The sequence below is a fragment of the Planococcus sp. 11815 genome, assembly GCF_051096385.1.
Lineage (GTDB): Bacteria > Bacillota > Bacilli > Bacillales_A > Planococcaceae > Planococcus > Planococcus citreus.
The window spans coordinates 1-57,671 of the sequence record NZ_CP096992.1; the positions used below are offsets into that span (position 1 = coordinate 1).

Annotated in this window: 58 protein-coding genes and 1 pseudogene; 31 read left to right on the plus strand and 28 right to left on the minus strand. The window is 40.8% G+C overall.

Features of this window, described 5'->3' with window-relative positions:
* Positions 1-1,461 carry an Msr family ABC-F type ribosomal protection protein gene (locus M1Q06_RS16690; protein WP_394119746.1) on the plus strand — a complete coding sequence of 487 codons (1,461 nt, stop codon included), beginning with the start codon at positions 1-3 and terminating at the stop codon, positions 1,459-1,461.
* A gap of 345 nt (positions 1,462-1,806) precedes the next feature.
* Here the strand turns inward: M1Q06_RS16690 and M1Q06_RS16695 are convergent, their stop codons facing one another.
* On the minus strand, positions 1,807-2,250 hold the full coding sequence (locus M1Q06_RS16695; protein WP_101805443.1) for a GNAT family N-acetyltransferase: 444 nt from the start codon (positions 2,248-2,250) through the stop codon (positions 1,807-1,809).
* Between the two features lie 102 nt (positions 2,251-2,352).
* Between M1Q06_RS16695 and M1Q06_RS16700 the strand changes: the two genes are divergently transcribed.
* Positions 2,353-3,747 carry a PLP-dependent aminotransferase family protein gene (locus M1Q06_RS16700; RefSeq protein ID WP_101189118.1) on the plus strand — a complete coding sequence of 465 codons (1,395 nt, stop codon included), beginning with the start codon at positions 2,353-2,355 and terminating at the stop codon, positions 3,745-3,747.
* A 273-nt stretch (positions 3,748-4,020) separates the two neighbouring features.
* On the opposite strand, the gene M1Q06_RS16705 is transcribed toward M1Q06_RS16700, so the two are convergent.
* Together M1Q06_RS16705 and M1Q06_RS16710 are read right to left on the minus strand one after the other, a co-directional pair.
* On the minus strand, positions 4,021-4,821 hold the full coding sequence (locus tag M1Q06_RS16705) for an SMI1/KNR4 family protein (protein ID WP_434402968.1): 801 nt from the start codon (positions 4,819-4,821) through the stop codon (positions 4,021-4,023).
* Between the two features lie 281 nt (positions 4,822-5,102).
* Complete coding sequence (locus M1Q06_RS16710) at positions 5,103-5,309, minus strand: Ada metal-binding domain-containing protein (RefSeq protein WP_101189098.1); 207 nt, start codon at positions 5,307-5,309, stop codon at positions 5,103-5,105.
* A gap of 102 nt (positions 5,310-5,411) precedes the next feature.
* On the opposite strand from M1Q06_RS16710, the gene M1Q06_RS16715 reads away from it, so the two are divergent.
* Positions 5,412-6,374 carry an arsenic resistance protein gene (locus tag M1Q06_RS16715; protein WP_101189117.1) on the plus strand — a complete coding sequence of 321 codons (963 nt, stop codon included), beginning with the start codon at positions 5,412-5,414 and terminating at the stop codon, positions 6,372-6,374.
* A gap of 45 nt (positions 6,375-6,419) precedes the next feature.
* Here M1Q06_RS16715 and M1Q06_RS16720 read toward each other — a convergent pair whose 3' ends face one another.
* The 3 genes from M1Q06_RS16720 to M1Q06_RS16730 form a co-directional block, all read right to left on the minus strand.
* Complete coding sequence (locus M1Q06_RS16720) at positions 6,420-7,235, minus strand: ZIP family metal transporter (RefSeq protein ID WP_121301308.1); 816 nt, start codon at positions 7,233-7,235, stop codon at positions 6,420-6,422.
* A gap of 1,075 nt (positions 7,236-8,310) precedes the next feature.
* Positions 8,311-8,739, minus strand: coding sequence for a VanZ family protein (locus tag M1Q06_RS16725; protein ID WP_101805610.1), 429 nt, complete (start codon positions 8,737-8,739; stop codon positions 8,311-8,313).
* 88 nt (positions 8,740-8,827) lie between these two features.
* Complete coding sequence (locus M1Q06_RS16730) at positions 8,828-9,445, minus strand: class I SAM-dependent methyltransferase (protein WP_101805611.1); 618 nt, start codon at positions 9,443-9,445, stop codon at positions 8,828-8,830.
* A 302-nt stretch (positions 9,446-9,747) separates the two neighbouring features.
* Between M1Q06_RS16730 and M1Q06_RS16735 the strand changes: the two genes are divergently transcribed.
* Both M1Q06_RS16735 and M1Q06_RS16740 read left to right on the plus strand, forming a co-directional pair.
* Positions 9,748-10,596 (plus strand): cation diffusion facilitator family transporter, encoded by an 849-nt coding sequence (locus tag M1Q06_RS16735; RefSeq protein WP_121301307.1) that lies wholly within the window; start codon positions 9,748-9,750, stop codon positions 10,594-10,596.
* Between the two features lie 79 nt (positions 10,597-10,675).
* Positions 10,676-11,605: a cation diffusion facilitator family transporter gene (locus M1Q06_RS16740; protein ID WP_068870655.1), complete on the plus strand. Its 930-nt coding sequence runs from the start codon at positions 10,676-10,678 to the stop codon at positions 11,603-11,605.
* A 109-nt stretch (positions 11,606-11,714) separates the two neighbouring features.
* Here M1Q06_RS16740 and M1Q06_RS16745 read toward each other — a convergent pair whose 3' ends face one another.
* Positions 11,715-11,945 carry a hypothetical protein gene (locus tag M1Q06_RS16745; RefSeq protein WP_101189073.1) on the minus strand — a complete coding sequence of 77 codons (231 nt, stop codon included), beginning with the start codon at positions 11,943-11,945 and terminating at the stop codon, positions 11,715-11,717.
* 305 nt (positions 11,946-12,250) lie between these two features.
* Between M1Q06_RS16745 and M1Q06_RS16750 the strand changes: the two genes are divergently transcribed.
* Both M1Q06_RS16750 and M1Q06_RS16755 read left to right on the plus strand, forming a co-directional pair.
* Positions 12,251-13,696, plus strand: coding sequence for an alpha-amylase family glycosyl hydrolase (locus tag M1Q06_RS16750; RefSeq protein WP_434402972.1), 1,446 nt, complete (start codon positions 12,251-12,253; stop codon positions 13,694-13,696).
* A 411-nt stretch (positions 13,697-14,107) separates the two neighbouring features.
* A complete protein-coding gene (locus M1Q06_RS16755) occupies positions 14,108-15,526 on the plus strand; it encodes a murein hydrolase activator EnvC family protein (RefSeq protein ID WP_121301306.1) in 1,419 nt (472 codons plus the stop codon).
* Between the two features lie 120 nt (positions 15,527-15,646).
* Here M1Q06_RS16755 and M1Q06_RS16760 read toward each other — a convergent pair.
* Both M1Q06_RS16760 and M1Q06_RS16765 read right to left on the minus strand, forming a co-directional pair.
* A pseudogene (locus M1Q06_RS16760) lies at positions 15,647-17,762 on the minus strand (heavy metal translocating P-type ATPase).
* The gene (locus M1Q06_RS16765) at positions 17,759-18,136 is read right to left on the minus strand and encodes an ArsR/SmtB family transcription factor (protein WP_068487673.1); all 378 of its coding nucleotides are present in this window, start codon (positions 18,134-18,136) and stop codon (positions 17,759-17,761) included. Before M1Q06_RS16765 ends, M1Q06_RS16760 begins: the two are co-directional and overlap by 4 nt.
* Positions 18,137-18,307: 171 nt before the next feature.
* Here M1Q06_RS16765 and M1Q06_RS16770 point away from each other — a divergent pair, with 171 nt between their 5' ends.
* The 5 genes from M1Q06_RS16770 to resA all read left to right on the plus strand — a co-directional run bounded on the left by M1Q06_RS16770 (position 18,308) and on the right by resA (position 21,750).
* Complete coding sequence (locus M1Q06_RS16770; RefSeq protein WP_068487672.1) at positions 18,308-18,865, plus strand: copper resistance CopC family protein; 558 nt, start codon at positions 18,308-18,310, stop codon at positions 18,863-18,865.
* Positions 18,866-19,960 (plus strand): copper resistance D family protein, encoded by a 1,095-nt coding sequence (locus M1Q06_RS16775; protein WP_101189070.1) that lies wholly within the window; start codon positions 18,866-18,868, stop codon positions 19,958-19,960. It abuts the gene before it with no gap.
* A gap of 25 nt (positions 19,961-19,985) precedes the next feature.
* A complete protein-coding gene (locus M1Q06_RS16780) occupies positions 19,986-20,663 on the plus strand; it encodes a DsbA family protein (protein WP_434402976.1) in 678 nt (225 codons plus the stop codon).
* A complete protein-coding gene (locus M1Q06_RS16785; RefSeq protein ID WP_068487669.1) occupies positions 20,663-21,103 on the plus strand; it encodes a disulfide oxidoreductase in 441 nt (146 codons plus the stop codon). The genes M1Q06_RS16780 and M1Q06_RS16785 overlap by 1 nt, the downstream gene beginning before the upstream one ends.
* A 104-nt stretch (positions 21,104-21,207) precedes the next feature.
* Positions 21,208-21,750 carry a thiol-disulfide oxidoreductase ResA gene (gene resA / locus M1Q06_RS16790; RefSeq protein ID WP_068487668.1) on the plus strand — a complete coding sequence of 181 codons (543 nt, stop codon included), beginning with the start codon at positions 21,208-21,210 and terminating at the stop codon, positions 21,748-21,750.
* Between the two features lie 282 nt (positions 21,751-22,032).
* On the opposite strand, the gene M1Q06_RS16795 is transcribed toward resA, so the two are convergent.
* Positions 22,033-22,524, minus strand: coding sequence for a GNAT family N-acetyltransferase (locus M1Q06_RS16795; protein WP_068487667.1), 492 nt, complete (start codon positions 22,522-22,524; stop codon positions 22,033-22,035).
* A gap of 571 nt (positions 22,525-23,095) precedes the next feature.
* Here M1Q06_RS16795 and M1Q06_RS16800 point away from each other — a divergent pair.
* Positions 23,096-23,491 carry a DUF5348 domain-containing protein gene (locus M1Q06_RS16800; protein ID WP_069576885.1) on the plus strand — a complete coding sequence of 132 codons (396 nt, stop codon included), beginning with the start codon at positions 23,096-23,098 and terminating at the stop codon, positions 23,489-23,491.
* A gap of 189 nt (positions 23,492-23,680) precedes the next feature.
* The gene (locus M1Q06_RS16805) at positions 23,681-24,043 is read left to right on the plus strand and encodes a YolD-like family protein (RefSeq protein WP_211656105.1); all 363 of its coding nucleotides are present in this window, start codon (positions 23,681-23,683) and stop codon (positions 24,041-24,043) included.
* Positions 24,044-24,259: 216 nt separating this feature from the next.
* Here the strand turns inward: M1Q06_RS16805 and M1Q06_RS16810 are convergent, their stop codons facing one another.
* From M1Q06_RS16810 to mobQ, 6 genes are all read right to left on the minus strand, one after another.
* A complete protein-coding gene (locus tag M1Q06_RS16810) occupies positions 24,260-24,718 on the minus strand; it encodes a JAB domain-containing protein (protein ID WP_211656104.1) in 459 nt (152 codons plus the stop codon).
* 854 nt (positions 24,719-25,572) lie between these two features.
* Positions 25,573-25,872, minus strand: coding sequence for a hypothetical protein (locus M1Q06_RS16815; protein ID WP_211656102.1), 300 nt, complete (start codon positions 25,870-25,872; stop codon positions 25,573-25,575).
* Between the two features lie 329 nt (positions 25,873-26,201).
* Positions 26,202-27,821, minus strand: coding sequence for an ArdC-like ssDNA-binding domain-containing protein (locus M1Q06_RS16820; RefSeq protein WP_434402979.1), 1,620 nt, complete (start codon positions 27,819-27,821; stop codon positions 26,202-26,204).
* On the minus strand, positions 27,811-28,035 hold the full coding sequence (locus tag M1Q06_RS16825) for a hypothetical protein (protein WP_182093514.1): 225 nt from the start codon (positions 28,033-28,035) through the stop codon (positions 27,811-27,813). The genes M1Q06_RS16820 and M1Q06_RS16825 overlap by 11 nt, the downstream gene beginning before the upstream one ends.
* 18 nt (positions 28,036-28,053) lie before the next feature.
* Positions 28,054-30,021 carry a VirD4-like conjugal transfer protein, CD1115 family gene (locus tag M1Q06_RS16830; protein ID WP_249222393.1) on the minus strand — a complete coding sequence of 656 codons (1,968 nt, stop codon included), beginning with the start codon at positions 30,019-30,021 and terminating at the stop codon, positions 28,054-28,056.
* Between the two features lie 28 nt (positions 30,022-30,049).
* Entirely contained in the window at positions 30,050-32,113 is a 2,064-nt protein-coding gene (gene mobQ, locus M1Q06_RS16835; protein ID WP_434402980.1) for a MobQ family relaxase, read from the minus strand.
* Positions 32,114-32,330: 217 nt separating this feature from the next.
* On the opposite strand from mobQ, the gene M1Q06_RS16840 reads away from it, so the two are divergent.
* Together M1Q06_RS16840 and M1Q06_RS16845 are read left to right on the plus strand one after the other, a co-directional pair.
* Positions 32,331-32,567, plus strand: coding sequence for a hypothetical protein (locus M1Q06_RS16840; RefSeq protein ID WP_404467301.1), 237 nt, complete (start codon positions 32,331-32,333; stop codon positions 32,565-32,567).
* Positions 32,548-32,811: a hypothetical protein gene (locus tag M1Q06_RS16845; RefSeq protein ID WP_121301338.1), complete on the plus strand. Its 264-nt coding sequence runs from the start codon at positions 32,548-32,550 to the stop codon at positions 32,809-32,811. Before M1Q06_RS16840 ends, M1Q06_RS16845 begins: the two co-directional genes overlap by 20 nt.
* Positions 32,812-33,245: 434 nt before the next feature.
* On the opposite strand, the gene M1Q06_RS16850 is transcribed toward M1Q06_RS16845, so the two are convergent.
* Entirely contained in the window at positions 33,246-33,407 is a 162-nt protein-coding gene (locus tag M1Q06_RS16850; protein WP_404467303.1) for a hypothetical protein, read from the minus strand.
* A 279-nt stretch (positions 33,408-33,686) separates the two neighbouring features.
* Between M1Q06_RS16850 and M1Q06_RS16855 the strand changes: the two genes are divergently transcribed.
* The 3 genes from M1Q06_RS16855 to M1Q06_RS16865 all read left to right on the plus strand — a co-directional run bounded on the left by M1Q06_RS16855 (position 33,687) and on the right by M1Q06_RS16865 (position 36,858).
* A complete protein-coding gene (locus M1Q06_RS16855) occupies positions 33,687-34,517 on the plus strand; it encodes a ParA family protein (protein WP_404467304.1) in 831 nt (276 codons plus the stop codon).
* On the plus strand, positions 34,518-34,862 hold the full coding sequence (locus M1Q06_RS16860) for a hypothetical protein (RefSeq protein WP_404467305.1): 345 nt from the start codon (positions 34,518-34,520) through the stop codon (positions 34,860-34,862).
* A gap of 487 nt (positions 34,863-35,349) precedes the next feature.
* Positions 35,350-36,858, plus strand: a complete 1,509-nt coding sequence (locus M1Q06_RS16865) for a primase C-terminal domain-containing protein (protein WP_434402932.1) — start codon at positions 35,350-35,352, stop codon at positions 36,856-36,858.
* Positions 36,859-36,974: 116 nt separating this feature from the next.
* Here M1Q06_RS16865 and M1Q06_RS16870 read toward each other — a convergent pair whose 3' ends face one another.
* Positions 36,975-37,292 carry a helix-turn-helix domain-containing protein gene (locus tag M1Q06_RS16870; protein ID WP_121301332.1) on the minus strand — a complete coding sequence of 106 codons (318 nt, stop codon included), beginning with the start codon at positions 37,290-37,292 and terminating at the stop codon, positions 36,975-36,977.
* Between the two features lie 292 nt (positions 37,293-37,584).
* Between M1Q06_RS16870 and M1Q06_RS16875 the strand changes: the two genes are divergently transcribed.
* The 11 genes from M1Q06_RS16875 to M1Q06_RS16925 all read left to right on the plus strand — a co-directional run bounded on the left by M1Q06_RS16875 (position 37,585) and on the right by M1Q06_RS16925 (position 47,412).
* Entirely contained in the window at positions 37,585-38,526 is a 942-nt protein-coding gene (locus M1Q06_RS16875) for a replication initiator protein A (RefSeq protein WP_434402934.1), read from the plus strand.
* A gap of 212 nt (positions 38,527-38,738) precedes the next feature.
* The gene (locus M1Q06_RS16880; protein WP_121301330.1) at positions 38,739-38,963 is read left to right on the plus strand and encodes a hypothetical protein; all 225 of its coding nucleotides are present in this window, start codon (positions 38,739-38,741) and stop codon (positions 38,961-38,963) included.
* Between the two features lie 27 nt (positions 38,964-38,990).
* Complete coding sequence (locus M1Q06_RS16885) at positions 38,991-40,025, plus strand: TrsD (protein ID WP_434402982.1); 1,035 nt, start codon at positions 38,991-38,993, stop codon at positions 40,023-40,025.
* 11 nt (positions 40,026-40,036) lie between these two features.
* Positions 40,037-41,911, plus strand: coding sequence for a VirB4 family type IV secretion system protein (locus tag M1Q06_RS16890; protein WP_434402937.1), 1,875 nt, complete (start codon positions 40,037-40,039; stop codon positions 41,909-41,911).
* A 14-nt stretch (positions 41,912-41,925) separates the two neighbouring features.
* Positions 41,926-43,008, plus strand: a complete 1,083-nt coding sequence (locus M1Q06_RS16895) for a M23 family metallopeptidase (RefSeq protein ID WP_341963545.1) — start codon at positions 41,926-41,928, stop codon at positions 43,006-43,008.
* Positions 43,005-43,556, plus strand: a complete 552-nt coding sequence (locus tag M1Q06_RS16900) for a hypothetical protein (protein ID WP_434402939.1) — start codon at positions 43,005-43,007, stop codon at positions 43,554-43,556. The genes M1Q06_RS16895 and M1Q06_RS16900 overlap by 4 nt, the downstream gene beginning before the upstream one ends.
* Before the next feature lie 12 nt (positions 43,557-43,568).
* Positions 43,569-43,829 carry a hypothetical protein gene (locus M1Q06_RS16905; protein WP_121301326.1) on the plus strand — a complete coding sequence of 87 codons (261 nt, stop codon included), beginning with the start codon at positions 43,569-43,571 and terminating at the stop codon, positions 43,827-43,829.
* 2 nt (positions 43,830-43,831) lie between these two features.
* Positions 43,832-44,857, plus strand: coding sequence for a conjugal transfer protein TrbL family protein (locus M1Q06_RS16910; RefSeq protein WP_434402941.1), 1,026 nt, complete (start codon positions 43,832-43,834; stop codon positions 44,855-44,857).
* A 12-nt stretch (positions 44,858-44,869) separates the two neighbouring features.
* Positions 44,870-45,613, plus strand: coding sequence for a hypothetical protein (locus M1Q06_RS16915; RefSeq protein ID WP_434402943.1), 744 nt, complete (start codon positions 44,870-44,872; stop codon positions 45,611-45,613).
* A gap of 24 nt (positions 45,614-45,637) precedes the next feature.
* Positions 45,638-47,149: a hypothetical protein gene (locus M1Q06_RS16920; RefSeq protein WP_434402945.1), complete on the plus strand. Its 1,512-nt coding sequence runs from the start codon at positions 45,638-45,640 to the stop codon at positions 47,147-47,149.
* Between the two features lie 11 nt (positions 47,150-47,160).
* Entirely contained in the window at positions 47,161-47,412 is a 252-nt protein-coding gene (locus tag M1Q06_RS16925) for an AbrB/MazE/SpoVT family DNA-binding domain-containing protein (RefSeq protein ID WP_182093350.1), read from the plus strand.
* A gap of 53 nt (positions 47,413-47,465) precedes the next feature.
* On the opposite strand, the gene M1Q06_RS16930 is transcribed toward M1Q06_RS16925, so the two are convergent.
* From M1Q06_RS16930 to M1Q06_RS16975, 10 genes are all read right to left on the minus strand, one after another.
* Entirely contained in the window at positions 47,466-47,789 is a 324-nt protein-coding gene (locus tag M1Q06_RS16930) for a helix-turn-helix domain-containing protein (protein WP_274844401.1), read from the minus strand.
* Positions 47,786-48,148 (minus strand): type II toxin-antitoxin system RelE/ParE family toxin, encoded by a 363-nt coding sequence (locus tag M1Q06_RS16935; protein ID WP_274844402.1) that lies wholly within the window; start codon positions 48,146-48,148, stop codon positions 47,786-47,788. Before M1Q06_RS16935 ends, M1Q06_RS16930 begins: the two co-directional genes overlap by 4 nt.
* A 172-nt stretch (positions 48,149-48,320) precedes the next feature.
* On the minus strand, positions 48,321-48,599 hold the full coding sequence (locus M1Q06_RS16940) for an AbrB/MazE/SpoVT family DNA-binding domain-containing protein (RefSeq protein ID WP_434402948.1): 279 nt from the start codon (positions 48,597-48,599) through the stop codon (positions 48,321-48,323).
* 40 nt (positions 48,600-48,639) lie between these two features.
* Positions 48,640-48,861: a DUF3006 domain-containing protein gene (locus M1Q06_RS16945; protein ID WP_341963571.1), complete on the minus strand. Its 222-nt coding sequence runs from the start codon at positions 48,859-48,861 to the stop codon at positions 48,640-48,642.
* Positions 48,862-48,863: 2 nt separating this feature from the next.
* Positions 48,864-49,709, minus strand: coding sequence for a ComEC/Rec2 family competence protein (locus tag M1Q06_RS16950; protein WP_434402951.1), 846 nt, complete (start codon positions 49,707-49,709; stop codon positions 48,864-48,866).
* 376 nt (positions 49,710-50,085) lie between these two features.
* On the minus strand, positions 50,086-50,403 hold the full coding sequence (locus M1Q06_RS16955) for a hypothetical protein (RefSeq protein ID WP_434402953.1): 318 nt from the start codon (positions 50,401-50,403) through the stop codon (positions 50,086-50,088).
* Between the two features lie 316 nt (positions 50,404-50,719).
* Positions 50,720-51,265: a GrpB family protein gene (locus M1Q06_RS16960; RefSeq protein WP_434402955.1), complete on the minus strand. Its 546-nt coding sequence runs from the start codon at positions 51,263-51,265 to the stop codon at positions 50,720-50,722.
* A 355-nt stretch (positions 51,266-51,620) separates the two neighbouring features.
* On the minus strand, positions 51,621-53,528 hold the full coding sequence (locus tag M1Q06_RS16965) for a P-loop NTPase fold protein (protein ID WP_434402957.1): 1,908 nt from the start codon (positions 53,526-53,528) through the stop codon (positions 51,621-51,623).
* Positions 53,529-53,807: 279 nt separating this feature from the next.
* Positions 53,808-54,836 (minus strand): ATP-binding protein, encoded by a 1,029-nt coding sequence (locus M1Q06_RS16970; RefSeq protein WP_434402959.1) that lies wholly within the window; start codon positions 54,834-54,836, stop codon positions 53,808-53,810.
* A 251-nt stretch (positions 54,837-55,087) separates the two neighbouring features.
* Positions 55,088-55,705, minus strand: coding sequence for a recombinase family protein (locus M1Q06_RS16975; protein ID WP_434402961.1), 618 nt, complete (start codon positions 55,703-55,705; stop codon positions 55,088-55,090).
* A 457-nt stretch (positions 55,706-56,162) separates the two neighbouring features.
* On the opposite strand from M1Q06_RS16975, the gene M1Q06_RS16980 reads away from it, so the two are divergent.
* On the plus strand, positions 56,163-57,302 hold the full coding sequence (locus M1Q06_RS16980; protein ID WP_101801550.1) for a zinc-dependent alcohol dehydrogenase: 1,140 nt from the start codon (positions 56,163-56,165) through the stop codon (positions 57,300-57,302).
* The last annotated feature ends 369 nt before the right edge of the window (positions 57,303-57,671 follow it).

Below are 57,671 nucleotides of genomic sequence, written 5' to 3' on the forward strand. Positions count from 1 at the left end.
ATGGAAAAACTTTGTTTTGAATTAAAAAATATTGAAGTGTCCTATTTAGATAAAGAAATCTTGCGAATTGAAGATCTTGCTATCCACCAGTTTGACCGCGTTGGCATTGTGGGGAAAAACGGTGCAGGAAAAAGCACATTACTGAAATTATTAGCGAAAGAAATCCAGCCAACAGTGGGGCAAGTGAAGAGTTACGTTGAGCCAGGATACTTTAAACAGCTGGAGACTCCTAAAAAAGAAGAGGCCGGTAATGATCCAGCATTGCTTAGCCGATTAGCGGTACCACAAAATCTAGAGTCACTAAGTGGTGGAGAACAGACGAAATTAAAGCTCGCTCAGCTAATGAGTCATTATTATGAAGCGTTATTGCTGGATGAGCCAACCACTCATATGGATAAGCAGGGCATTTCGTATTTGCTCGAAGAACTTCGCTATTACTATGGTGCTTTGGTGATCATCAGCCATGACCGGGCCGTGTTGGATGAACTTGTGACAAAGATCTGGGAAGTCCAGGATGGGCAAGTGCATGTGTATTCGGGAAATTATAGCGACTACATGAATCAAAAAAGGTTGGAATGGGAACAACAAAATCAAGCTCACGAACAGTTCTTAAAAGAAAAGAACCGACTGGAAAAAGCTGCAAAAGAAAAGATGAAGAAAGCAGAGAAGGTTGCCCAAGCCGGAAAATATTCGAAGAAGGAATCAAAGGCCATGGCAAATCGAATGTTTGAGACAAAATCCAAAGGCACAAGCCAGAAAGCGGTACATCGTGCGGCCAAGGCAATCGAGCAGCGAATGGAGAAGCTTGAGGAAGTGAGTGCGGTTCAAGTTGAGAAGCCGATTGTTTTTCCACATCAGAAAGCACTGGAGCTGCACAATAAATTTCCAATCATGGCCAATCGTTTCACTTTATATGCTGGAGATAATATATTATTGGAAGAAGTGAACTTCCAACTTCCGCTTGGTAAAAAGATTGCGATTTCAGGTGTGAATGGGAGTGGTAAAAGTACATTGCTTCAACGAATTGCGAGAAAGGATGAGCAATTGACCATTTCTCCTAAAGCAAAGATCGGGTATTTTCAGCAAATGAGTTATCAGTTCAGCGGTGATGAGACTGTCTTCCATTACATCAAAAATCGTTCGGAACATGAGGATAGTTTTTTAAGGAGCGTCCTTCATTCGATGCAGTTTGTGGATACAGACTTGCTTAAACAGGTGAAAGATTTAAGTGGGGGAGAAGCCATCCGACTGCAGCTTTGTTTACTCTTTCTAGGTTCTTATAATATCTTGTTATTGGATGAACCGACTAACTTTTTGGATATTAAAGCGATCGAAGCACTAGAGCATTTTGTAAAGGCCTATCAAGGCACCGTCGTATTTGTTTCCCATGATGAGTTCTTTATCCGAAATACAGCAGATATTCAGTACATCCTAAGTAATAAGAATTTGGAATTGATATAAGGAACTTGAAATAGTCATCGATATTAGTCGATGACTATTTTTTGTTTCTTTAATTACTAGAAAGATTTGTATTTCGAGAAGATTTTTAGTCCTCTATTCCAGTTTACATATCATCAATTTATCGGAAGTGAATTGATAGGCGCAAGCAGGCTGAGGCTAGATCTTGGTAAAAACGATAAAAAGACAAATGGATTTTTCTCTCCCATTTGTCCTTTTGTATTTAAGAGATGTTCGTCGAAGTAAAATCTCATTGAAGAGGTACTACCCTCAAGATACGGGATGAACCGGAAAGAGGATGAATCAATTCCATTCCTTTTCTCTAGTCCCTAGTATTGAGTAAAAGAATTAGTGTAAAGGGGCTTTAAAAACATAGCTCACTTTCTCATAATCCATTTTCTGCTCATAAAAGCGATGAGCATCAGTCCGTTGCAAGCCGGAAGACAAAGCGACGCTTTCATACTGGTTCTCCTTCGCCCATTGGTGTACATGGGCAAGCAATTTTTCACCGTATCCTTTTGAGCGTCGTGCCTGATCGGTGACTAAATCACAGACCCAAATAAATCTTCCATAATATAGAGTGATCATTGGCTTAAAGCCAATGACCGCGACAAGCTGTTCTTCCTCAAATATTGCGGCCATTCGGTAGCCATCCGTTTTTCGGGCGTCTCTTACTAGCTCCAGATAGAGATTTTCCGTCAGGTGCGTTCGCAGTTGGTTCATGACCGGAAAGGCTTTGCGCCAGTCGTCCTCCGTCATCAACTCTTTGATTGAAAGCGATAATGGGTTCATTTTTTTCCCTCCTTTAAATCCTATCTTATTAGCAAACTGGTATAATCAAAAGTATCAGATTACAGAAAAATAAAAGAACCAGAATATATTGGAGGCATATGCATGCTTGAAATTACCCTTGATTTCAAAAGTGAAAAAGAGAATCCTTTATACCTCCAATTAGCGTCTTTCTTAAAACAGGAGATGGGTGCAGGCAACATACCGGCTGGAGAAAAGCTGCCTTCTAAAAGAAACTTGGCGATTCATCTAGGAGTGAGTGTAAACACGATCCAAGCTGCCTTCAACCAATTAGTGGCAGAAGGCTATGTCCGAAGTGAACAGCGGAAAGGCTTTTACGTACAGGAGGTAGAAGAGCTGATTGGCGATTCTGTGCCTTCTTCTCAAACCGCTAAGAAAGAGAAGAACCTACAATACAAAATTGATTTCAATTCCGGCCACGTAGACTTGCAGCAGTTCCCTTATTCAGTCTGGCGAAAATTGTCGGTGAAGAGTCTTTATTTGGACGGAAGTGAACTTTTTTACAACGGAAATCCCCAAGGGGAGCCGTGTCTCCGGGAACAAATCGCCCAGTATCTGTTCCAATCAAGAGGGGTTCGGTGTTCTGCAGATCAAATTCTGCTCGGAGCCGGTACGCAAGTGCTGACTGGCTTGTTGTGTATGGTCATCGGAAGAGAGAAGACATATGCGCTGGAGTCTCCAGGGTTCCACCGGACTAGGGTCGCTTTACAAGATCAAGGCGTTGATGTCGAGTTGATTCCGGTTGAAGAAGAGGGCCTATCAGTGAAAGAGTTGGCGAGCAGTAAAGCCGAAGTAGTCTTTGTCACACCGTCCCATCAATTTCCTTATGGCATGGTTATGCCGATTTCTCGCCGGATGGAATTGTTGAACTGGGCTGGAGAACAACATAACTATATTGTCGAAGATGATTACGACAGTGAATATCGCTACAAAGGAAAACCGATTCCATCGCTGCACGGGCTTGATTCCAATGGCCGTGTCATTTACATGGGCACGTTCTCGAAATCGTTGATCCCCTCGATTCGAATCAGCTACCTTGTTTTGCCGTCAAGCTTACTTGAGAAATACCGCACGAATTTTTCCTTGTATAAGCAAACGGTATCCCGTCTTCATCAAGACACGCTGTTCCGCTTCATGAGCAACGGACATTGGGCCACACATTTGAATAAAATGCGGACTTTATACCGGAAAAAGCAGGCTCGGCTGCTGGCAGCAATACAGGAAGATTTGGGCGAATGCGTAACAATCATCGGCGAGAAGTCAGGGTTGCATATCATCCTGAACGTCCAGAATGGCATGTCCGAAAACGAGTTGATCGCAAGCGCCAGCCGGAACGGGGTGAAAGTCTATCCGACTTCGGTGTATTACGGAGGCGAAAGGGAAAGAACGGAACCGGAAGTGCTGCTGGGTTTTGGCGGGTTATCCGAACTTGAAATCGAAGAGGGAATTCGGCTGCTAAAAGAAAGCTGGGGACTTTAATTTAAGTATTGATAACGTCAACACTTATCCAGTTTACATATGACCCCTTATCGGAAGTGGAGAAGCTAAACTAGAGGTTGTCCTTTTTCGGTATTGAAGAATACTTAAAAAAGACTTCCTCTGTTTAGAAGAAGTCTTTTTTTAGTGTAGTATTCATTTAATCTCCTGCTACTTAGCAAATTTACCGGACATTCTCCTACAAGCACTGAGAATCCTTGAGAGAAGGAGTACACATTGGAAATAGGATACCTTTTTCTCAAAAGTGTTTATACTTTATACTTTATACTTTATTCTTTTTCTTATTTCCCTGGCTTCTGAGCTTATGCTTTCGTTCTTGTCTGCGATTAATTTCTCGATTATTTCTTCAAGTAAAAAATGTAAGTTTTTATCCGACTCAATAATGTAAATTTCAAGATTGTTATTTAAGATATTAGTAACAGTTTCCCTAATTAGTACCTCTGAATGAGTAGCGCATTTCAAGAGCTGTTCGAAATACCATTTATGGTTTTCTGGATATTGAAGATTTAATAAAGTCTCTTCGATTAATAGAATATCATTTCCCGAAAAGATCGTTTCAGCTGCTTCTTCAGAAGTACCCCAATCTTCGTCGTTTTCGTTATTTTCGAAAAACACTTCTTCTTTTGAAAGGTTATTTAAGAAATTATCAAATGTATGGGCTACTTCAATAATTTCTTCAGTTTCTGGTTCCAAATAAATCACCGAAGGGTTTACTGAATCCTTTCTGTAATCAAGAGCAAAAAAGCTATTCCCATCTCCGCTGAAAATAAGAATATTTTTCGGAAGATCCCATTCATTAATGAGATAATCTGAATCTAAAATACCACCTTGACCACAACCATATATGTGATTAATCTCAATGTACGCATTGGTTTCAAGATGACTTTTCTTCTTCACTGAATTGTACTGTATAGCACCGCCATTTTGTTCTAAAAGAATCTCTTTATAAGAAGCTGGAAATTCCATATCTAGTTGTTTTTCTGTTTTTTCAATCTCTACTTCTGAAGTTTTTGGTAACTTATAATCATCCTCGACTTCCTTAGCCCATATGTGCATCAAGTAACCTCCTTAGATTCTATTGAATAGTCTTGTTTAATATTGTTACTAACCATAATAAAACAAAATGATTGAAAATATCCGTTTCACCAAAAATAGGAAGTTAAAAAATTTTTAATATCCATACGTTTACATAATGCCGGATTATCGGTAGCTACATTAATAGAAAGGGAAAGAAGAGGTTGCTAACTGCATTCTTCTTTCCCTTTATTTTGAGAATTTGTCTTTTATGAATGATGTGAAACAGCTAATTTAGGATAGAAGAAACTGTGTTTACACTATTAGATCAGTTCGCTCTTGAGGAATGACCTCTGCCACTGTGGAAAAGATCGACACGTTTTAGGGGTTGAGGTACGGGAAGGACAAGAGGGTCGGAATATAGTTTTGGTTGTAGAGAGGGCGTAATAGAATTCTGCGTCATACCCTTTGTTATTGCTAGAATTTAATTGCCACCAATAGCTTTTCAGGGTTTTCTCCTCCGTTCGGATTCACAATCAAAATTAACAAAGCAATCGGATACCACTTCCGTTACCCTGATAGAGAAGAGTAAGTCGCGCACACTTTCTCTCTTTTATAGAAGGAGTGTCGTTATGAACATATTAGAGAAATTTCAAACCGTCATTATTCTAAGCGCAGTTGGACTCGGCCTTTTATTTGGCCAGATCCACTTTTTTGAGCAATACGCCGAATCCTTCATCGTGCCATTTTTATTGCTGATGCTCTATGGATTATTTTTAACCATTCCATTGCAGTACCTGAAGGATGCTTTTGAAAATCGCAAGTTTTTCACTGTCAGTATGCTTATCAATTTTGTCTGGACACCTTTAGTGGCCTGGGGACTTGGGGCGATCTTCCTTGCAGATCATCCAGCCCTGTGGATTGGATTTATCATGCTGATGGTAACGCCTTGTACAGACTGGTACCTCATGTTCACTTCCATTGCCAAAGGGAATGTGCCCTTGTCCACGTCCGTTTTGCCGATTAATTTGATTCTGCAGGTCGTGCTGTTGCCGGTTTACCTATTCATTTTCGCTGGCACAATTGAGCCGATTCCATTGTCGACTATCGGCAAAAGCATTGTCCTCGTACTGGCTATTCCGTTTGCGCTAGCACATTTGACGCGTTATGCCTTGCGGAAGAGAAAAGCCTTCTTGAATGAGAAACTCGTCTCTTTTTTCGCTACCGCACAGATTTTCTTTTTATCTTTGGCGATTATGGCGATATTTGCTTCTCAAGGGAAGTACCTACTTAATAATCTTGAAATCATTTCCATCTTGCTGCTACCTGTTTTATTGTTCTTTATTATTAATTTTATTTTGGTGCAAACAGCAGGGAAAGCCCTGAAGTTTTCCTATGAAGATACGGTGAGCTTAAGCCTGACGACTATCGCACGTAATTCGCCTGTCTCACTGGCCATTGCAGTTGTCGCCTTTCCGGACCAGCCTCTAATCGCCTTGGCCTTGGTTATCGGCCCGTTGATCGAATTGCCCATTCTAGCACTCGTTTCCCAGTTGTTGCTTTCTCTAAGGAGAGCAAGTATAGGAGAAAGCTAAATATAATATCCGTTTCACAGGCCTAGGTTCGGAGCTTACTTGAAATTAGCCGAGGGCGACATCAAGAATCATCATGATTGTAAACCCAACCATTAAACTCATCGAAGCCAAGTCTGAATTCCCTTTTTCTTGGGAACTTGGAATTACTTCTTCAACGACTACAAAAATCATTGCACCTGCTGCAAAGCTCAATGCATAAGGCAGTAAGGGTTCTATAAACACCACTGCCAGCGCACCGATGATGGCGGCGACCGGTTCAACCATCCCAGAGAATTGACCGTAAAGAAAGCTTTTTCGCCGCGAAAATCCATCGCGTCGAAGAGGCATGGAGACAGCTAGGCCTTCCGGGAAGTTCTGGATACCGATGCCGATTGCCAAAGCAATTGCACCTGCTAGAGAGGCCGACGGAAATCCAGCAGCCACAGCTCCGAATGCCACGCCGATTGCTAGCCCTTCGGGAATGTTGTGTAGTGTAATGGCGAAAACAAGCAAAGAGCTCTTCTTTCTTTTAGCTGAGTGGAATCCCTCAGACTTTTCTAAGGATGCATTTGGATGAAGGTGAGGGAGGATTTTATCTACTGACCATAAAAATATGCCGCCCAGTAAAAAGCCGATGGCCGCAGGCATCCAAGCTGGTAAAGAGCCACCTTCTCCCATATCAATGGCAGGAGCAAGAAGCGACCAATAACTTGCTGCAATCATTACCCCTCCAGCAAACCCGAGCATGCTATCCATGAAACGTTGATTGACGCCTTTTGTAGTAAATACTAACGCTGCGCCCAGTGCCGTCATGCCCCATGTGAATAATGTACCAATAAATGCTTGAACAACTGGATCTAGACCTTTAAACAACTCCATCATATCAATTTTCCTCCTATGAAAAATGTATTTCGAAAAACTTGATGCTATGTTTTGTTTCGAGCAAAAAAAGGTGGGTTCAGTTAATTAAATGCAATAAAAAAAGCTGAGTAAAGCTCACTTCTTCATGAGCTTTACATATCAGCTTCTTTTGAAAACCTGTATGGTAACTTGATTTATAAAGCAGCGAGTTATTTGGTGATATAGTCATTCAGAGTTAGTGTAACTTTATGAATGGGTTACTGAAAAACTCTTTGGCTTGGAATAATGTTGAATGTATTCTCTATAATCCATTTGTAAGAAGAATCGTGTATTCTTTCCTTTTCAATAGATATATTATTGTATATGATTTGCTTATTACTGAGCTCCCAAATTACGTATGTTGCTTATGGCCAACTAACAGTTGAAGCTTGTATATCGGGTGTTTACATAATTAACTTGAAGTCCTAAAACTATTTATACTGTCTAATAAGTAATTACCTATGCCATGGAACAGTTGACTGGAAATATAGAAGTTAACGAAGACAGGAGTCAGACAAGTATAGCATGTATTATTTTCGTTTCCTTGACCCAATCCTCGCTATTCGTCATTTAAATTTTCATGCGGAGGGGATTAATAAATTAACTGCACTAAATGTAAATAAGTTTGTGGATGTTAGCATATCCTATTAATGTAATGGCTTAATCTATTGGTTTTTTAGTTTCGAGATATAAAAGTGAGGAGATTTATTAGTGAAAAGTAAAAATGAGTGTTCTTTTTCGAATTCAGAGACTAAGGTCATAAAAGAAGTCAGAAAATGCTTAGCAGAAGAGAAGAAAGAAACACTGAGAAGTGGACTTAGATTTATAACGTATTTTTTGAGGAATTCTACTTCCTGCGGAGTGCTAGTCAAAAATACTAAAGAGGTAGAGAAGGATTTGAATTTGTCGACTTATCGACTTACTAAGATATTAAAAATTCTTGAATGCCATCAGATTATATACCGTAGAAAAGGCATTATTGGGCTATGGAGAACTTGAGACTTGTTTTATTCTTCTCAGTACGGATTGTTGCGGTTAGCTAGAAAAGCATCGTCTCCTAGTTATTTTTACTGAATTCATTTTTAAAGTTGAGAACTCTGATAATCAGTTGATGGGCTAGAAAAATACCAATTAAATCGATGCCCACATCAAAGAGCCTACCATTTCTATCGAAAAACAACTGAAAAACTTCTGAGAAAAAGGCAAACGATGTGCATAAAAACCAAGAATAGAAAGTTTGCTTTAGCCAAATGAACATTAAAATATACAGAATCCCAAAGGATAACAAATGGCCAGTTTTTTGTGCTAAGTAAAAAGCATCATTGAAAGCAACGTCACTAAATTTCAGTAATTCAAGAAAGTTAGGCTGCAAGTTTATCTGATACTCTACGACTTGATCAACTAAAAAAGCATATGCATCGCTTGTGGACATAACCGCTAAAATCACTGATGCCCATAGAACTACTAAAAAGAGAGGGAATCGCATTGACACTGTCCTTTCTTAGTTTAAGTAGGAAATCCAACTAGATTTTTGAGAAGGTTTTGAGTAAGTCAAAGACAATCTACTAAAGTTTTTATTCTTTTCGGAGGCGAATTTTAGTATAAAAACCGTTAAACATGACAGGGCTTTTGTCTATGAGCTTCAGATACCGTTTGTTTTCTTCGAACAAAGCTTTGAAACTCAAGGCAATATCGGTCCCAAGTAGTTTTACGAAAGGCCTAACTAGTCTTCGTTGAATTGAAGAGCTTGTTTCAGTTGAAGAAAACTTATCAAAAATAATGAGTTCCCCACTATTTTTGAGGACGCGTGCCATTTCTCTCAAACAAGTATTCGGATCAGGTACAACAGAAAGTATCAGGCTGGCAATGACAAAATCAAACTGATTGTCGTCAAAATTCAATTTTTGAGCATCCATTTCTAAAAAATTAATAGCAGACTCCGGATATTTTTTGCGAGCTTTTTCTAACATGTCGGGAGATAAGTCAATAGCGGTAATAGTAAAGTGTTGAGGATTGAATAATTCCAAATCGGCCCCTGTCCCCACTCCTACAAATAATAGATTTGAGTGTTTTTCAAACTTAACATCTTGGAAAACTTTCTTCCTCGCTTCTAAGAAAGGCCCAGTGTTGAAGATCTGGTCATAGATAGGCGACCAAATTCTATACATTATTTTGTTCCATGTATTGTTCACTCTCTCTACCTCCTAGTTAGGATGTCAATATTTGGCATAGGCAAGTATAGAACAGATGAAAAGGAGTATGAAATTCCTTTTTCTCTGTCACATTCTTTAAATCTTACATAATTTCCTGCTGGCCGAAATTCTTCGTCATAAGTAATTGTGGAATTGCACACATCATATACCAAGGTGTATTTCATGAGCTTTGGGGAATATAGTGACTACTCAGCAAAATGGAGTTAGTTAATTAAGCAAGAGTAAGAATCAAAATTTGTACGTCATTTTTATTTAAATGTACTGAGAGAGGAGGATAACAGATGGCAACAGCTCATAAGGATGAAAAAAATATCAAATTGGCTTTTTTCATCAACTTGCTTTTTTCTATAGGCGAATTCATTGGGGGCTTCTTAATTAATAGCGTGGCTATTATGTCTGATGCCGTACATGACTTGGGGGATGCAACAGCATTGGGGCTTTCTTGGTTTCTGCAAAAATTCTCGAAGAAGGAAGGAGACCAAAAGTTCAGTTTCGGTTACAAGCGTTTTTCGCTGCTGGGAGCTTTGATTAATGCACTCATTTTAATTGCGGGTTCTGTTTATATTTTCTTTCAAGCCATACCTCTTCTATTCAACCCCGAGCACTCCAATGCCCAAGGAATGGTTTGGTTTGCAGTTGCAGGTGTGTTGTTAAATGGATTTGCGGCATACAGGCTACATAAAGGCAAGTCAGTAAATGAAGGCGTGCTTACTTGGCATCTATTAGAAGACGTCCTAGGTTGGGTGGCCGTACTAATAGTAGGTATTGTTTTGTTGTTCAAAGACATCCATATACTTGATCCCATTTTATCGATTGCCATTGCTTTATTTATACTGTTCAATGTTTTTCGGAATTTATCGAAAACCATGAAGATTTTGCTTGAAGGTGTACCTCAGGACATCAATTTGGATGAAGTCCATTCAAGAATTGAGAAAATTCCTGGGGTACTTTCAGTAAAGGATCTGCATATATGGTCAATTGATGGGGAGGAGCACGCAATGAATGTGTGCCTCTCGGTCACTGGAGAAAATTTGGCAGAATCAACTGCAACTAAGGAAAAGGTCCGGAGTACAATTTCGGATCTTCACATCATTCATTCCACAATTGAAATGGATTGGAAAACTCAGTGATTGCCAAGATCCTATTATGTGAATAACCAGTTGATCAATTTTACTTTTGCAAAGATATCCAATAAGGGAGGTATCGTAAATGGGGAGTGACCATGACCACGCACATGGACGCAATAAAAAAACTTTATTAATTTCTTTTTTGATTATTACGGTTTATATGGTCGTAGAAGCGATTGGCGGCTTTCTGACAAATAGCCTGGCATTGATTGCGGATGCTGGACATATGTTAAGCGATTCGATTTCCTTAGGTATTGGGTTTTTAGCTTTTACAATTGGGGAAAAGGCAGCGGATCAAGCTAAGACCTATGGTTACAAGAGGTTCGAAATCTTAGCTGCCGTCTTCAATGGAGTAACATTAGTATTAATCTCACTTTACATTTTTTACGAGGCCTACCATCGGTTTTCTGATCCGCCAGAAGTCGCTACAACAGGCATGTTGATTATTGCCATTATCGGTCTATTAGTAAATATATTGGTTGCCTGGATTTTGACCAGAGGCGGAGATACTAAGGACAATTTGAATCTTCGGGCCGCCTTCCTACACGTACTGAGTGATTTGTTGGGTTCTGTAGGAGCCATAACAGCCGCATTGCTAATAATCTTTTTCGGCTGGGCATGGGCCGATCCTTTAGCTAGTGTCGTTGTAGCCATACTTGTTTTAATAAGTGGTTGGCGTGTTACAAAGGAAGCCATTCATGTATTGATGGAAGGAACCCCCACAGATGTAAGTATCGATCGCATAACAGATACGATTGAAAAAATCCCAGGAGTAAATAATATACACGATTTGCATGTCTGGAGCATCACTAGCGGAAAAAATGCATTATCGGGCCATGTGGTGATAGAGAATGGCCTTTCTTTCGAAGAAAGCCAACTCATATTGAGAGAGATAGAGGCTGCAATGATAAAACAACAAATTACCCACATAACAATTCAATTGGAATCACAAGACCATCCCCATATAGAGTCCATTCACGGGGATTTGAAGGATTTAGAAGACTCCCGTTAGCTTTCGCAGAGGATTCATTTGAAAGTGTCTGGAATAGAGTGTTCAAAAATATTTTGATAAAAAAGAGCGACGGAAAGCCCGTCGCTCTTTTTTATTGTCCCCTTATCATTCACTTGAGTTTCAGCTCGGACTCTTTTACTGTCTCTTTTATTTTTCGTTGCTGATAAAATACTTTTGTCCACAGATAGATGGCAAACCCAAGAAATAGAATCGGTACTTGCCATCCAGTAGTACCCGTGACAAAAAAATCATAAATAGACCAGCCGAGCAAGGCCACAAAGTAAAATAGAAATCCAAAAGTTGTCGATTTATCTTGTGGCTTTTTATTTGAAGAGAGCATGATATTCCTCCTTAGGATTAGTGAAATTGCGGTAGTTCATTTTTGGAACATTGTTAATATCCTGTTTAACTGTAATACATGATTAGAGAAAATCAATACCTATTGACTCCTTAATTACAGAATAAAGTTTACTAATAGTTTAACCTACTGAAGCTTTATCCGGGTATGCTTAAATATTCACAGGATCGATAAAACTTTAAGCAGAGTTTATGAAGTATTTAATTTTATATAGAAGAGAAAATTGATATTTGTTACACTGAACCGAATCTGAAAACGAGTTTGGTATTTTTGAGGAGGAAAACTGTGTGAAAAAGAGATGGGTTTCAATCCTGTTGGTGGGATTTTTACTATTCAATTTAGCAAGGCCGATAGAAGCTTCAGAGAATAATGAATTGCAAGATGAAATTATTTATGACCTATTGGTGGATCGATTCTTTAATAAGGGAATTCAAAATGATATCAATGTGAATTCCCTAGACCCTAATTCATTTAGCGGGGGAGATTTTGCAGGACTGACCAGCGAAATGCAGTACATAAAAGATATGGGGTTTACTATGATTTCCGTTGGGCCTGTCTTCTCTGCGACTTCCTATGATGGGACAGCCGTAGTGGATTACGATGAGTTAGAGTCGCGTTTTGGTACCCAGGAGGAATGGGAGGAAGTTATAAACAAAGCCCATGAACTGGATTTAAAGGTAATGATTGATCTGCCGACTCAGGAATTGAGTGAACAACATGTATGGCGGGAAAGCCATCCTGAATGGTTTGTTGAAAATGAAAATGGAACCGTCGCTCTGGAGACCGCTAATCGTGAAGTACAAGATCAATTAATTGGACAATTTGAAGGCTTCATCGAAAAATATGCGATTGACGGTATTCGAATAAAAAAGGCAGATAGCTTGGATCCAGCCTTTATCACTCGATTTTCTGAAAGCCTAAAAAGCATTCGGGATCTCTATGTAATAAGCGATGATGTAACACCACCTCAAGACGGCCTTGATGCTGTGGTCATGCCAGGAATTGAGACTGCTTTAAGAGATAGCTATAAGAGTTTTAACCCTAATGAAACAGAGCTTTCCGGTTCTTGGGAAGAAGCAGAGGGCAAGCTGATTCAAGTTGATTCTCTCCTCACTTCCCGGTTCACTGCGGACACAGTCCAAGAAGGCGGCTTCCCGCCAACACGATGGAAGTTGCTTACCTTTCAATTATTAACTATGCCAGGGATTCCTGTCATACAATATGGTTCTGAAATTGCTGTTAATGGGCAAACAGCTCCTGATACCCACCCTATCTTGGACTTAGGGGTAGATGAGGAATTAATCGACCATATAGCCAACTTGACTTCTCTTCGGAATCAATCAGCAGCCTTGCGGACGGGTAGTATGGAAGTATTGCACGAGGAAGACGGCTGGTTTGTATATAAGCGGTCAAACGAAGAAGAAACCTGGATTATCGCAATTAACAATTCTTCCTCTACACAAAGTTTGACTTTGCCAGCCAGTGTAGTTGGCGACGATAAGGAATTGCGTGGATTATTCGAAAACAATATTGCGCGTCAGGATGAAGAGGGAAATTACCGGATCACTTTAGATAGAGAATTAGGAGAAGCTTTCAATATCATCGAACAAAAAGGCTTCAATAAAGCCTATATCGCAGCGTTAGTAGTCTTATACATCTCCTTCTTAACGTTCTTGTTTTTAGCTTGGCGTCGAGGAAGAAAGAAAAAGAAGGCTGCCACTGCTAAAAAATAATTCCTTCTTAAAAATTCAATACGGTCATAGCGGCTTTAGAATGGATAAAGATGCTTGGGTATATCATATATCCAAGCATCTTTATTTGATTCCGCCATCTCCTAATTAGGAGCATCGATTGGTACTTACAGAAAAAATGAATAAAAAAGCTGAGATTCTGCACTGGGAAAAACCTTGAATTAAAAACGAAATTGCAAGGTTCCTGTAACAAATGTAAAAGAGCACCATGATACACTGGTACAGTTGGATTTTAAAATCGGGTTTCTAGGATAATAAAGTGTTTTGAAATGACTGGTGAGTCCTGGAAGACAACTGATTATAAAACGATATATTTTAGCGCGAATTTTAAATGATGTAGTACTGACCTATACATAAAGAAATAAGAGTTAAAGTACGAGAGGGGAAGTAACAATGAGAAAGCAGTGGTTAGTAACAGGTTTATCTTCTATTTTGGCATTCTCGATTTTAATGCCTACAGTAAATGCGGATAAATTGAGTGAACTCGAACAAGAGAAACAGGAAATAGAGCAAAAACAGAATGATTTAAACAAAGGAATTAATAATAAAGCAAACGAAATTTCCAAGAATCAATCAGCTCTGGAAAAAATCATGGAAGAAATTCAAAGCTTGGATAAACAAATTCAAGAAACGACATCAAAAGTTGCAGTTGTCGAAGGCGAAATTGAACAAACGACAGCGGAAATAAAGGATTTAAAAGATTCAATCGCTAAGTTAAAGAAAAAAATTGATGAGCGAACAGAATTACTGAAAGAACGGGCACGAGCTATCCAAATGAGTGGCGGATCCGTTGATTATATAGATGTTTTGCTTGGGGCTGAGGATTTTGTTGATTTTATTGATCGATTTTCGGCTGTTAACACGTTAATTGAAGCCGACCGTGAAATCATGCGTACCCAAGAAGAAGATAAAGAATTATTGGCAAATCAAAAGGCCCAGGTGGAAACCAAGCTTGCTAAGCAAGAAGAGCGTAGAGCAGAGCTTGAAAAACTTAGAAATGAGCTCAATGGACAAAAAGCTGAACAAGATGGTCTCGCAAAAGATTTGAAGGCAGAACAGCAGCGATTGGCAGCAGAAAAATCCGATTTAGAGCAACAACGTTCTGAAGCACTTGATGTATCAGCAGATTTAGAAAATCAAATTACCAAAGAGCAAGAACGTCTAGCCGAAGTAGCTAGAAAAGCTGAAGAAGAACGAAAACGTAAGTTAGCTCAGGAACGTAAAGCAGCAGCAGAGCAGGCAGCAAAGAAAAAAGCACAAGCACAAAAAGTACAAGCACAAAAAGCGCAAGAACAAAAAGCCGAAAAATCTGCGGAGTCTGTTGAAAGTTCGTCAAAATCTACAGAATCGGCTGTATTAGCAAGCGAGCCAGAAGCTCAGGCTACCCCAGCTGTATCGTCAGGATCTCCCTTCATTCGGCCGACTACTGGACGAGTGACATCTAACTTTGGATGGCGTGATATTGGTGATGGACCTGAGTTTACTTCAGGCATGGATATTGCAAATGGTGTCGGTACAGCAATAACAGCTGCTGCAGATGGATATGTTTCTCATGCAGGTGTTATGGGGGGATTAGGAAATGCGGTAGTTATCACCCATTCCGTCAACGGACAAACGTTCACTACTGTATATGGCCATATGAGCGCGCTTAACGTATCTGAAGGACAAAAAGTGACTCAGGGACAACGAATCGGCGGAATGGGAAGTACTGGCCGTTCTACAGGGTCACATCTTCATTTTGAAATTCACATTGGTATCTGGAATGGTTCAAGTTCAAATGCAGTAGATCCAAGAAACTACATCGGTTCTTGATAAGCAAATCTTTTCACCATGTTTCTATCCAAAAGAGCCAGCCGTTCAATAAATGAACGGCTGGCTCTTTTTATTAGTTAGGATTCCAGGATAAAACGATCCGGGTTATGCGGGGTTGGCTCAATATTTGGTTTTCATGAGGCGCAGAGAATTCAATACGACAATCAATGTGGCACCCATATCAGCAAATATGGCCATCCATAGTGTTAACCATCCAGGAATGATTAACAGCAAGGCTAGCAATTTAAGCCCTAAAGCAAAAGCTACGTTTTGAAAGATGATTTTCAAAGTTTTTCTGCTTAACCCAATAGTATAAGGGAGTTTATCTAAATCATCTGCCATAAGTGCGATATCTGCCGTTTCTAACGCTGTGTCAGTCCCGGCCCCGCTCATGGCAATTCCGACAGTAGAAGTTGCTAGTGCCGGCGCATCGTTTACTCCATCGCCAATCATTGCAACCTTGCCAAACTGTTTTCGTAAAGATTTAATGGCATCTAATTTATCTTCGGGCATTAAATCTGATCTAACTTCAGTCAAATGAAGTTTATTGCCGATTGAAGTAGCTGCCAGTTTATTATCACCTGTGAGCATAATCGTTTTCTGAATGCCCAAATCGTATAGTTTTTGAATGATAGTAGAGCTAGCGGATCTGACCTGGTCTTCTACTGCTATATATCCTTTGATCCCAGTGTGGGACCCTAACAGCATTACGGTCTTGCCGTCAGCTTGAAGCGCTTCAATACCCGCTGAAATTTCAGGTGACCGTTCTAATTCAGCTGTAAACAGATGAGGACTGCCAATGTAATACAGTTGGCCGTCGACTTCGGCTTTTGCGCCTTTGCCGGTCATGGACTGGAAGTTCTCTACTTCAGCTAAAATAATATTGGAGCTCTGCGCTTTTCGCAAAACAGCAGCCGCCAGCGGATGTTGAGAGAGGTTTTCAATGGATGCAGCTGTTTTAAGGACTTCTTTTTCAGTCATGGTTGACAGGGAAACAATATTCGTTACTTCGGGAGTTCCATGCGTTAGTGTCCCCGTTTTATCAAAAGCAATGACTTTGAGACGGCCAGTTTCTTCTAAGTGGATCCCCCCTTTAATCAATACGCCATTTCTAGCAGCATTGCCGATTGCTGTGACAATAGCGACAGGCGTAGAAATGACGAGAGCACAAGGGCACCCCACAACTAGAACTGCTAAGCCGCGATAAATCCATTCGTTCCATTCCCCATTTATAAGTAAGGGGGGGAGGACAGCGACTAAAAGGGAGATAATTAATATAGCTGGTGTGTAATACTTTGCGAACTTGTCTACGAACTGCTGGGAAGGGGCACGCTCTGCCTGGGCTTCCTCAACTAAGTGAATAATCTTTGCAATCGTAGTCTCTTCAGTTCTCTTGGTGATCCGGACTTCCAATGCACCCTCTTCATTGAGTGTGCCTGCAAATACTTCATCTCCAGCACTTTTATGGACAGGCAAAGATTCGCCTGTAATTGCTGCCTGATTAATTGACGAATTCCCTTTTGCGACAACGCCGTCCATTGCCAATTTTTGTCCTGGTTTAATGATCATGATGTCACCGACCTGAATGTCCTCTACATCTACTTCGAACTCTTGTGTTCCACGTTTGATTGTAGCTGTATTAGGTGCGATGTCCATTAGTGAACGAATGGAGTTTCTTGCTTTGTCCATGGAGTAGGTTTCCAATGCTTCACTGATTGCAAACAAAAAGACTACGACAGCACCTTCTCCCCATTCGCCAATAACTGCAGCTCCAATGACCGCGATGGTCATTAACGTTGTCATATCGAATTGGAACTTAATAAGATTTTTAAGCCCTTCCTTGAAAAGACTGAGACCGCCTGTCAAAATCGCTAGACCAAAAAGGCCGATAGTAATAACTTCTTCTTCGCCAATTTGAAGTGATGATATATAGCCGAGAATCAAAAAGAAGAGAGAAACCATGGTGGTTTGATTCGCTCGTTGCTTCCAAAACGGCTCTTTGGTTTCAGGCAATCGTTGGTGTTCAGGATATACCAGGATGCCATCGAAAGAACCGGCTTGCTCTAATTGTTCAATTGAGGCTTGTCCAGCGATGGTGATTTTTGAAGCTCCAAAGTTTAGTTTCACGTCTTCAACTGTAGGAATTTCTCGGATGTTTTTTTTCGAACTTAGCGGCACAGCTGGTGCAGGATAGATTTTGGAGCTTGTAAATGTGTTGGTCCTGAGTTTCGCTCATTTGTATCGGTCCTCCTCTGCATGCTCGCAAGCAATGCGGACTAACTGGTGCACATGATCATCAGCTAGTGAATAAAAAACCAATTTCCCGCGTTTTTCATAATCTGCCAATCCCATATTACGCAAATAGCGCAGATGGTGCGAAGCAGTAGCTGTGGTTGTCCCTAGAATATTGGCCACGTCACAAACACATAATTCTTTTTCCAGTGTCAAAGCATAAGCAATTTTCAGTCGGGTCGCATCAGAAAGTGCTTTGAAGATTAACTCCACCCCACGAATGCCGACCATCTTAGGTTGAACCCTTCCAATCACTTCTTCGTCATAACAGAAAGTTTGGCATGTATCATTCTTTTTACTAATTTCGATTTCCTCCATTTTTACACCTCATTCAAATGTTCGTTTGAGTATTAGTTTAGAAAGAGTTCGTTGATTTGTCAATTCTAATATTCAAACGATTGTTTAAATGTTCAAAGATTCTTGGTAGACTTTATAAGAGGGAAAGTGGCTTATTAAATAAAAACAACCCATTCTGGAGGTTTTTAGCAAATGAAAAAAATATGGATAATGGCAGTATTGATACTGCTTATGTGTTCGACTACTGTTTCTGCTCATACTGCACTCGAAAAAAGTGTGCCGAGTGATGGAGCTACAGTGACTGAAGAACTTAATGAAATTGTTCTTGAATTCAATACCGCCTTGGAGAAAGGCAGCAACTTTACCGTGGAAAACCAAGAGGGCGAGGAAGTTCCTTTCAATGTTCAGCTCTTGGAACAATCAATGAGTGGGAATCCTAAGGGCAGCATGCCTGATGGGGACTATACTGTGAAATGGAAAATAATCGGCGCGGATGGGCATCCAATTGAAGGTATTTTAAGCTTTACCGCAAAAACAGGAGAGGTGAAGAAAACAGAGGATACAGAAGAGCAAATTACAGGTTCCCTTTCAGAGGTACCAACTAAAGAAACACAAACCTTTGAAACGGATCAGCAAACTAGCGAAACGACAACATCCAGTCCTCCGTATGCCGTAATAATCATTTTTATTATTTTGGCGATAATCGCAGCTGGTACATTCATGTGGGCGCTGGAGAGGCGAAAAAGTTAAATGATCTGGCTATACATAGCTGAAATGCTTCTATATCTCTGTTTTTCGCTTTTAATTGGCTCGTTGCTTATTCACTTAGTTCCAGCCAATAAAAAGCCGGATCTGGTAATAAATAAACGCGTCCTACAAATTTCCATCTTGGGCATTGCTTTTTTATCGACAGCTCCCGTCATTCGGCTTGTAGTATTTCTATACGAAGATATCGGTCTTTTATTGACCGTTCAAAATGTAGTCGGGGAATTCGAGGTAGGGCAAGCGTGGTCAGTAACGGTTTTAACTTCTCTTTTTTTCTATTTTTTCGTATCAGTTACTCCCGTTTTTAAGAGCAAAGTATTGATCGTTGTCTCCCTCGTTTTTACTTTTCTGCTCCTTCTCGCGTTGGGATGGGGAAGCCATGCAGCTTCATTAACAGATGGAAGTGGATTTATTTTTCATACTTTACACTTTACAGCTGCAACGGTTTGGATAGGTATTTTACTTATTGTTAGCTGGTTTTCAGTGTCTTCTAAAAACTGGCTCCCATTTATAAAATGGTTCACTCCACTTGCTATCATATGTTTAATTATCATTTCGGCTTCAGGATTATATATCATGACTTTGGCGTTGAATTTAAAAGACTATACGGATGCGTGGCAAATGCCATATGGCCAAGCAATTTTAGTGAAACATTTATTAATTCTTCCAGTATTACTCTTTGCTTTCATCAATGGCGTATTCATTAGAGCGAAATTAAGCAGAGGGAAAAAGGTAAATCCATTGCCTTGGGCCAGAGCAGAAAGCGTTGTATTGTTACTTGTATTGTCGGCAACTGCAGTATTAGGGCAACAAGAACCTCCCCATTCAATCGAATCGTTTATAAGAATGAATGGAGCTTCCAATCTTTTTGCTTATTTTCATACTGGTTCGATGGATACTGCGATGCATCTGCAATTTGAGTGGAGCATTCTTGGCGTTTTATTTTTGTTTCTCGGCACAGCCTTTGGCAGTCTTGTCATTTATAGTTTCAAGCAAAAAATCCCTGTATATTTGACATTGGTGATGGGATTGTTTTGTGTGTTGAGTTTTTATGTAGGCTTAATGCTCAGCGTTGGATAATAAAAGTAGAAAAGAGGATATAAAAATGGGAAATAAATCGAAGCAATCTAAAATGAAATGGATCGTCCTAGCAACCGCTGTATTAGCAGTAATTGTATCCGTCATAGTGGTATTTCTGAATCAAGAGGAAGCACCCGCTGTAGAAACAGCACAAGTGGATGTTTCCGGACAGCCCACTTTAGGTGAGGGCAATGCTCCAGTGACAGTAGTGGAATACGGTGACTTTAAGTGCCCATCTTGTAAAGCTTGGGGAGAAATGGTATATCCTCAGCTTGTAGAGGACTATGTGGAAACAGGAAAGGTGAAGTTTTCTTATATTAATGTATTTTTTCACGGAAATGAGTCTGTATTAGGTTCTTTGGCTGCGGAGTCGGTTTATGAGCAGAGCCCAGAAATTTATTGGGAGTTTCATAAAGCTCTTTATGATGCCCAACCAGTAGAAGACCATGATGCCGCATGGATTACTCCAGAAAAATTGATGGAAGTAGCATCAGGATTTCCAGAGATTGACCAGGTTCGTCTAAAGGAAGACATCGAACAAGTGTCACAACAAGAACAGCTCCAAAAGGATGAAGCTCTAGTGGAAGAAGCTGGTGTTTCTCAAACACCTACTATTTCAGTTAACGGCCAACAATTGGAAGACCCCTTTGATTATGATGCGATCAAAGCCTTGATTGATCAAGAATTGGAAGGTGCAGAGTGATGGCGAAAGAACAAGGACAGTCTGGAAAAACGGGGATTCTACTCTATAGTGCGTGGTTTGTTTCCCTAGTAGCGATGCTGGGAAGCCTATACTTCAGTGAAGTGCAAGGTTTTATTCCGTGCGAACTTTGCTGGTATCAACGGATTGCCATGTATCCCTTAGTGCTGATTTTGGGCATTGCAACCTTTACAAACGACACTAAAGCGCCTCGTTACGTTTTGCCACTCTCCCTTTTGGGTGGGAGTATTTCCGTTCTGCACTACTTGGAACAAAAAATTCCTGGGTTTGGTGGATTCAAGCCCTGTGTCAATGGGGTTCCATGCAGCTCAGAATATATCAATTGGGCAGGTTTCATCACGATTCCATTCTTGGCATTGATTGCCTTTGTTTTAATCACGGTAACTATGCTATTACTGGCATTTAGAGAATCTCGTTCTTAATCTGTATATGCATCTCAAGTTATTCTGTCTTTGCTGTGAGGTTTAACAATTTCTATGGTTTTGGGTCTAGTAAAGATGAAAGATTAGTACTGAGGGGGGAACGTATGGCTGTAAGAAAAAAGCAACGTTTAATTTTGAGAAGTGTTATCTTGCTTGTCATGACGGGTGCCATCATATTTACGATTTATAATGCACTAACGAAAGAGCAAAGTGAGGTATTACAGGTAGGAGACAAGGCACCTGATTTCACCTTAACTGACTTAAATGGGCAGCGCCAGCAACTATCTGAGTATAGAGGACAAGGAGTTTTTGTAAACTTTTGGGGAACTTGGTGCAAACCATGTGAGAAAGAGTTTCCATTGATGGAAAAGCAATACCAGAATTACAAGGATCAAGGCGTGCAAATATTGGCTGTAAATATTGCTCAGTCTGACTATGAAGTGAAACAATATGCAGAACAAAAAAACTTAACCTTCCCAATTGTTATTGATAAAAATAAAAGTGTAATGGAGGCATACAACATTCGCCCACTTCCTACTACCATGTTGATCAATCCAGATGGAGATATCGTAAAAATCATTACCGGTGAAATGTCGGAGGAAGACATAAGAAGGTACATGGAAGAGATTAAACCAAAAGCTTCCTGAAGGGGTTAATAAGAGAACAGCTCTCTGTTTAAATTCCTTTGTTTTAAAGCAAAGGCCTATGGAATTTTTTCCTTGGCCTTTTTTTATTGAAGCGTATTTAAAACAAGCCCGACGTTTTAGTTTAAGAGCTTTAAGAGATCGAGTGACACAATTAAATTTTAGAAGTTGAGGAAGAATTATCTTTTAAAAAACTGAACTGACCCCCGATTGGTAGACACTTTAAGAAAGTGACTACCAGTCGGGGGTTTTTTCTGGTTATATTATTTGAAGCGTGTTTATAAGCTAAACTGTGAAGAATCTTTGAATCGGTCCAGGCCATTGGTCTAGATAAAATTCCGAGTAATTATTGTTAGTATACTCAGAAATTACCTCTCTCCAAAACTTTTGAGCTGGAAGGTTGGTTTCAAGTTCCGCCACTTCCCAAGTATCTTGAAAGAGATTGAAAATATGAAAGGCTGCTCGTTTTCCAACACCTTCTTTTCGATATTTTCTCATTACAAAAAACTCACACATTTTCATATAAGAAGGATTACTTGCATCTTCAACAGTTATCTTACGTACCAAAGCAAATCCTGCATACTTACCGTCCACTTGAAATAAAAATGGATAGTGGTTTGGTTCGTTCCAATAACAATCCAGATATTTATAGCCAAACAATCCATTTTCATCTACATCTTCAGATTCAAACTCTGAAAAATCATATTGGTACAATTCCAATAAATTCTTTAAAATCTCTTTCCGTTCCACGATTGGTTGAATGATTTCAATTTTCATTATTATCCCCCATATAAGTAGTTTATTTATTAGATAATAAACTTTAAATGTGAAAAAAGTGTCGAGTATAGCTAGTAATTTAAATGTTCTGATTGAAATTACGATGGAGAATTAGCAGTTATATAAATAGAAAGGGCTAAGTAAGTCTGGTTAAAGCCTACTTTGTTGCCCTTTTATCTATGACTCTTAAAAGAGAATCCATAAAGATAGAGGAGTAAAGTGAACTTTGGTGTACTCCATATCTAAATATATAGAATAATTACTTAAAAAAGTACAGAGAGGTGCCGGAATAGTGATTCGATTTGATCGATATGAAGAAAATCGGCTATATTGAGGATTTACAGAGAGAGAGCTAGAGGTTATTTTAACGATACTGGAAAAAATTCTGAACAATGAAATCACAAGGCGAATGGATGTATTGACAACGACTTTTCGAAAAAGAAAAATAGAAGAACGCGAATCAAAAGGTAAAGAATGAAAAAGATAGCTTAAAGTTCAGTGTATAAATGCGATATAATAGAAAGAACTTGTTCATCCGAGAAACTGCAACAAACATTGAGGGGGCATTTACTTGAGATTAGAAGAGGCCAAGAAAAAGTTGGCGGCTACGTTGCCTGCTTTAAAAGGGATATCAAAAGAAGAAGAGTTTGAGCACGACCATGAAGATCCGGAACAACGCTTTGAAGAGCGAGAAATTCGGAAAGTGGCAGACCATCTGTATAGCTTAATTTATTCGGTTGAGTACCTTCAGAAACCGATTCAAGCCAGTGGAAGAGTTATTAAACGGTCAGACGGACGTTATGAAATCGAAGGCGCTGAAGATTACTTTACGTCGGGCAGTCCCCTTGAAATCTGGGATGAATCACAAGAAATATACGCACGAACACGAATTGAGCATGACGGTGAGGATTACTTTGCGGTAGGCATCAAACAACCTTTGGAGGGTCTACAAGCAAGATGTCGATAATATAAGAGACTCTTTCTGCACCAACAGCAATAAACTTAATGATTTGATCCGAAAAATAGCGAGAACCCATTTTCTTGGTCTTCAAGAGAATGGGTTTTTGTATGCTTATTTATAAAGGGAGGATTCAGAGCGTTTCTAAAGTGGTATGATAAGAACGTATGTTCTTTTTAATTGAAAGGAGGCGATAGCATGAAAACAACGAAACACACAAAACAAGTAGGGGCTGTCAGCGATCGAGGGTTAATTAAATGGCAAGGGATGCTGCTGACGGAACACGTCCGGTTAATCAAAGCATTTTACGAGGAACAGGACCAGGTGCCGAAACCCGAATTAACCGAGTTCGATTTGCAAGCCATCCAGGAAGAAGTGGAAATCGCCATGAGGCGAAGATGTGAGGTCCAACTGAAGACATGGAAAAACGGCGCGTTTTTTACGCATACTGGCGTAATTCAAGAAATCGATTTGAGGAATGGGCAACTGGTTTATGAAGACGAATCCGGACGGCAGCGATTGCCGGTTGAGAGCTTGGTAGGCATTCAGTTGGTGGATTGATTCAAATAATCAAAAGGAACTGATTGATGCAAAGCAGGTGGCATCGATCGGTTCCTTTTTCCTTGCTATTGTTTCAGCGCAGCTATGAAGTTTGCGGAATCTCCCTTACAAAAGGCAAATCCCGTGTCTGAGATTTGCCTTCTGAGGGATTTATCTTTACTTGGACGATAGATGATACGATTCATTTCGTCTGAGAAGCCTGTAGGGACGGGGTTTTTAGATTACCCCAAGTTCCCTCAAGGAAACGCCGTCTTTTTGGCTCACAATCAGTGAATCCAATACTTCAATGCCAATCAGTTCGCCGGCATCCATCAATCGCTTGCTGACAGCTAAGTCTTCAGTGGAATACTGGCAGTCGCCGGAGGGATGATTATGCGCTACTAAAATGCTTCCAGAGTTATTCAAAATGGCAGCTTTGAACACGTCGCGTGGATGAACGATGCTGGCGTTCAAGCTTCCGATATGGCAACGATGAACCACCGAGATTTCATTTTTGATGTTCAAGCAGATGACCAAGAAAACCTCCCGGTCCTCATCTCCTATGAGAGCTTTCGCAAAATTGATGGCATCTGTGGAACTCTGAATGCGTTCGGGGAGGACGCTTTTGTAGGTTTCTTCGACTTCTTTCACTTCTTGTTTAATGCGTGTGATTTCAATGATTTTTTCGAGTTTCATGGGGTATCGCTCCTTTTTGGTTTTGTCCGCCGGGCGGGAATGGTCCCAAAAGGGATTATTTTTTGCCTTTTGGTAAGGAGGACGGCCACACCCCATAGCCGACCAGTCAAGGGTCCCAGCACCAAAGTTTTTTAGCGAAGCCGGTCTAAAAAAGTTTGGTGCCCCTTGACTGAACACGGGCTTTGTCGGCTCCTGTCTTGGCTTGAAATAGGGATAGGGCGAAGCCAAGGAATCTGTCCGTATTTCGAGCTTAGACAGGCTGGGGCTGTGTACGCTCCGGTGGCCAAAAGCAAAAAATAACGACAAAAGGCAGCCGTTTCGGCTGCCTTCCCATTTGCTCGGTCTTCTGTTGTTCGACTCGTTCACCCGTTAAGAAAAGGACAGGAATCTAGGGGCTGTTTCCGACAGGTTACAGCCCCTGATTATCGGCTTTTTTAGGGGGAAGCGACACATAGAGCGCCTTGAAACGACGGTTGCTAGGCGCTCTTGTGCAGTCGCCCGTGAAGATGCTCTGTATATCCTATCAATTAAACATCAATCGGTATTTGCTAAAAAGATCAAGGCGAAAAAGATGAGACCATATTCCAGTACATCGATTTCTTATTTCCTTTTTTAAAATCATCCATACTTCGCAGAAAAAAGATCAGGGACGGAATGATAAAAAAGAAATGAAAGAGCCATCGCCAGTAAAAACTACCGATTAGCAAGGCGAGTCCAATAAACATCAAAGGGATTTCTCTTTTTGGGATTTCGGATTCTTTTTCTTCAGGATTTTTCAATAGATTCCTCGTTTCTTTCGCTCCATTCAGCGAAGCCTTAATGGATTCAACAGGTCATCGAGCGTTCGTCCGCGTTCAGTACTGTAAATGTCTAATTTTTTGTCTATAGCGAGTGCGAACCATCCGGTGTAATGCATCTGCTGGCTTGGATTGAATGACTTCTTTCGCATAGGAAAGTTCAATGGGGGCTAATCCTTCGTTTGCTCGCTTTTCGTTCAAATGAGCAACGGTTTTGGAAATACTGCCGATATAGGCATAGTGTTTAATGATTTGTTTTTCAAGAGTTTGTTCACCATAACTCTCGGCGAGGAACACGTATTTTTCTAACCGGGTAATTTCAGACTTAGCTTTGTACACAGTGGGCAAAATTCTCATCTACTAATCTCCGTTCTACAATAGTTTTCATTTGAGTGGTGTCTTTAACATAATGTTTTTTCTTTTTATTGTAAATAATACAAAAATTAGAAATTGGATAAAAATAACTAGTAAAAGGTTTGATTTTTATAGATATATCACTTTTAATTACTTAAATTCTAAATTTATTAATGAAAAATAACACCAGTTTTAATCTTTTTCCGATTTAAAATGTAATAAAGGGGGATCATTTTACAAAATTAAGCTTAATAGCGTGCGTAACCCAGTAAATTCATGTTCTGACATAGAAAAAGCATTGGAGAAGGAATTCTTCTCCAATGCTTTTTAACTCAACGCTCTAATTCATTTTCTTTTTCTTTCGTTTTTTCACCTTTGTTCAATTGAGCGAAGGCTTCTTTTAGTTCAGAGGTCTTCCCATGATTCGGATTCAATTCGTTCAGGTGTTTTTGTAAATCATCCTTGGACTGGATCTGCGGATTTTTTACCAATTGCCATCCGATGGTGACGCCGTGCTTCGCTTCTGCTTGTAAATTCGGTTGCTTCAGCACGCGGCTCAATCGTTCATTTAAATGCTTTTCATTAAGTTGCTGAAGGCGAGGGGCTTCTTTGTGTTGAGAACGGCTCAAGTACCGGTCAGTGTTCAACGATTGGGCAAGTGCAGCTTTTCCAATAAATCGCTCCCCTTCAGCTTTTTTATGGAAGGTGCGCTGCGAACTTTCGCCGCCTTCTACGGTCACGGCGTATTTCCCTTCGTCCAGTTTCGTCACTTCCAGGACATCTTCAACTTTTTGATACTCCTGGACCAACTGCCCTTTGTTTTCCAATACATTTAATACCGCATAACGATCGTCCAATTCACTTAGCGGAAGAATTCGATTCGTGTTGGTCCGAAGGGTGAAGTGCTGATCCCGTTCGTTCTGTTCAACGGTCGCGAAAACGACGAGTCCATTTTTGGCATCCAACAGCTGCAAGGTCGGTTTATCTTCAAGCGATAGTTTCAACTTGGTTTCGACCGATTCCTTCACCTGTTCAGGATTGATGGATTGATAAAAATCTTGAATCTTTTCGTTCTGTAGCGAGTTTACGTGTTCAATCGTCGCACGGGATACATCTTGTACTTCTTTGATGGCTTGTTTAGCCAAGTTCAAATCTTGTGCCCATGTGGCGATGTAGCCGGTGGAAGAAAGATCGGTATCGAAGCCATAGTACTGGGAAACGATATAGGCTGCGCATTCGGCCTGAGCTTCTTTGTGTCCCCTTGGCAGGTCTTTGATGTCGCTTTCCTTATGATGGAGCTGACTGTGCGCATATTCGTGAATCAAGACACGGAATTTTTGCTCCGTGCTCTTGGAAACATCCGTGTTGATGACAATTTCCTCTTTTTGAGGACTGAAATAACCGCCGTAGGTCTGACCTTCATGTGCTTCTTCCCGAATGGTTAATGGCTGTGAGTTCTCATTCGTTTGATGGATGAACCGGTCATACAGTTCCTTCAATGAATCTAGTGATGTTAAGTCTTTTTGGATAAAGTCCCGGACGTTCGGGATTTCTTTTCCGTCCGTTTGAGAGACATCGAAGACCTTGCCGATCCGAAAGCCGGTGATACTTTGTCGAACTTCAGATTGAGGATCGCCATTCTTATCGCGTAACACTTCGCCTGTCTGTTCGTTCACTTTCTGCACTTCGACTTTCTTAAATGAAGGCACCAAGATATCAATGCTCTTTTCCCCTTTGTTGACGTGACGCCCCAGGGCTTGCCATTGCCTGAATCCACGAACCATCGTCGCTTCAGGATTTTGTCCGGCAATCATCAGCACGTTATTGAACGAGTATTGGTGGCCACTGGCCATGACATTGAGCATGTCCTGGAATCGGTTGTTTTGAAACATCTCTTCGAGGTTTCGTTCCAGCCGGTCATTAATTTCGGTCAAATCCACCTTAGTCGACATAGTTCATCACGTCCTTTCTGACATACCAAGCTTCATAGAGGGGTTCGGCTCGTCCTGGAATCCGAACCGGGCTATAACAGGTAATCGCATACTCTTGCACGTCTTCTTCAAGGTCAATCAGACCTTCATATGTAAGTGCCTCAAACGGCACAGGATCGTAAAAGCTCAAGATCCGTTTATCACTCGCGAGGATTTCGCTAATCGTGACAAGCATCGGTTTCTCCCCTTTCGCTTATAAGAGCGTACGTAAATCCGTCGCTTCCTTTTCCTTTAATCGGTCTTCAATGGACCGTTCTTCTGTTTCTTCTTCTTGCATGGCTGCCCATTCTTCTTCAAGTCCATCGTCCGTTAAATCAAACAGGTCCGATTGATCAATCTCTTCTTCAATCACATGTGTTGTCGTGCCTCCTGAGGCGAAAGGAGATTCCTTCGTCGGTTCAGGAGATGTTGGAACCGTAAAAGCTGATTCTTGCTTCAGAGTTGGTTCTGAAGCGACAGAAGTGTGTTGCTGAACGTAGGAACCGAACACTTCGGACTGCCATGCTTTTTGCAGCTTCATCGGATGCAAGCCACTGACAAACAAATAACAATCATTCTTGGCAATGCTCGCTAAGTCCCCTTCCGGGATCAAGGAGCGCTTCACGTACTGTTCAGATTGGCTTTGGCTGGCACTCGATTTCCCACTCATAAAACCTCCACTTTGACTGGAAGAGCCTGTCTGGATCTTCGCCGTCGTTTCGCCAGCGAGTTGGGAGAAGTACTTAATCGTCTCCATATCTTTACTTCGCAGGAACAGCAGCGTGTCGTGGTTGGATAAGATGGAGCGAGCCATTTCTTTCCCATACAGCGATTCAATCTGTCCATTGTCCTGGACAATGGTGTTCATCGATAAGCCCAATCCCCGGCACGTCGCCAAGACCCGTGCGTATTTCTCGATTTTCCCGATGTTCGCAAATTCATCCAATAAGAAGATGGTCGGGATCTTCAATTGCCCTCGGTTTTCATCGGCCAGTTTATAAAACTGCGAAATCAATTGATCGAAGAACACAGATGTTAATGCTGTGAACGGGTTTTCGTCCATCGGGAGCTTCACATAGAGAATGCTTTTCTGTTCCTGAAACTCACGGAAGTTGAAATCGCTCGTGCGCGTCATTTCGCTAATTTTCTTCAGCGTGAAAATACTGACTTGCGAAGCAAAGGACGAAGTGACACTCGTTCGGGTGTTCCCACCGAGCGTCGTTAAGCCTTTCAATAGCTGATAAGCCGGATGATGAGGACCGAGTTCTTCATCGACCCACTGACGGAACGATTCCTCGTCTGGGGAGACTCGTTCATTAAAGACATTCAGCACGTCTTGCATGCTGGCGTTTGGAATTTCGGTTTTGCAGTAGACAATCAATCCCGCCAGCATTTTCTGCGCACGTTCCATAAAGAAGTCTTCTTTGCCATCCTTGGTCGAATTTTTGGCGATCGTGACGGAAACGCTTTGCGCATCCTGGTCATCAAAGACGTAATCGAGCAAGTTGTAGTTGTCTTGATTGAAATTGATGAAGTCGATTTGATACACCTTGTAGCCTTGTTTGCGCTTGATTTCAGCTGTTTGTTCGAAGAGCTCACCCTTTGGATCGGTAACAATCAAGGTTTCCTCATGGTTATTGACGAGATTCGGGATGACGTATGACTGTCCTTTACCACTCCCGCTGGATCCGACGATGTAAACGTTTCGGTTATCAATCTCCGTGGATCGGGGAATGATGAGCACTTGTTTCTTATTCGGCACTCGGCCGACAATCAATCCGTTCTCCAAACGTTCCACGGTCTTTTCGGGTTGTTTGGATTGGTATGTGTGGTGTTTGGAGAAATATTTACCGTTCAGCACTTCAGATGGCTTTGTGAATCGAGCCGATCCGTGAACGCCGAAATCATGCGCATCTTCATACGTATGTTCCACCAAACGCATTTTGGAGAGGAACCATCCGAAGAAGACGACCGTGAGGATCGCCACCAACAGTTGGGATTGCTGATCGGTTTCGGTAAGGAAAGTCAGCGTTCCTTGTACGTCCAGAAGAAGGGCATTCAGCCCTCCCCCTTCTTTCAAGAAGCGCAAGAGTCCTGTCAGGGCATATCCAATCAACAAGGATAGAAGAAACGTAACGGCGATTTTCTTGCCGGCGCCTTTTTGTAAGGTTTTTTTCATCATGAAGTTCACGCCTTTCAACATTTCGCTTTTACAGTTCAAACTCCAAGCCGAGTTCACGGCGAAGTTGTTTGTCTTTGCTCTTTCGACGGAGCTTCGTCGGGGCAGGCATCTCGTGTTGCGCTTGGTGCTGATCTCGTTCAGCTTGGTCAATCAACTGTTCAATCAGTTCGGTACTGGCTCGCCCTGTCGGGAAGTGAGAAAGGGATTTCTGTGAGCTGCCTAAGCGTTCAGCGAACCGAGCCTCCGGTTTTGCTTGATAAGCATGATGTGCCATCGCTTGTTTGCTTTGTTCTTTCTTCGCCACTTGCAAGCACGCTTTCAACGTCGGCGCTTTCGTCAACTTGTTCTGTTGCGTGAAATGCTTCAGAAGAGCCGTTTTCATCTCTAATGGGAGTTGCTCGACGTCTTTTAACAGCTTCTCTTTCGCTTGTGGGAACGTCTCTCGAATCAAGGCATTGAGTTCCTGATCGATGTCCTTCGCTTTGGCCTCGTAGCGTTCAATCAACTGCTGCGTCGTGTTCAGTTTGACGGACGTTTCATAAATCGCTTTGAGGTCTGTCCCATCTTTCACGAGCTGTTCTTTTTCACTGCCGAGCTTGTTGCGAATCAACGCTTGGATCCGGATTTGTTCACTGGCTTTCTCACCTTGCTCACACGCCTTTTTCAATTCCTGCAGCTGCAAGCGATGATTCACTTCGTGATGGGATGGAATGACTGTCCGGTCGTTTGTTTGGATTGCTGTCAGGACATTCGCTTTGTACGCCACGGTCCGGTCATTATGCGCAAATCGTTCATTGGTTTCCGGGAACAACTCATAGAAGGCGTTATGGACGATTAAGCTTTGCGCTCGGTACGTTCGCTCGGCATGTGCCACGACTTGATCGACCGTTTGTTGGTCTTTTTCGACAGATTCCGTTAACGCTTCAAATGCATCCAAACGCTCGGTGAAGAGCGAACGGAAGTCAGACGAAGTGAATCCTTGTTGCTTCACCACAGAGAAATTGTGCTCTTGATACGCCTTGTGAGAGGCGTTCAAAATGGCGTGCGTGACCTGGGCTTCGACTTGTTTCGGTTCCACTTTTCGTTCTTCCCAGCGATACAATCCTTGCAGCTGATCATGGACCGAATCGAACGAGAAATTTTCTTTCAGACGCCCTTTCATGAAGTGCCAGCTCTTTTCGTAGTCCTCGTTCAATTGGGCGGTAACTTCGCTTGTGTGACGATGCAGGACGCGCTGAACATCTGCCTGTTTCTGCTTAGCAGACAGAAAGACAATTTTATCATTTAGCTGAGCGATTTCGGCGTTCTTTTTCCGGATTTCTTGATTCAATTGATGATAGAACGTCTGTGCTTTGATCCCTTTTTCTTCTAAACGCTTCACGTATTGGTATTCATTTCGTTCCAAGCGAACCTCAGCAATTTGGTCGAGCCCCTGTGCTTCAAACGACAACGCCGAAACGGTTTGATCGATGCCGTGTTCTTTAAACGATTCATTGATGGCGTCCGCATAATGCATGCGCCATTTCACCAAGGTTTCGCGTTCGTTCCAATCTGTAGACGGAACGGTTTGGAAGACTTTCTTGCCCTTTTCATCGCGAAGGATGTCGCCATTTTGGTCGAATTCATATTGCCGCGTTTTCTTTTGTCCCCATTTGCCATCTTCATTGAACGGACGAACCGTCAGCATGATATGCGCATGCGGATTGTGTTCTTTGTCTCGGTGAATGGCCACGTCTGCGACCATCCCCTCTTCGACAAATTCTTCTTGAACGAACGATTGGACGAGTTGTTGTTGAGCGTCTTCCGGCAACTCCACCGGTAACGCAATCAAAACTTCACGAGCGAGTTGTGCGTTCCAGGCTTTCTCGATCTTTTCTACTTCGTTCCATAGTTTTTCGCGTTCTAACGTCCACTCGGGCGCATGATCCGGTTTGAGGATGAACGAGACCGGAGCCACTTCGCGCTGCTGATAGCTTTTCATTTCTTCATCACGCTCGGAATACAACTCTTCCCCACTTCGGTAGCTGGCACTGGCCACAGCGGATTGGGTTTTCTTGCTGATGATATTAGCTTGCAGACGGAAATAGCTCACGTTCTCTCACCTCTTTTTCTTTTTAAATATCCGAAGGCGACAAACCAAACCCAGAAGGGCTTTGGACCAGGTCACCACCCCGAATTTCGGGTGGTGTATAACTGGGCACTCGCTTGGAAGCTCGGATTTATTATATCATAATTTTTCCCTTTTTCGTGGATTTTATTTATATATATGTTAAATTATTTATATATAAATAAATAAGGAGTGAAGAACAATGGCAAACAACATTGAAAAGATCACCAGCATCGAAGAGCAAATCGAGAGGTTAAAGGAAAAGCGAAAGAACTTGGAGAAGCAAATGCAGCAAAACATCGGGGCTGAAGTGCTGAAGATGTGGAACGTGGAATCAGAACAGGAAGCCATCGAGTGGATTCAAAAGATGGCTGTTCAAGTAAACGGCAGCGAAGAACCCCCTGAGGCGTGGGATGGCCATGAATCCGAAATCCGATAACCTGGCCAAGTCTCAGGAGCTAAAGAAGCAAATCACCGATCTCCAGAAGAAAAAACATCAGCTTCAAAACGAAACGCAGCGAAGAGCGAGCTGGGAACAACGAAAAGCGAGAACGAAACGATTAATCGAGACAGGAGCGCTGGCTGAAAAGTACTTTGAATTGGATGACTTCACAATCGAACAACGAGAAAAGATCTTCCAAACATTCTCTGAGTTCGTGAAAAGCAAAATTCAAAAGCGTTAAGTGTACACTCTTTGAGATTTGAACTGCATTTTATGTGAGAAACCAAAAAAAACACCGGAACTAGGAAGCTCTGTGCAAAACAGACTTCTTCAAGTTTCGGTGTTTTTAGTCATATGGTTTTTGCTTTTCGACTCGTTCAGCCGTGAAGAAAAAGACAGGAATCTAGAGGCTGTTTCCGCAGGATTACAGCCTCTGATTATCGGCTTTTTTAGGGTGAAGCGACACGTAGAGCGCTTTTTAACGCAAGTTATTAGGCGCTCTAGTGCAGTCGCCCAAGGTCGTATTTAGCCTTTTATGTAAAAGTAAGATTTCGTCTTTCTTAAAGTTTAAAAAAATTATATAGTAATTCCTTAATTGAAATTTCATTCTAACAGAAGTAGATATATCTACTTCTGTTAGAGAGCTTTGTAATAATAGTTAATTTTTTGGGGAGTTTAAGATTCTTCGGCTTTTAAATGAATGATAGACCATTGTTCATTCGTAGAAGAACTTAGCATTAATAAAAAAGTAAGAGCTTCTTTTTTAGAGAAAAAGACACGCTCTTTATCTTTGTCCATTACAACAGTGCCATTCTCAGATCTCAGTATATAGTGCAATACAAAGCCCCCTTTATAATTTTTAGTACTCTTCATAATCAAGAAAGGTAATTATATCAAATTTATTAAAAGAGTACTTTTTATCATCCGTATACACGTATATATGTATATGTGTATATTAATATACGAATATACACATATATGCGTATACATAGATATAATATTTAGAATTCACAATAAAATAAAAAAATAATTGTGACTAGTTTTCCGCAATGATATACTTGTATACAAAAGTAGAAAACATTTCAATTAACTGTTTAGAGACAAGGAGGAAGAAAATTGAAAAATGATAGCAAAGCAACTGTAGTCACTTTTGGGAACTTCAAAGGTGGGACTGGAAAAACTACTAATAGTACCATGATTGCTTACGCATTATCGGATTTGGGATACAAAGTTCTTTTGAGTGATCAAGATCCACAAGCTAATGCTACAAGTCTTTATTTGAAAACTAAATCCGAAATTTCAGGTGAAATTGTTAGTTTTAAAAAGACATTAATGTCAGCAATCCAAGAAGAGAATTTAGAAGAAATTATCACTGAAGTTAAAGAAAATCTTTATTTACTACCGAGCTTTAGCGATTTTGCGTTATATCCAAGGTTTTTGGAAAAGAAATTCCCGAATGAAGTAGATCGAGTTCAGTATTTTTCAAAATTGCTTGATTCGGTAAAAAATGACTTTGATTTTATATTTATTGATGTTCCTCCTACCAGCTCGATTATTACTGATTCGGCATTATATGCTTCTGACTTTGTTGTAGTAGTTTTACAAACCCAGGAAAGAAGTCTCCAAGGTGCTGAAGTATTTACACAATATCTCCAAGGACTTATTGACGATTATGGTGCAAATTTGGATATCATAGGAATTCTACCTGTCCTCCTTAAAAATGGTGCAGCTGTAGATTTAGCTACTTTGGAAAATGCAAAAGAAATATTTGGAGAAGAAAATCTTTTTGATATTGTAGTTAAAAATATGGAACGTTTGAAACGATTTGATATTACAGGAATTACAGATAACGATATGCATGATCGCCGAGTTCATAATAGCTATAAAGCAATTGCTGAAGAATTTATAGAGCGTTTGAATGCTGAATTAGAAGGAGTGAAACGTTAAATGAGTAATCTTTTAAATAAGAACTCGAAGAAAAAGTTGTTAGATAGAGGACCTCAAATCTCCCCTGCTACTCAGTTTAAATTAGACGAGGTAGAACCTGTAGCAGAGAAGCCGGTCACTAGAGCAGCAGAAAAAAAAGAAACCTTGCCTAAAAATAAGTTTGGAAGCGTTAGAGTCAAAAAATCGACTCGGGATAAGTTGAACGCATTAGTAAGTTTAAATAAAGCTGACAACGTTGATGAACTTATTGATTTAATGATTGAAGAGTATTTAGCCGTGCACATAACAAAAGATGAGAAAAAACAGTTGGATATTATTATGGAGCTATATAGCTCTCGAAATTAAGAAAAATCCTTAGTGTTTCTTTAAGCACTAGGGATTTTATATATTCTGCAGAAAACCATATACAGATATACGCGTATACACGTATATCTGTATATCTGTATATGAGTATACGTATATATAGATATATCTATATACGTATATATAGATATACGACTATATGAATATATACGTATACGCATATATTCATATAGTTAAGTTGTAAAAATTAAAACGTTGGTATATCAAGGTTTAGAGTAATAAAATTAGAAAATTTATGTTTATCACTTTCATATACAAGTATATAGATATATGTGTATATCTATATACTTGTATATGTGTATACTTATATACACGTATACGTATATATCTATATATGTGTATACTTATATATACGTATACGTGTATATGGCTTAATAAAACCGCTTGAAATGCTATTGTATCAACGTTTTCCCTCTTCTATACTTTAAAGCTAGATTAGAAATCGGCTATAAAGTGAGGAGGGAAAAGATTGCAAAGTCCGAAAAAAGTTATCGAGTTGATTATAAATGATGGGATTTCAAAATATAAAAAAGTTGGATCCTTAGCTCCTCTTCCTCACTTACATAAAGAAAATAGAAACGTTATAAATAAAAAAGGTGCAATCGGTGTTGTTCGATCTAAAGAAGATCTTTCTACGCCTTCAGGTGTTAAAGGCTATGTTGTCACGTCCCTAGAAACTCTCTTGGAGGACGTTTCTTTGGTTTCACATTGGAATCCCAACGTTTATAACTACATAAGGTATTCAGATGAAAAAAAACGGTTCCTCAAGGGACACGAAGAGAAGAACCTTCAACAAATCAATACCTTTGTCGTCGATATCGATACCAAAAAACAGCCGTATACGGAAATCCTGACGGCTGCACTCGATCATAGTATCGGCGTTCCCACACTTGTCTTGGAAACCCCGAAGGGATTTCAGGTCTATTTCGTCTTGGAAAAACCGTTGTTCATCAGCAACCAAAACGATTTTCGCGGACTCAAAGTGGCGAAACGTATTTCCGAAAATATCAAACAGAGCTTGGCCAAGGTCTTACAAGGAGTCGATGTCTCCTGTAATGACTTTGGTTTTTTCCGCATGCCCAACGAAGACAACATTCGGTGGTTCTCGGAAGAGATGGTCTATGACTTTGGCTCGTTGATTGCTTGGTCGAAGCGTCAGGACGACGACCGGGGGAGGGGACTGTTTGTCGTTGCGGATGAATCATCGGAGCACGACCCAACTCAGACAGCTTGGTTCCAGGAATTGCTGAAGACGCGTCACGTGAAAGGACAATCGGGACAGCTTGGCCGTGATAACCTGATGTTCACGCTTGCGCTTGCTTGCTATAGTGCCGGAAAGGGGAAGGGAGAGACGCTGGATTTACTCGATGAGTACAATTCAGGGCTAGTTTCGCCCCTTCGGCATAGTGAAGTCGAGAAAATCGTAAGAAGCGCCTATAAGGGGCGTTTTAAAGGCGCTCACCAGGACTATATTCAAGAACTCTTGAACGAGTGGGGGAGTCACAAGGAGATCGCCATCGAAAACCCTATGGGTGGCTGGTACAAGTTTAAAAAAGAACGTAAAGACCGGAAACGCAGCCATTATGACGAGTGGGAAGAGGATTTGCTGCAGTTCATTCAAGAAAAGACCTCACTGGATCAACCGATCAACTGGACGACGCAGCGAGAACTCTGCGAGGCCGTCGGCATTCCACGGAGCTCCTTCAATGTGTTAATCCAACAGTCAAAGAAAATCCTCATCAAGCGAGTTGGCAAAGGACGTACAGCCCAGACCGGAATTACTTCCGTGGCTGTGCTTCTTCAGTGTGCGCTCAGCTATCAGCAAACCCATCGGGTTAGATACAAGGAAGCCCTGCAAGTCATGACGTCTGAACGCCTGAATGAGCGTATCGCTCAAGACCTGATCGAAGATGTTGAGTGGTTCCTTGAAAAGCGTTTGTCTGAACCGATAATTGGTAAAAATTTCAATTCTTCTTAATGGTCCAGTCTGCCAATACATATCTGTATACGTGCTGTTTTTATCCGGGTTAGTTATTGGTTATCCATCCATCACTCTTTTGATCGCATTAAAAAACACCCAGCATGAGCCGAGTGTCAGGAATTTTCATCGTTATCCGATTCAGGGGTATAGGTTCCGAAGCGTTCATACATCTTTTGAAGCTGCATTTCTTGAAAATCGTCTTTAAAGGCACGCAAAAAGATCTCCGTGGGATCGATTTCCAGGATGTTGGCGTAATGAATGAGCCATCCAATCGATACATTCTGTTTTCCACGTTCAATCAGTGAGATGGTGGAGCTGTGAAACTCACTCATCGCATGAATGTCGGTAATGGTTAAGTTTTTCTCTTTGCGAATGCTTTTTAAGGCTTCACCGATTTTTATGTAAAGGTCTTTTTCGTTTTTAGGGGGCATAGGATGATCCTTTCGAAATTAGACGTATCTGTTTGAGAAAAGTATGCTAAACTGATACAAATAATTTATATATATATAAAAAAATCTCTACAAACTCTTTTATTGGTAGTTTGGCGACCGTCAATAAAAGAGTTCCCACGTAGAGAAATTTCAAAGAATGTTTTGTTGTCTTGATTATAGCATAAATTCAAGCCTAGCGAATAGCCTGTTTTCTCTTGCTGGGGCTTGATTTTGTTGAGACTCCTTTGAAATTTCTCTGACTGAATTTAAGAGAATGGAAGGGGTATGTAAGATGACTGGAAAGTACAACATACGAGAAGAGGCTGCGCAGCGATTCTACCGACTGCCTAAGGTGTTTTTTACTAATGAGCGTTACAAGAAACTGAGCAACGACGCGAAGATTGCTTTTGCAATTCTACAAGATCGCTTGGACTTGTCGATTAAGAATGATTGGTTCGATGAGGAAGGGAACATTTACTTCTTGTATGGGAATCAGCAGTTATCCGATATCTTGAATTGCAGTAAACCGACCGTAATCAAAATCAAAAAAGAGCTGCATCAAGTGGAATTGTTAGAAGAGAAACGCATGGGATTATCGCAATCAAATCGGCTGTATTTGCTGAAACCCGTGGCGGAAATCTCCGATGTGAAGCAGATAGAAGAACCTAAAGAAGAGCCTGAAACCCTTGGGGCACAACGGAAGTTAAAATCTTTAACTTCAAGAAATCAACATTCTTTACTTCAAGAAGTTAAAACTTTTAACACTAATGATACTGACCTTAACAAGACTGATCTTAGTGAGACTGAAATAAAGATCAATCAACTGCGAGAGAAAACCGATATTCCGGAAGTGATTGTGCAGGTCTTAATCAAAAACAAAGAACGATTGATGGATGACGCTATTGAGGTTCAAGATGTGGCGAATCATTACTTCGCTCATCAGGAAGTATTGACGCTGCATCAATACGCCGATGCCTTGAAATATTCTCTCGAACGCACACCTGGACGAATCAAAAGCGTTACCGCACGACTCACAAAAGCCGTCGAAGATAAAAAGAAATGGCTCGGGATTCAAACACAGCCCATTCAAAAGCCTGTTAGAACCGAGTTGGTACCTGATTGGCTTCACGAACAGAATACGAGGGAAGCATTGGAAGAAACAGTTTCTCCAGAAGAATTGGAAGCTGAAAAAGCGAAATTGCTTCTCAAACTAGCGAAAAGGAAGTCCAAGTGACTTCTTTTTTTTATTTATATGTAAATAAAAGTTCTGATAAATTAGCCCTTTCTTAGTAGGGGTTGAGGAAAAAAGTATTAGAGTGCTTAAAAAACCTTATTTAAAGCCATTTGAAAAAGGTCTTTAAGTACTGCCGGAAATCTGGAAATTTTGATTGCCGAATAAATGGCAATTTGTTACGGTTAAGACAGAGAAGAAAGGTGGTGGCAAATATGTTTGATCGAATCAGTACGTTTTTGAATACATTGTTTATGGATATGCAAGGTACATTCATTACGATTTTTATGATTGGTTTGTTAATTTGTGCTGTTGCAGTTTGGGCCGGAGATGAACAATCAACTCCAAAATTTAAAAATGGTATAAAGGTTTGTCTAATCGGCTTAGTTGTATTTATTCTAGCCAAACCAATTGTTGACTACATCAAAATCAACCTGTAAGAAAACGGGAGAAAGTATGTGATACCCATGCGGACAGATTCCTATGTGGAGCGCCAGGAACGGCTGCGTGACCGTGGCAAAGTCGAATTGCCGTTGAACATCGACACGAAGAAGTACCTGTACGGCAACATCTCGTTCCAGGACATGTTCATCGTTTCCCCGTTTCTGATCTTAGGAGCGTTTATCTCGTACTTGCTGTACCGGGCAGGAACTTTCAATCAGCAACTTCTTCTCGTGGCGTTTGTGCCAGCGATGATCGTGACGGTGTTTCAGTTAAACAAGCATCCGGTGCGGAAGAACTTGTCGCTCTTGCAATACAAAGTCATTTGGAAGCTGCGAGCGAAGCACCGGAAGAAAGATTTTCATTACGCGAAAGGAGCCTTACCGATGAGCCGGAACGAACGGGACACCCGAACTGAATTAGGACTCGCGAATATCGCCAATGGCTGTTTGGAGTCCTCGGACCGGCGCTTGATTAAGGTATTGGAAGTGTCTTCGGTCAACCTCTCGCTAATGAACGAGCTGGCGAAAGAGAACGTCTTGTCGGCGTATCAGTCGTTTATCAACGATACGGGCGAGAAACAGATCCAGTTGATGCAAGTCGCGCAGCCAATCAATTTAACGAACTACTTGATGTGGTTCAACGAGCAAGTCGACCAGAACTCATCCTATGCGAAGCGCATGCTCAAGCAAGGTTACGCCGATCAAATCGAACGGATCCAAAAGTCGAAGAACATGGTGACCCGGAAACGATACTTGGTTATTTCCAAGCCGATGACGAATTCGCCGAAGGATTACCTAAAGCTCGAAACAACGGCGAACATCCTGCAAGCCAAACTCGAACAGATGCTGTCGGGCTACGAGAAGTTGGACGTGAAGATTCTTGAGAACGACGAATTATTGAAATTCTATTATGCCTGCATCGATTTCGAGAATGCCCAGGCGCAAGGACAGAACATCGTCCATAAAACCAACGCCAAGCTCGATGTGGTCGTTGGGAAGAACACAGCCAAAGCTTTGGTCGAGCAATACAAGAGCTTGCTGAACGATCGATTCGAATAGGAGGTGGAGACATGGTGTGGAAACCGAAGTGGCTGCAGCCCAAACAACCAGACGAAACAACTTTTGAAGACACGGTCAGTGGCATGAACGAAACGCTTCTCACGGCCATTGCCCCAGACAACCTGACGGAATACGATTCCTCCGTCCGGGTGGGGGCGAATTACACCCGGACGCTTCTCATCGTGGATTACGATCCGATTCAAGACCAAAACAAGATCCAGCAAGTGACGGAGATTCCGGAGAACGTGTCGCTTGTCCATTACCTGCAGGAATACAACATGGGCGAAGTACGGACGCAACTCGTCAAAAGCATCAAGCAGAACCGAATGAAGATGAATACACGCTTTGCGGACGAACAAACAATTATCGAATCCGAAGGACAGATTGAAAGTGCGTCGGAAATGTTGCGGAACCTGTCGTACCGTAACGATAAGATTTATCTCTTCCATACGCTCATTCATTTAGTCGCGAGTTCACAAGAAGAACTGGATCAACTGACGACGACCGTGAAAAGCAAGTTCTCGAAAATCGGCATCATTCATAACCCAACGGACCGAGCTGTGGATGCGTTCCGGTCGTTCCTTCCGTTGAATGACAACAAAGTCGACGAGCTCACCTACAAAATGACCAACTCGGAAGCGATCTCGTATTTCTTCCCGTTCCACGAAAACGAAATGTTCTCCGAAACGGGCTTGATCAAAGGACGGAACATGACCACGGGGAATGTCGTGATTGTCGACGATACGAACCTCTTGAACCGGCATGAGTTTGTCATCGGGATTTCCGGCATCGGGAAATCGACGTACTTGTTTGCGAACATGACGAACAAGCACATGCTCGGACGGAAAATCATCACCGTGGATCCAAAAGGCGAATTCGGTCGGAACTACTCGGATCTCGGCGGCGCCTGGGTCAAGTTTCAGCTGAAAGGCGGTAACCGGATCAACCCGATGGACCTGCCGAAAATCAGCGAAAAGATTCAAATGGAAGAAACGGAACTGGGGAACATTTTGCTGACGAAAATCTCGAACCTGTTGGTCATGTTCCAATTGATGTACAACTCCATGAGCGACCTCCAGGAAGACATCCTGAGCCGGTACATCCAGAAGGTCTACGAAGAGAAGGGGATTGACGAGACGACCGATGTAAACCAGTTAACGGCCGATGATTATCCCATTTTGGAAGACTTGTACGAGTTGATTGCACGAGACAAACAGAACGACCCACCATTGTACGAACGGATCCGAGATTTTCATACGACATTGGAAACCTATGTGTATGGCATTTACTCGGAACTGTTTAATGGGGCAACGAACGTCAACATCGATAATGAGTTGGTGTGCTACGACTTGAAGGAAATGAGCAACAACGAAAAGATTCAACGGATTCTCTTCTACAACATCCTTTCGCACACGACCTACGAAATCATGAGTGGCGACCGGCAACCGAGCGAAATCTTCATCGATGAAGCGCACGTCATCGCCGATCCGAAAGTACCGAAAGCGATGGAATTCATCTACTTCATGATGAAAGTGCTCCGGTCATTCAACTGTGGCATTACAACAGCGTCACAATCGGTCGAAGACTTCTTATCAGCGCGGGACGAGAACCGGAACTACGGAAAAGCGATCATTACCCAATCCGTTCAACGGCTGTATTTGCCGATGAGCGAGGAAGAGCTGAAGTACTTAGAAGAAGAGCTCGGAAACCAATTTTCGAAAGAAGAACGGTCGACGTTGATTCTGAAAGACGGCAAGAAGAAAGAACAAGCCGGGAAAGGCATTTTCTACACCGGTTCCAAAAAGATCAAACTTGAAGTGCAGCTGAACGAAGTGACCGAAAAGCTGTGGTTTGACCAGAAAAGTATTAACGAACTGACGATGTGAAAAGGGATGAGGACATGAATCCAAAAGACGCAGCCAAAACGATAGGGTCGATCTTGCTGACGAAGGTGTTGTTCAGTCCACTCGGATTGATTGCCGTTGGCGTCACGATTTTGCTCATCATCATGCCGGTGTTCATGTCGATGGCGAGCAAAGGGGAAGATTTTAACTTAGATGACCCCGACAGCAATTTAGAAGCTCTCTCAGGCTCTTCAGGCGGCGCATATTGCGCTCCGGAAGGCGAATTGGACGAAGAACTGTGGGAAGCTGGATTTGCCTCTGCGGGCGTTTTTGAAGGGATGGGGGACGTGTTCTTAGAGGTAGCTGAAGAACAGGGGATTGATCCGGTTCTCATGGCTGCGATTGCGCTGCACGAAACCGGTCACGGGACCTCGTCGGCTGTGGTGGAAAAGAACAATCCCGGAGGTTTGATGGGGGCAGGTGGACTGTTTGTCTTTGATTCCTTGGAAGAAGGGATTGCCTCAATGGGCAAGACTTTGCACAACCGCATCATCCAGGACGGGCTCGGCACGATTGCCGATCTGGGTTCCGTTTATGCACCGATAGGAGCTAGTAATGACCCGACCAACCTGAACAGTCATTGGGTTCCGAATGTCACGAAAGTGGTTAGCTCGTTAGGTGGATTAACGATGAACTGCGAAACGCCGACCGGAGAATTCGTGCAACCGATTCCGGATGTCGTCATCAATTCGAATTTTGGCATCCGGGTCCATCCCATCACCGGCATCGTCACCCCACACGAAGGCGTGGATTTGAATTGCAGCCGGCCAGATCCGATCTTCGCAGCGAAAGAAGGCAAAGTGGTCTTTGCCCAATACCCATCTGGTGTTTTAGAGACATACGGCAACGTCGTCGTCATTGAACACGCGAATCAGCTCTATAGCCTCTATGCCCATCTCAGCAAGATTGACGTCGAAGTGGGCGACCAGATTAGCCAGATGGAGCAAATCGGCCAGTGTGGAACGACCGGACGCTCAACGGGCGACCATCTGCATTTTGAAATCCATACGGATCGCATGTTTGGCAATCGGGTCAATCCGATGCCGTATCTTGAAGGAGAGAAGGGGACGGACGAATGAAACAGATGAATGGGCAGACGATTCTACTGGGGGCGCTCGTCTTGGTCTTAGTTCTTGTCAGCTTTAATCTCTACTTTGACAAGCAAGACGTTGAACAGGAGAACCAACGCCTCACCGAACAAGTCGAACATCTATCAGCAAAAGAAAAGCAAAGCGAGGCCCTCTACACACAGACGGAAACGTTTATCGAAGCGACCTTTGAAGGCGATGCTCTTCGTTATTTCACCGAATCTTACCGTTCGGAAGTGGAGGACGAAGTCACAGAAGCTGAAACGATGCACGGGCATAGCCGAAGCAACACAGCGGATTTAGAGATCTTCAATATCTCCGTTCGTCCAAGAGAAGAAGGATTTCAAGTCTATGCCATTTACCGAATTACCTTAACGGGCGTTGAAGGAGAGTTGGAGTCCCTTGGCAGACAGCGTGTGATGTATCTGATGTCTCAAATGAATTGGGTCGAGGAACAAGGTGAATGGAAAGTCGATGCGCACGATTTGGAACCGTTAACGTCCGGAGAAGAGTTCGAGGAAGCGATAAACAACGGATAATGGAAGGAAAGGATGATCGAGATGAAGGCAAAACTCCACCAGGTGCTCGTCTTCCAGCAACGTGTCCAAAAACAGATGGATGGATTGATTGATCGGCTTTCTCGAACAGCCATTGACCAGGAAGAACGTAAGTTTGAATTGATGTATGACAAGCCTTTAAATGAAAAAGAAATATTAGATATAAAGAAAACTGTGGTAATGAAGTATTCGTTATCCATTGTCATTCCTTTGTTGATTCTGATCTTAACTATTATGAATCGGGGAGTGATGTAAAGATGAGAAGAGTTTCTTTGTTTGCTGCACTAAGCCTTGTAATTCTTTTTTTACTTCCTGTTCAAGCCTTTGCTGAAGAAGGGAAGTTTTTAGAAGAAACAGTTGAGGATTACAGAAATGCCGGAAATGTAACGCCTCAACAAGCAGAGAATGTTGAGTCTTATATGAAAAATGTTTTGTATCTTGAGAAATATGATTACGAAACAAATCAATTTGACTGTAAATGGCATGAAATTGGCTGTCATACAAATAGTTTTCTTTTCACTACTGTGAGTGGCTTTGTTTTTGGGGCTATTGATAGCTTTAGCAAGTTTCAGATAAGTTCAGAGTTTATTACGGGAAATGCAGTTTATGAAGGGTATATGTTGAATTTCAAATCACTGGCTTGGACGATTGCAGCGATATTTATTCTATGGCAGACGCTTAAAATCGTTATTTTATATAGCGGAAACGGTGAAGAGGGGATGAATTCCCTTTATGAAAAATTAGTGGCTGTTGTAACAGGAGGTATTTTATTAGGAGTGTATTCGCAGTTCTTTGAATGGATTCTTGAATTAACACACCTTTTAACTGAAACGATGCTTACATCACCTGTTACTCATTACGATATCTTGCAAGTAATGGCTGTAAACTCAGTAGGATATGGCTTGATACTTATGATAGTAGTATCTGCTATTTTATTTGTCTTTTTTCTTTCGATTCTATACCGAACAGTATTGTTTGTTATTCTTTACATTACGGGAGTTTTAGCAATTCCTACTATCGTAAACGACCAATACAATTTCTTTAACTTATGGATGAAAACAGTTGTTAGCAATATCTTAACGCTTACGATTCAATTACTTTGCTTTGTGCTCGGAATTAAAACATTAGTTGATCTTGAAGGTGGAAATATGGTCGTTGGAATGATCTTTTTCATCGTAGGACTTTCAATCCCAACATTATTGAATCAATTCGGAGCATCAACTGGAACGGCAAAGTCAGTTGGCTCATCTGTAAAATATGTCGCTCGTTATGCGAAAAGATAAGGGAGTGTTTAGATGAAAAAGTGGTTATTAATAAGCTTTATCCTCTTAATGGGAGTTATTGTCGTCGGATGTACGAGTGGTGAGGAAAAAAAAGAAGCATCTAAAGAAAATAATGAAGTGTTTACTCAAGAAGACTTTGAAGAGGCAGAAGAAATGACAATGTTCCTTGATGAAAAGATGAATGATTTTGAGAAAGAAGCTAACCAATTAATTGAGAATGGAACGATCGATACAGGCAATAATGATAATTTCTCCGAAGCAATTAAAGACCTCGGACAAGAAATCGTTATTGCGCCATTTCTAGAGCGCTATCCAGATAGTTTAATAGCAGGAGATGCTTCGACCATTCCACTCACTTTCGAATCTTCCAGTACAGAGCCTTGCGGCTTTGGAAACTGTGCTTATGACAAAGTGAAAGTCTTAGACGTTGAGTACAATTTTGAATCGAGAGATGTCTATACTTCAGAAGAATTCGAGTATAGTCAACTGATCTATAGCGATATTCAAATGAAATACAAAGAACAACCGGAAGAAGAGAAGCAATCAGCAGTATTGAGCTTTGTGAAAACTACAGATGGCCATTTGATTTTCTCACAGGTACCCTTTCTTCATGTCGAAACTCTAAATTTGAAAAAAGCTGATGAAGAGTATGCTGAAATTCAATCAAGTGTGCCTGAAAGTGAAGTAGAGGCCGAACAAGAAGACTATCGCAACGATGTGGAAGAAACCTTAGCTCAATATCCAGAGCTTCAATAGTCAGATAAAGGTGGTGAATGTTACATGGTTATTCGCACAATCGCCAATCGAGTCGGAACCATCGAAATTAATCAGAACGCGTTTTATTTCTTGCAGCCACTAGCCGCATTTAAAACAGAGGAAATGGAACAAATCGAACGGGCTTATGAGAAACAGATGCAACAGGTCACAGGAGATCCGACCTTCTTATCAGCTCAGGAAATTTCTTTTCAATCGGGCCAGGTCCGGTTCGAATACGACTTAACGGATTTGCATAGTTTTAACGTATTGAAAGCGATGGAATTTGAAGACAAGCTGACGTATTACTTATCGCTCGTCCAACTGGCTCGGCAGTCCGAAATCAATGTCTTGTGGCAAAAAGAGAATGTCGTGCTCAATAAAGAGGAATCTCTCCTTCACGTCATGGTCACTGAAAATGACGTGATGCCACTAAGCCAGGAGAAAGATCGACTGATGGCTGTGAAAGAGCTCATCATCATTTCTCTGACACGATTAAATCAAGTGTACGGAAGACCAAGAAGAACCGACTTTTTAGAACAAAGCGATGAAGTGATCCGATTTGCCGAAACGATTTATTTGCGCCTGCAGTCGTTGGAAGAAATGGAATCCTATATTTCAGATGTGTTCAATCAAGTAGAAGAACAGAAAAAAGCGAAGCAACAAGAACTGGAGTTGGCCAAGCAAAATCAAACGAAGTGGTCCGTCACGATGGCATCGCTTCGTGAGAGTCTTCAACGACTCCCTTCCTTTAACAAACAGCCCAAAGAAAACCGTACAAAATCGACAACTAGTGGGAATAAAAAGTTATTCGTGGGTGTGGCTGCAGTCCTACTGGCAGCATTTGGACTGAACGTCGTCCTTACGCAAGCCACAGAGAACGCTCAGGAAACGGAAGTAGGGGAAGAGACCGATGGCGAACTAAATCTGACAGACGTTTATCGAGATGGGCTTTTAGGAGATACAGAGAGTGTCTTGGAAAGCTTAGAATCCGTAGACTACAGTGAGTTGCAACCTGCTGATCAGAACGTGCTCAATCGCTTATACATTGAGCAAGGCGAGTATGAGAAAGCCCTTCATCATCAACCCGAGTTACTTGGAACCATTGCAGAGCAACTTAGCCGTGACGGGGACGTGGAAGGACTTGAGAACCTTCAAGAGATGGCTGACGAACCTTCCGAAGTCATTGAGTTTGAACTAGCTGCTGTGGAAGAAGAGTGGACGCGCATTATCGAACTGCGAAACCAAGTCGAGTTAACCAATCGGCGTGCTGAAACCGTTTTAGCAGCGTTTATTGAAGAAAAGGATTTCCAAGGTGCGAAAGGGTTTCTCGAAAAACATGATCTAGCCGATGAAAAGTGGATGAGTTCCGTGTTGGAAGCTGAAAAACAGACGCTTCAATTAGAGGAATTGCAGGCAGAGAAACAGAAACTAGAAGAAGCGATGGAAAAAGAGAACGATAAAAAAGCATCGAAGAAAGCCGAAAGGCGATTGAAGGAAATCGATCAGGAGATAGAAGCCATTACGAAGCAAGAGTAAGGGGGAAGAGTGTGCATACAAAAAGGCTGAACAATTTAGGACGTATTGTGATCCCAAAAGAGATTTTAGAGATATTTCAGCTGCACGAAGGCGATTTGGTCGATATCACACATAACGATCGACAAATTATCGTCGAACCTCATCGACAACGGTATGTTTGTGCTGTGACGGGGAAGGTGGCAGATGAAGCCATTCGGATTGGCGAAGCCTGGATCAGCAAAGAAGGCTTGAGGCAAATTGTGAAATACATGAGTGATGAATAAAAGCGTACCCGGCCATGATCGAATAGCCGGGTACGCTTTTTGGTTGGACTGGATTAGACAGAGACGATTTGTTGGTCTTCCGCAACATGAGGTTCGTTTTTCAGAATTTCCAACAATCGGCGAGCCGTACCACTTGGATGGTTTGTTCCTCGTTCCCAAGCTTCTACTGTTTTAGTGGAAACGCCCATCAAGGCCGCAAATGACTTCTGTGTTAAGTTCATCTGTAGACGCAAGTCCTTGATTTCTTGCGCAGAAAAAGTGGCGAGCTCTTTGATCGCGACCGTTTTCTTGCGGGCTTTGGTCGAATTGCCTTCTGCGTATGCAATCGCTTGCCCTAGACTGGTTTTCAGTTCATTGAACAATTGGTCTTCATTCATTGGTCATCCATCCTTTCAGAGCTATACAAGCTCTTTAATTGGTCTACCAATTGCTTGAGCGCTTTCTTTTGGTCTGGCTTTAAATTGCCTTGTTGGTTCTTCGCGTAAATCAGCAGCAAAATCGTATGGGAGGACGTCTGGATATCCAAGTAAATGATACGATACGCTCCACTTTTGCCTTGATGTTCGCTTTCCGGGGAAAACCGCATTTTCCGAAGGCCACCGGTCCCCGTGATGACGTCCCCTTGTCCGGGATCGGTCAGCAGCTGAAGTTCGAGTTCGCGCTGTTCGGCAGCCCCTAGTCCTTGCTTTTTCCAATTTTGATCAAAGTTTTCTACATATACAAAGGTTCTTTTCATACATACCTCTCAACGGGTGACATTTACTCTCTTAAATATACCCTATTCAATAGGGTATATCAACTAAACTATACTCGTTCAGGACCAATAAAAAACCCACCATGATCCGCATTGCTAAGAGGAGTGGTGGGTTCTATCGTTTTTTAATATGAGGGGTTAATTAACTAATCGATTACTTTTTGAAGTTCTGCAATTCCTCCAAGAGGAGGGCTGCGCCTTTCGGACTCAAGTGAAGTCCCTTCGCATAAGTTGATTCAAAATTTTCGTTTAGAATTTCACCCGTAATCGCACATGCTTTTTCTGTCTGATATTTCCGCAAAATAATTCGATCGTCTTCCACAAATATCTCCATGGCATCCCCAACCGAGACACCAAGCGCTCTTCTTAATTCAATCGGTGTGACAATACGTCCTAGTTGATCAACTTTCCGAACAATTCCTGTGCTTTTCATCTGATATCTCCTTTTAGAATGAATACTTAGAAAGGACCCGTTAGTCTTCCCAGAGTTCGTCCATTAATTCTTCAATTTCTTTTCTTCGTTTTTCGGTTTCAGCTTCGAGAATGGTTACCTGATTGTCCTTGATTTCAATAAAGTCACCTGGTTTAGCAGCTTCTGGGAAGAGGTGCTTTTGGAAGTCTTGCGTAACCCCATCAATTTCTACCACGACAATGTCTTCTTCAAAACGGTCGATGATGCCTTTTAAGGGCTTCATGATCATTTGACCGTGGCGACTGTGATTTTTGTGCCAGTCGACGTGAAAATAATGTTTCCTTTTTGATCTGTCCGGTAGATGCTGGTCTTATACGGTTTGAATCGGTTAATCACTTCAGTGGATGGATGGCCATACGAGTTTTTTCCCACGCTAATGACGGCATATTTAGGTTTTACAACGTCTAAAAAGTTTTTGTTAGAAGACGTTTTAGCCCCGTGGTGCCCAACCTTTAGTACATCTGCCTGAAGCGTCTGCTTTGCCTTTACCATATCGGTTTCTGCAGTTTTTTCTGCGTCACCTGTAAACAAGAACTTGTTCTTATTATACGTGATGTGAAGAACGGCGCTCCAGTTGTTTAAATCGGTTTTCCCATAATCGCGGACCGGTCCCACAAACTTAGCCGTACCGGTTTTCAATGGCAACTTGACGCCAGCTTTGGCCGTTTTGATGGTCAACTTCTCTGCTTTCACAGCTTTCAAGAAGTTTTTGTAAGCGTCGGTCGTATGCGACACTTTTGGAGCATACACAGACTCTACTTTATATGCTTTTAACACTTCATCCAGCGCGCCAATGTGATCGGCATCAGGGTGTGTAGCAATCATGATTTCGATGTCATCGACTTTCTGTTTCTTGAGGTAGGCAATGATCTTATCACCTTGTCCTTGGCGTCCGCCATCGATGAGAATATCTTCGCCGCCTGGCATTTTAATGTAGGTGGCATCTCCTTGGCCCACGTTAATAAAATGGACTTTCATGGTTGGGGTGGCTGCGGATGAAACGGAAGGCATAAAAACGAATCCAGCCAATAGTGTAACCGACATAAGCATGCTGAGGATCCTTTTCAACACATCTCCTTCTTTCCTGTAAGTTATTTACATCTTCATCATATGCGAGAACCTCTCAATCGACAATCTATTTTTTATATAAATTTATCTAATCGAACCTAGTTTTACATTGACGACAGGACAAGCGCAACAGCATACAAAATGAGTGGCTACAGTCACTTTGTATAACGTGCATAAAATCATTTCGACTATCAGTTAAAATAGAATGAGTTTTCATTTATCAGCTATTGAAATCCAATTAGAAAGATTGAACAGTCCAGTTCTAATCTGGATCGAAATCTTATTCTATAATAAAAAGAGAGAACTCAATTAGTTCTCTCTAAACTATTTCCAGTATGAGTTAAATAAATGAGCAGAGTTGGCTGGCAAAAGAGAGTACTTAAGAACTTGGAAAATAAGAAGTGAGATCATGTATTTCAAACAAAGAGCGATCATCATTTAATAAGACTTCGTAAGTGAATTCTTTTCCTTGCTGATTCTTTACGATGACTATATATCTTCCTTGACCGTAATTATACTTAGTACCTCCGTGGAATAGAGGCTCATTTTCATCATAAGATTTTAATACTTCTACAGCTGCATAATGGAAGACAGCCATTTCATTTTCTTTGTGCTCACTGCATAAATAAGCTGTTGCGCCAACAATGATTCCGACCATCAAAAGGGATGAAAAAAGTATAATTACGATTCTTTTCATAACATTTGCTCCTAGCTTTAATTTTGCGACAGATTATTTAGTAATTCAATTGCTTATATTGATATTAGAGGATTGTCTATATTTTCCTCATTTTTTACCGTAATCGTTGGTTTGATTTCACTTGCTTTATAGAAAATTTCTCTATTAAAACCGCCTTCATCACAATCATGGATAAAGGGGAAAGCCAATACAAAAAAGAATAGCCAAACTACTCTTGTCTAAAAATTTTACTTAACAATCGCACCCGATTTCTGTAAATCACAACAAACTCCTTTGCCCTCCACTTATTCATACAAAAATACAAGTCTGATGTGTATCATGACCTAAGCACATGATTAACAAATTTTGTTTTTGCTTCTGTATAAGCTTCCCGGTCAAGATTAAATTCTTGTGCCAGCTTACTTTTGAGACTGGCATATTCAAAAACTAGGTGCGGGTTATCCTTTAATTTATCACGAAAAAGTAATTGCTTTTCCCATCGTTGTTCTCCCTTTAGCATCAAGTGAAGATGGGCTACACGTTTATCGTTTTTTACCTTCACAAAAAACCTTCTCCAGTCTTTATTATCTAAATGGGGAGGTACATAATGCCAGTCATAGCTAGATAATAAAGCAGAAATATCAGTGACCCGTTCAAATGAATCAACATCAGCCATTAAATCGATGATTGGTTTTGCAGGAAGGTTAGGAACAGACGTACTGCCTATGTGTATTACCTGTCCTATGCCAAATGCCGAAAGAAGTTCATAAAGCTGTTTTTCCTCTTGTTTGCCCTTTTCTAACCAGCTGGAATCTGGATCAGCTATCTCAATTGATTCCGTTGCCCAGACTGGCCAATTAGTTTGGTCATCATTTTTGCTCATAATTAGCCTCCAAAATAAAGTGAGTTTTTGCCAATCCTACTATGTGCTACACTTGGTCCTTTATTAATGCTCAAACGTCTTTCCTATATTCTAAAAAATGGCCCGTTTCTTGAAGATTTACCTTTCTTTATTACATAGTTATTTAATCCGGCATGGCAATAGAACTTCCCATCAACAGCTTCATTTGTACTTTCTTCTATAAATATACTACTTGGTTACGAAAATAGAGGAATGTCTTTATCAAAGTAAGATTGCTCATCTTACTTTACTTTTGAACAAACAGACAAGCAAAAAAAGAGTAGCAAAAGCTACTCTTTTTAATATGGTGTGTCTACTTTCAAAAGTTAACTGGTTCTCATTCTGAACTCTTATTTTTTTGAACGAATTGGTTATAGTGAGAGAGTATGTAAACATTTTTTTCTTCAGTAACTGATTCAACTTCTGAATATGAATAAATTGAGTCAAACCACTTTTCGAGAAACCCTGGATATTGTCGTCCTTTTAAAAAGTTGTCTAATTTAACTAGTAGATTTCGTACTTTTTCTTCTTCAGATCTTGAAGTAGTGTTTCCATCGTCAAGGATCCAGCCTATGCTATTTTTAACTTTTTCACTTATCTCATCAAGTTGTGATTCGCGTGTTTCTGAATTCTTGCTCATTACTTCTATAGCAGCATAAATTGGATGCTCAACTAATAATTTATCACTATTCCAATTAAAATTATTTTCTTGTAAAAGAGCTTTCTCTATTTCATTATATTCGTAAGTCTCAAAACTTCTTACCAGATTAAGGATGTTTTCAGGAGTTTCCATATTAAGAACCCAAAAACCAGAGACAGATATGCCTACCCATTTAAGTTCATGATAATTATCGAGTGATTTTAATGTTGTATATAAATTATTTTTTTCATACAAACTTAAAAAGAATACAAGATTTCCCCCAACTAAAAATTGATCTAAATTTTTCAACTGGTTTTCATCTCTTAATACTCTAACTACATAAATGCTAAAAAAAAGTGAAAATAAATAAGTTTTATTCAAATTAGTTCTAGGGCTAATAATATTTACAGTATCTAAAAAAGCCTGAATCACCGATTTTGCTTGTCTAAGATTACTATTACCACTCGCCAGCCATACTTTTTCAAAACTATTAATTAAACTCTCACTAATATCTTCTATAATTATTTTTATATCTTCTCCAGAATATATTTGATTTTTAAGTGAGTCTTTAAAAAGATTTTTGATTGAATTTCTATCAATAGATTTATTGTAAGTAATACAATCTAATTTGCCTCTAAAAACTTTATCTACATAGTCATATCCTAATATGTCCACATTACATATTATAATTACTTTTAAATCATAACTCTCTACAAGTTCGTTAATTAATCCCGTTACAACATTGTATTTTTGTAGATTTTCCATGAGAGAAATCAATTCGTTTTCTCTAGAATATTTACTAAAGGCTTTTTCAACCTTATCAAATTCTTTACTTATATCATCAAATTCTCTGGATTGATTAATTCTATTATAAATATTACTTCTCAATAAAGAGGTGCTTTTATCGTATAATTTGTTTGTTCGTTTGCTAGTAGCTATGCCTAGCGAAGTAATTCTTTCAAAATCATCAAATATAAAGATTGAATTTTTTGAAATGCTTTTTAAACTATAGGAGTCTTTCAAGATATTATAAATAGGTTTTCCGAATACTGGGATGTACTGAATCGAATTAAATAAGGATTTGTCGTTTATCTCGATTTGATTTTTAATTTCTTCTAATACTAGCTGCCGTGAGTCGAGGCCAAAGCATGATATTCTATATATTGGTTTCGTCGAAAACTTATAGTATTTATCTAAAAATTGATTTACTATATATGTTTTGCCGCTGCCCCATTCACCTGTTACTAAGTAACCTTTGTCATTAGAATTTTCCTCGATGTATTTATATAAGCTATTTTCAAAAGGATTTAATTTATTGTTTTTAGGACTATTAAAATAGTGCCTAACCTTGAGATATACTTTTATTAGTAAGAGAGCGATCAGGGAAAAAATTAAATAAAAAGTTACCCATTTTCTTGTTAGTGTATATAACTGGCTGACGTCTGTAAATTCCAGTCTCATCAAAATACCGTTGCTTTCTGCAAAGATCAGAATATTTTTTATTACATTTTTTAAAACTTCTATTTCTGCTATTAGAATAAACATTAGAGCGAAGACTGACGATTTAACTAAAAACTCTTTTGTTCTGTCACAATGACGATTCAAGTTTGGCGCCCTCCCTTACGTTTATTATAGCTTCATTAACTACAAGAGATAAAGGTTACTCGATTGTTTCTTAAGGGAGAGATAAAAGATTCGATAGTAAAAGAACGACAATATAGAATATAATATTTAACTCTCAAAAACGATGGTTTATAAGAGCAAGAGAAGAAGGCTTCGAACTTCTTCTCTTTTCTATTTTCTTCATTTCAAAACACATATCACAAACAATCTCGCATAAAGGGGGAAGTAAGTAATTTAGAAACACTACAGGAAAAATTCATTTTAATTAAAAGACTTCTTTGATGCTGATGAAGCTTTTGTTAAAGCAAAACCGCTATAGCTAGTAGCAGCATGAAACTCTCCTTCATTAATAATTTTATCGATATCAGATCGAGTAAGAGTTTCTAATTGGTCAATGTTTACTCTTAATCTGACAGCCGTTCCAGAATGATGAAGTTGGTATGGATAACTACCTTCTGAATTCAAAAAAACAGCAGAATCTCCGGAACAGATAAAGAATGAGCCGTTCCTTCTACTTATTTCACTTGCTATGTATAAGCCGAACCCTGAATGATCCCAACCTCCATCCAAATGTCCGCGTTCAACCCCGTTATGAATAAATGCTTTCCCAGAAATTGAAGGCTGAAGAGCGAGCGTCAACGCTGTATGTTCATTTGGAATAGTAAGGTAAGGATTTACTTTTAGCGTTTGATTAATTCCCACTCCTTCATCAAGAATAGCAATTTCGATTTCTCTTTTATAGCTCCAGCACTGCGCACAAATCCATACACTTTCAGTTTCACTGTGTTCAACAGTGTTTCTGAGAATTTCATTTAAGCATCTAAAAACGGCATGTTTTATTTCTTCATTTCCAAAACAGAGTATTTCGGCCATTTCCATGGCTTTTCTCCAAATCACTTGTTGGACTATACCATTATCACTTTCGTATGATTCTATTCTTAACTGCTTTACATCAATCATTGTGATTGGAAGATAAGTAGAACTACCCGATGCTTCTCCGGGTTTTTTACCGTGGCTTAGGCCAAAGCTTTCAAAAAACCCCATATGTGAAGCATAGGTATTGTATTCATGATTAAGAGCTCTGAACCTTGTTTCTGGAAATTTAATTCTCAATTGCCGTAGTCTGCTCGAAAAAAGTAGCATTGCTAAAGGTTCAACCCGATTCATAAATCCGAAATCAAAAACTATGACATCTTTGTTCTCGAAATTTTCTTCCTTGAAATATACAGTAAGCATATTTTCTAACGTTAAATTTTGTACATTGAGATAGTCAATTCTGGGATCCTCCAAAAAATCTCCTCCTAGTAAATATTTCAATTAAATCCGCTTGTCGTGGTCTTAGTGGTAGAAGTGTTACATAAGCCGTTCACTCTTCAGAAAGAGCTATACTTAGTATACGTCATAAAAGATTGAATAATTGGAATAAGAAAAACCTTAAGATGCGAGTCCATCTTAAGGTTTTTAGATTGATTAGTAATTCTAAGACATATCAGTAAATTTTGTTATTACAACGTCAATGTTTGTATGACGAGTTTCTTCTATTATATAGTGTTGGTCGTTTCTTCTTCGACTGCTTTTACCAATTTATAAAAACTGGTCTTTTTAACTCCGGCTACTTGCATGGCCTCCACTGCTGTTAGTTCTTTAGCTTTCCACTTTCTATAAACCTCTTTGAATTCTTCTGAAACAAGAACAGGGGTCCGTCCAAACTGAATCCCATTTTGTAACGCCAAGTCGATACCTTCACGCTGCCGTTTTCGGATCCGTTCTCGTTCCTCTTCAGCCATCCAGGATAGTATCTGCAAAACCAAATCTGCAATAAATGTCCCCATGCTGTCTTTGTATTGCGTCGTATCCAATAACGGCATATCCAAGACCACGATATCGGCTTCAATATTTTTCGTGAGGTCATTCCACTCCTGGAGGATTTCTTCTTTGTTCCGGCCGAACCGATCCAGGGAATGGATATACAAAATGTCACCCTTCCGAATAACTCGTTTTAATAATTGATAGTTCGCTCGTTCGAAGTTCTTTCCACTTTGTTTGTCTAAATATATATCTCGCCCATTGATGCCCATTTTTTTCATGGCTTCCAATTGACGTCCTTCATTTTGATCTTTGCTGCTGACGCGTATGTAACCAAATTTTCGATGTTCCATAATTCACCTCTATAAACGATTCTTTTTCTCTCATTATACCTGAAAACCGTTCGTAAAAGTATATACAATTTCGCGAACGTTCGTAAAGTCATTTGACACGTTTACGAACGCTATTTTTAACCATTATCGGGCATTTTTAAAGCGTTCGTAAAAGTGTACTTTTACGAACGGTTCTATTTTCGTTGTTGTATAGTTAACTAATTCTGGATTGATTATAATTAGGAGAAACGCATTGAAATGTATATAGGAAGTTAAATGCCCCATATAAAAAAACTTTTGAAAATGCAGAAGAAATTGATAGAAACTGATTATGCGTCTTAAATGAACCACCGTGTGCCGAAGGGTACGCATGGTGTTGTGAGAAGCCGAGAGTAAATCACTGTATCCTGATTAATAAGTTTATTTAAATAGAGAAAGGGAAAGGAGACTGTAGTTAAGATGAAATGGAGGGATAAAGATGAAAGCCGTAACTTTCCAAGGCGTGAAGGACATGAAAGTGAAAAACGTGAAAGATCCTGAACTTGAAAAAAAGGACGATATCATTGTAAAAATTACTTCAACCGCGATTTGTGGATCCGATTTACATATTTATCAAGGAGCTTTACCTGCCAGAAAAGATTATGTCATCGGCCATGAACCGATGGGAATCGTAGAAGAGGTAGGACCAGAAGTCACCAAGGTGAAAAAAGGCGACCGGATTGTACTGCCGTTCAATGTCAGCTGTGGGCAATGCTTCTATTGCAACCATGATCTGGAAAGCCAGTGCGACAACTCAAACGGCAACCCTCATTTTGATACGGGTGGCTACTTCGGATTTACTGAACGCTACGGTAGTTACTCGGGCGGTCAGGCAGAGTACTTGCGGGTTCCTTATGGCAACTTCATGCCGTACGTCATTCCGGAATCCTCAGAACTTGAAGACGAGTCGTTGCTTTTCTTGTCGGATGTTCTGCCAACCGCTTGGTGGAGCGTGGAGAATGCAGGAGTAAAACAGGGCGATACGGTCGTGGTACTCGGTTGTGGACCGATTGGCTTAATGACACAGAAATTTGCCTGGATGAAAGGCGCCAAACGCGTGATTGCAGTTGACGAAGTTCCATATCGCATGAATCTGGCGAAAAAGATGAATAACGTAGAGGTATTCGATTTCAACCAGTATGACAATATGGGTGCATACATTCATGAAATTACAAGCGGCGGTGCGCGTGTCGTTATTGACTGTGTAGGGATGGACGGCAAAAAATCCACGGCTGAAGCAGTCCAGCAGAAACTGAAGCTGCAAGGCGGAACACTTAGTGCCATCGATATTGCCAAAGATGCCGTCAGCAAATTCGGCGTTATCCAGCTGACCGGTATCTACGGTCTTACGTACAATATGTTCCCACTCGGCAATATGTTCGAACGCAACGTGACGATGAAGATGGGACAGGCACCGGTTATTCATTTGATGCCGATGCTGTACGAAAAAATTGAAAACGGTGAATTTGATCCGCGTGAAATCATTTCCCATATAATGCCGCTTGAAAAAGCAAGCGATGCTTATAAGATTTTCAATGACCATACGGATGATTGCACGAAAGTCATCCTAAAACCGTAACCCCATAAATAAATGGAGATTTTATACGAACAAACGCCCCAAATGTTTAGGGACGTTTGTTTTTTTGCCGAATTTACCGGTTCGCTTGCTCCTGTAGGAATGCATCGAGCGAGTGCTATCATTTTAGATCTGCGGTAGTTTATCAACTTAAAAATAATCAAAATAGCATACCCTTTAGCAGATTGGTTCTTTTAGGGATTCCGCCCCTTTTAACGGTAGAATTTTTTCATAGAGTTAAAGTTTCAAACATAAAAAGATGATTTTCCTGAAGGTTCCAGATTCCAGATAATTGTTTATCGACAATTAAAATCTATTGGAGAAGGCGTCAATGAGCATGGAGGCTGCAATGTATTCAAAAAAGCCCGCTGG

What these genes read in the sequence shown, in the direction of transcription:
- M1Q06_RS16895 (WP_341963545.1), top strand. Translation starts at nt 41,926, where the DNA reads ATGAATCCAAAAGACGCAGCCAAAACGATAGGGTCGATCTTGCTGACG.
- M1Q06_RS16955 (WP_434402953.1), bottom strand. Translation starts at nt 50,403, where the DNA reads ATGAAAAGAATCGTAATTATACTTTTTTCATCCCTTTTGATGGTCGGA.
- M1Q06_RS16930 (WP_274844401.1), bottom strand. Translation starts at nt 47,789, where the DNA reads ATGAATGAAGACCAATTGTTCAATGAACTGAAAACCAGTCTAGGGCAA.
- M1Q06_RS16880 (WP_121301330.1), top strand. Translation starts at nt 38,739, where the DNA reads ATGTTTGATCGAATCAGTACGTTTTTGAATACATTGTTTATGGATATG.
- M1Q06_RS16770 (WP_068487672.1), top strand. Translation starts at nt 18,308, where the DNA reads ATGAAAAAAATATGGATAATGGCAGTATTGATACTGCTTATGTGTTCG.
- M1Q06_RS16980 (WP_101801550.1), top strand. Translation starts at nt 56,163, where the DNA reads ATGAAAGCCGTAACTTTCCAAGGCGTGAAGGACATGAAAGTGAAAAAC.
- M1Q06_RS16910 (WP_434402941.1), top strand. Translation starts at nt 43,832, where the DNA reads ATGAGAAGAGTTTCTTTGTTTGCTGCACTAAGCCTTGTAATTCTTTTT.
- M1Q06_RS16815 (WP_211656102.1), bottom strand. Translation starts at nt 25,872, where the DNA reads ATGAGAATTTTGCCCACTGTGTACAAAGCTAAGTCTGAAATTACCCGG.
- M1Q06_RS16805 (WP_211656105.1), top strand. Translation starts at nt 23,681, where the DNA reads ATGAAAACAACGAAACACACAAAACAAGTAGGGGCTGTCAGCGATCGA.
- M1Q06_RS16780 (WP_434402976.1), top strand. Translation starts at nt 19,986, where the DNA reads ATGGGAAATAAATCGAAGCAATCTAAAATGAAATGGATCGTCCTAGCA.
- M1Q06_RS16690 (WP_394119746.1), top strand. Translation starts at nt 1, where the DNA reads ATGGAAAAACTTTGTTTTGAATTAAAAAATATTGAAGTGTCCTATTTA.
- M1Q06_RS16695 (WP_101805443.1), bottom strand. Translation starts at nt 2,250, where the DNA reads ATGAACCCATTATCGCTTTCAATCAAAGAGTTGATGACGGAGGACGAC.
- M1Q06_RS16720 (WP_121301308.1), bottom strand. Translation starts at nt 7,235, where the DNA reads ATGATGGAGTTGTTTAAAGGTCTAGATCCAGTTGTTCAAGCATTTATT.
- M1Q06_RS16940 (WP_434402948.1), bottom strand. Translation starts at nt 48,599, where the DNA reads ATGAAAAGCACAGGAATTGTTCGGAAAGTTGATCAACTAGGACGTATT.
- M1Q06_RS16905 (WP_121301326.1), top strand. Translation starts at nt 43,569, where the DNA reads ATGATCGAGATGAAGGCAAAACTCCACCAGGTGCTCGTCTTCCAGCAA.
- M1Q06_RS16885 (WP_434402982.1), top strand. Translation starts at nt 38,991, where the DNA reads ATGCGGACAGATTCCTATGTGGAGCGCCAGGAACGGCTGCGTGACCGT.
- M1Q06_RS16705 (WP_434402968.1), bottom strand. Translation starts at nt 4,821, where the DNA reads ATGCACATATGGGCTAAGGAAGTCGAGGATGATTATAAGTTACCAAAA.
- M1Q06_RS16975 (WP_434402961.1), bottom strand. Translation starts at nt 55,705, where the DNA reads ATGGAACATCGAAAATTTGGTTACATACGCGTCAGCAGCAAAGATCAA.
- M1Q06_RS16890 (WP_434402937.1), top strand. Translation starts at nt 40,037, where the DNA reads ATGGTGTGGAAACCGAAGTGGCTGCAGCCCAAACAACCAGACGAAACA.
- M1Q06_RS16735 (WP_121301307.1), top strand. Translation starts at nt 9,748, where the DNA reads ATGGCAACAGCTCATAAGGATGAAAAAAATATCAAATTGGCTTTTTTC.
- M1Q06_RS16945 (WP_341963571.1), bottom strand. Translation starts at nt 48,861, where the DNA reads ATGAAGCCCTTAAAAGGCATCATCGACCGTTTTGAAGAAGACATTGTC.
- M1Q06_RS16795 (WP_068487667.1), bottom strand. Translation starts at nt 22,524, where the DNA reads ATGAAAATTGAAATCATTCAACCAATCGTGGAACGGAAAGAGATTTTA.
- M1Q06_RS16745 (WP_101189073.1), bottom strand. Translation starts at nt 11,945, where the DNA reads ATGCTCTCTTCAAATAAAAAGCCACAAGATAAATCGACAACTTTTGGA.
- M1Q06_RS16845 (WP_121301338.1), top strand. Translation starts at nt 32,548, where the DNA reads ATGAATCCGAAATCCGATAACCTGGCCAAGTCTCAGGAGCTAAAGAAG.
- M1Q06_RS16810 (WP_211656104.1), bottom strand. Translation starts at nt 24,718, where the DNA reads ATGAAACTCGAAAAAATCATTGAAATCACACGCATTAAACAAGAAGTG.
- resA (WP_068487668.1), top strand. Translation starts at nt 21,208, where the DNA reads ATGGCTGTAAGAAAAAAGCAACGTTTAATTTTGAGAAGTGTTATCTTG.
- M1Q06_RS16825 (WP_182093514.1), bottom strand. Translation starts at nt 28,035, where the DNA reads ATGCTTGTCACGATTAGCGAAATCCTCGCGAGTGATAAACGGATCTTG.
- M1Q06_RS16875 (WP_434402934.1), top strand. Translation starts at nt 37,585, where the DNA reads ATGACTGGAAAGTACAACATACGAGAAGAGGCTGCGCAGCGATTCTAC.
- M1Q06_RS16920 (WP_434402945.1), top strand. Translation starts at nt 45,638, where the DNA reads ATGGTTATTCGCACAATCGCCAATCGAGTCGGAACCATCGAAATTAAT.
- M1Q06_RS16860 (WP_404467305.1), top strand. Translation starts at nt 34,518, where the DNA reads ATGAGTAATCTTTTAAATAAGAACTCGAAGAAAAAGTTGTTAGATAGA.
- M1Q06_RS16870 (WP_121301332.1), bottom strand. Translation starts at nt 37,292, where the DNA reads ATGCCCCCTAAAAACGAAAAAGACCTTTACATAAAAATCGGTGAAGCC.
- M1Q06_RS16740 (WP_068870655.1), top strand. Translation starts at nt 10,676, where the DNA reads ATGGGGAGTGACCATGACCACGCACATGGACGCAATAAAAAAACTTTA.
- M1Q06_RS16840 (WP_404467301.1), top strand. Translation starts at nt 32,331, where the DNA reads ATGGCAAACAACATTGAAAAGATCACCAGCATCGAAGAGCAAATCGAG.
- M1Q06_RS16725 (WP_101805610.1), bottom strand. Translation starts at nt 8,739, where the DNA reads ATGCGATTCCCTCTCTTTTTAGTAGTTCTATGGGCATCAGTGATTTTA.
- M1Q06_RS16820 (WP_434402979.1), bottom strand. Translation starts at nt 27,821, where the DNA reads ATGTCGACTAAGGTGGATTTGACCGAAATTAATGACCGGCTGGAACGA.
- M1Q06_RS16935 (WP_274844402.1), bottom strand. Translation starts at nt 48,148, where the DNA reads ATGAAAAGAACCTTTGTATATGTAGAAAACTTTGATCAAAATTGGAAA.
- M1Q06_RS16830 (WP_249222393.1), bottom strand. Translation starts at nt 30,021, where the DNA reads ATGATGAAAAAAACCTTACAAAAAGGCGCCGGCAAGAAAATCGCCGTT.
- M1Q06_RS16715 (WP_101189117.1), top strand. Translation starts at nt 5,412, where the DNA reads ATGAACATATTAGAGAAATTTCAAACCGTCATTATTCTAAGCGCAGTT.
- M1Q06_RS16775 (WP_101189070.1), top strand. Translation starts at nt 18,866, where the DNA reads ATGATCTGGCTATACATAGCTGAAATGCTTCTATATCTCTGTTTTTCG.
- M1Q06_RS16915 (WP_434402943.1), top strand. Translation starts at nt 44,870, where the DNA reads ATGAAAAAGTGGTTATTAATAAGCTTTATCCTCTTAATGGGAGTTATT.
- M1Q06_RS16900 (WP_434402939.1), top strand. Translation starts at nt 43,005, where the DNA reads ATGAAACAGATGAATGGGCAGACGATTCTACTGGGGGCGCTCGTCTTG.
- M1Q06_RS16765 (WP_068487673.1), bottom strand. Translation starts at nt 18,136, where the DNA reads ATGGAGGAAATCGAAATTAGTAAAAAGAATGATACATGCCAAACTTTC.
- M1Q06_RS16755 (WP_121301306.1), top strand. Translation starts at nt 14,108, where the DNA reads ATGAGAAAGCAGTGGTTAGTAACAGGTTTATCTTCTATTTTGGCATTC.
- M1Q06_RS16960 (WP_434402955.1), bottom strand. Translation starts at nt 51,265, where the DNA reads ATGAGCAAAAATGATGACCAAACTAATTGGCCAGTCTGGGCAACGGAA.
- M1Q06_RS16785 (WP_068487669.1), top strand. Translation starts at nt 20,663, where the DNA reads ATGGCGAAAGAACAAGGACAGTCTGGAAAAACGGGGATTCTACTCTAT.
- M1Q06_RS16700 (WP_101189118.1), top strand. Translation starts at nt 2,353, where the DNA reads ATGCTTGAAATTACCCTTGATTTCAAAAGTGAAAAAGAGAATCCTTTA.